Genomic DNA, 57,153 nt, shown 5'->3' with positions numbered 1-57,153 from the left:
CGCTTTTATAGTCAAAAGCTCCAAGTTTATCTCCTCTTTTTATAGCGCGTTCGCTTTTTAAAACTTCTAAATTTGCTTGAATGAAATATCTAAAAAATACATTTTTTTGTATATTTTGCGGAGTTTTAAATTCAGCCCTTAAAAAGCCTTGTGCTTGATTAAAACGTCCATTAGCGATTCTTAGAAATTCATATTGATCAAAATCTTTAGGCAGTGATGTTATTTTTAAATCAATTTGAGAAATTATAATTTTAGGGAAATTATTTCTAAATTCTTTAGCTAGTGCTGTTTTGATTTCTTCTAAACTAGCTGCTTGGATATAATTTATCACAATAAAAAAAGTTAAAAAAATAATTTTCATTTTTATCCTAAGAATTTATAATGCAATAAATAGTATTTTAGCTTTTATAAGTTTAACAAAGCCTTTAGAAGGCTTTGTATAGAGTTAAAAAGCAGGGATAACAGAGCCTTTGTATTTTTCTATGATAAAATTTTTAATTTTATCGCTTGTTAAAATTTCCTTGATAACAAGACTTTTTTGACTTGTTTCTTCGCCTCTTCTTGCAGCTAAAACAATAGCATATAAACTATCTTTATCTTCTATAAAAATACCATCTTTTAAAGGGTTTAAACCTGCTCCAAGAGCATAGTTTGTGGTAATAATAGCCAAATCAGTATCATTTAGGGCCCTTGGAAGTTGTGCGGCTTTAAGCTCTATAAATTTAAGATTTTTTGGATTTTTACTTATGTCAATAGGGGTTTTAAGGGTGTTTTGACTTTTAAACTCTATTAAATTTGCTTTAGCTAGCAAATCAAGAGCTCTGCTTTCATTAGTAGCATCATTAGGTATAGCGATTTTAGCACCATTAGGAATGTCTTTTATATCTTTTATGGAGTTAGAATATATAGCCATAGGAACTAAAACAATAGCACCTAAAGAACTTAAATTTGTTCCTTTATGGATATTAAAATCATCTAAAAAAGGTTTATGCTGATATAAATTTGCATCCAAATCTTTCTCATTTAAAGCGATATTAGGTATATTATAGTCATTAAATTCTTTAACTATTAACTTCCAACCTTTTTCTTGAAATAAGGGTTTGGAGAAATTTAAAATTTCGGCATAAGGTGTTGGTGTTGCACCTATGATTATGGTTTTATCTGCTCCAAAACTAAGACTAATTGTAAATAAAACACTTAAAAATATTTTTTTAATATTCATCTATACTCCTAAAAAGCCGGGATTAATATATCTTTATAATGTTCATTAATGATGGCTTTAAATTTATTGCTTCTTAAAATTTCATCAATTACTTTGGTTTTTTCGCTATTTTTATCTTCTGAGTGTACCACAACATAATTTACATAAGGGCTATTTTTATCTTCCCTAAAAATAGTATCTTTACTTGGATTTAGACCGGCTCCAAGTGCGAAATTAGAATTAATTATAGCAATATCAACATCATCTAAAGCCCTTGGAAGTTGTGCAGCTTTAAGTTCTATAAATTTAAGTTTTTTTGGATTTTTGTTTATGTCCAATGGAGTTTTTAGAGTATTTTTGTTAAGCTCTATTAATTTTGCTTTCTCTAAAAGCTCTAAAGCTCTGCTTTCATTGGTGGCATCATTAGGTATAGCAACTCTAGCACCTTCTTTAAGATTTTCTAAATTTTTGATTTTTTTACTATAAACTCCTACTGGAGCTATAAGTACAGGCGTTGTTGCAATTAAATTTGAACCTTTCTTTAGGTTGTATTCTTCTAAAAAAGGTTTGTGTTGATATAAATTTGCATCAAGTTCTTTTTCCTCTAGTGCACGATTGGGCAAAATATAGTCTGAAAATTCTACTATTTTAAGCTCATACCCTTTGTTTTTAAAATCATCTTTCATTAGTTCTAGTAAGCTACCAAAAGGATTTGGAGTGGCTCCTATAGTAATGTTTTGTGCAAATAGACTAGATAAATTTAGAATGCAAGCGAGTATAATAATTTTAAATAAATTCATAAAAACTCCTTTGTATTTAAGAAAAAAGTCCCTAGGTAAGGGACAAAATTAAAAAGCAGGTAAAACAGATCCGTTGTATTTTTCTATGATAAATTGTTTGATTTTATCACTTTGTAGAGCTTGGACTAAGGCTTTGATTTTTGGATCGTTTTCATGTCCCACTCTTACAACAAGAATGTTTGCATACGGGCTTTCTTTATCTTCGATAAATACGCTATCTTTTGCAGGATTTAGATTTGCAGAGAGAGCGTAGTTGGAATTAATTACAGCAAAATCAACATCATCTAAAGCTCTTGGAAGTTGTGCTGGCTTTAATTCTACAAATTTAATTTTTTTAGGATTATCTATAATATCAAGAGGTGTTTTTAAAGCCTTATCTTTAAATTTTACCAAACCTTTTTTTGCAATAATATCTAAAGCTCTACTTTCATTGGTTGGATCATTTGGAATGGCGATTTTAACCCCTTCTTTAATATCATCTAGACTTTTATATTTCTTGGAGTAAACAGCCATAGGTTCTATGTGTATGGCAGCTACTTTGATAAGTTTGGTGCCTTTGTTTTTATTAAATTCTTCTAAATAAGGAGTATGTTGGAAAAAATTTGCATCGGCTTCTCCGTTATCAACAGCTAGATTAGGCAAAACATAATCTGTAAATTCTTTAATTTCAAGCTTATAGCCTTGTTTTTCTAAATCAGGTTTTACTTGTTCTAGGATTTCAGCATGAGGGACGGGAGTTGCTGCAACTGTGATGGTTTCTAATGCATTTGCATTAAGACTTAATGTTAAAATACTTGCTATAAATAAAGATTTGATTTTCATTTTTTTCCTTTTTAGTCATTTTGTGCTTGCTTTAATCTTAATAAATTCACTCTGACTATCAGGAAGAAGCATATAAAACTTGTTGATAGTCAGATTAATGCATCTGATACATCATTTTAATTCCTTTAATTTTTTTTAAATTTTACTTAAAAAAACTTATATTTATCTTAAGAGGAGATATAATCTCCTTATTTTTTGAAACCTTTATAAAGCAAACTTCCTAAAAATAAGATAAAAACAATTACTTGCCAAAAGAAATTTTCATCATTTTTTATATTGATAACTATGCTAAATCCAAGTAAAATCAATAGAGTGGCGATGATATATGTAGTTTTACTATTTTTGGCCCAAGTATAAAATAAATTACCTAGAATTTGAACTAACTGAACTAATATAAGTAAAATAACTACAGTTTGAATCATAACTTCTTTGTTAAATCTTTCATAACCATAGCGAATAGCGACATCTCCCAAACCTCCACCACCGACAGTTCCAGCAAGAGCAGAAAAACCAATGGTAAAGATCAAAGTTAGAGTAATTCCGCTAATTATAGCAGGAAGGGCCTCACTAAAGATAACCTTGAAGATAATTTGAATATTGCTAGCACCATAACTTTTTGCTGCTTCTATGATTCCTTTGTCTATTTCTTTAAAAGCGCTTTCAAGCATCTTTGCCAAATAAGGAGCTATTCCGATAGCTAAAGGAACTATGGCAGCATTTGTACCTATGCTTGTGCCTACTATGATTTTAGAAAGTGGTAAAAGAACAACTATAAGAATTAAAAATGGAAAGGCACGCAGTATATTTGTAATAAAATCTAAAATGCTATAAGCGATTTTATTTTCTTTAATTCCGTTTTTATCCCAAATAGCAAGTAAAATTCCAGGAATGATAGCCAATAAAAATCCAAATAGTACAGCCATTAAACTCATATAAATTGTTTCATTAAGCGCAGGTTTTAAAATGTTTTCATAATTTTCACTGAAACTTGTAATAGAACTTAAACTCACTTCTTTAATATCCTGCCAAGAAAATTCATTAAAAAATTGAGAAATTCTACTAAAAAAAGCACTGATGATAGAGATGTTTTCTTCATTCATGATGCCACCTCCCATAATACTCCACTTTTTTCTATATAATTAAGAACCTTGTCTTTATCCTTTTCATTTATATTTATAACTAAATTTCCCAAGGCTTTTCCATTAAGTTTTTCTATTTTACCCCAAACTATGTTAAAGTCTATATTTAGAGTTCTTGCCATATGAGTGATGACACTATTTTGGGCAACTTCTTTTGGAAAGTAAAGTTTGATATTAAGTCCGTGCTCAGGCAAGAAGTCGCTTTCTCCTAAAAATTCTTTCATTTTGGCATTAGGCCTTAAAAAAAGCTCATCAATTGCTCCACTTCCTATGATTTGTCCATGTTCAAGTAATAAAGCTTTTTGAGCTATGTCTTTTACTACATCCATTTCGTGAGTTACTAAAACAACAGTAATCCCAAATTCAGCATTGATTTTAGATATAAGCTCTAAAATATTTTTTGTAGTGTTTGGATCAAGAGCCGAAGTAGCTTCATCACTAAGTAAAATTTTTGGGTTTAAAGCTAAGGCTCTAGCAATAGCAACGCGTTGTTTTTGCCCCCCGCTCAGTTCTCTTGGATAGGATTTATTTTTATGATCAAGCCCTACGATTTCAAGTAAGGAATTGACTTTTTGGGCAATTTCTTTTTCGCTCATGTATTCTTTATTAAAAAGCTTGGCATGAAATTTACACTGAGTATAGTGTGTTCTTAAAGGCATAGCAACATTTTCAAATACATTTTTGCGTTCCATTAGGGCAAAATTTTGAAAGATCATCCCTATATCTTTTCTAAGCACTCTTAGCTCTTTTGATTTTTTTTGACTTAAATCTTTAATTTCTTGATCAAAGACTTTTAAACTTCCTTCTTGATAATTCTCAAGTCCATTAATACATCTTAAAAGAGTGGATTTTCCAGCTCCACTATGACCTACTATGGCGTAAATTTCACCCTTTTTAATCTCCAAAGAAACATCGTTTATCACGAGTTCCTTGCCATAATATTTTTTTAAATTTTTTATTTTTATCAAATTTTTAACCTCTTAGATTTTGAAGTTCAACTGATATTTTTTCAAGTTGAATTTTTAAATTTTCTAGAGCTTCTTTATTTTGCTCAACCACCTCTTTAGGTGCGTTAGCGATGAATTTTTCATTTGAAAGCATGGAATTAAGCTTGAAACTTTCTTTTTCAAGCTTATTTTTTTGATTTTCAAGTCTTGTTAAAATACCACTTAAATCAACATTTTCAAGCGTAATAAAAATTTCTAAATTCTCGCTAACATCACATATTGCCTTTGGTAATTTTTCTTCACTAAATTCTATTTGCTCGCACTTTGCGAGCATCATGATAAAATTCATATAAGCTTTGATTTCATCTTTGATTTTTTTATCGTTAAATTTGATATAAGCTTTTTCTATTTTAGAATTTCCAAGATCGATTAAACTTTTAGCACGGCGGATACCAACTATGCTTTCTATGAGCAAAGAAAAGATTTTTTCTATATTTTTATCTTGTTCTTTAAATTTTGGATATTTGCTTATCATAATAGAAGGGCTTGTTTTAAGTTCTGTATCGCTTAGTTTGTGGTATAAATACTCGCTGATAAAAGGCATGAAAGGATTTAAAAGTTTTAAAGCTTCTTTGAAAATACTACCAAGTTCTTTAACGCTTGATTTTTCGGCTTTGCTAAGCTCTATACCCCAATCGCAAAAATCATCCCAAAAGAATTTATATAGAGTATTAGCTGCATCATTAAAGCGATAATTGTCTAAATTTTCTCTTACATCTTTAACACAAGTTTGAAATTTGGTATAGATATATTTTGCTAATTCTGAATGAAGTGTGATATTTTCCAAATCTTCAAATTTGCTTTCATTTAAAAGCAGATAATTTGTAGCATTATAAATTTTATTTGTAAAATTCCTAACTTGCAAAAGTTTATCATTGCTAAGTTTAATATCGCGTCCTTGTATAGCAAGAAGCGCTAAAGTAAAGCGTAAAATATCAGCACTATATTCTTTAATGCTTTCATTTGGGTCGATAACATTTCCAAGGCTTTTGCTCATTTTTCTACCTTGCTCATCTTTCACAAGAGCGTGTAAATAAATATCTTTAAAAGGAAGTTGATGTAAGGCATTAGTGCTTTGAAACATCATTCTAGCCACCCAGAAAAATAAAATATCAAAACCTGTAATGAGTAAAGAATTAGGGTAAAAATCTTTTAAATCATTTTCAGACCAAATTTTATCTTTGCCCCAATTTTCATTTCCCCAGCCTAGAGTACTCATAGCCCAAAGCCCCGAAGAAAACCAAGTATCAAGCACATCTTCATCTTGTTTGAAATTTTGACTTTGGCATTTTGGGCAAGTTTTAGGCGTATGTTGGCTTGCCCATTCATGAGAGCATTCACAATAATATACAGGAATTTGATGCCCCCACCAAAGTTGTCTTGAAATGCACCAATCTCTTAAATCTTTCATCCAAGCATTAAAGCTATTTATCCAGTGATTTGGATAAAATTTGCTTTCGCCAAGTGCAACTTTTTCTATACTTTCTTGAGCGATTTCTTTTTTTACAAACCATTGCTTGGAGATATAAGGTTCAACTACATTGTTACAACGATAACAATATCCTACCTGATTGTTATGTTCTTCTATTTTTTCTATAAAGCCAAGACTTTCAAGTTTGGCTACGATTTTTTCTCTTGCTTCTAAGCGTTCTAAACCTTGAAACTCTAAACAATGTTCGTTTAAAATTCCTTTTTCATCAAAAACACTTATAAATTCTAAATTATGTCTAAGTCCTACTTCATAGTCATTCATGTCATGAGCGGGAGTAACTTTTACAACCCCTGTTCCAAATTCTTTTTCTACATGTTCATCAGCTATGATTTTAATGGCTTTTTTACTTATAGGCAAAATCACTTCTTTGCCCACAAATTTAGTATAGCGTTCATCATCAGGATGCACCATAACTGCAGTATCGCCAAAAAAAGTTTCAGGACGCGTTGTGGCTACTACTAAAAATTCATCGCTATCTTTTAAAAAGTATTTAATATGATAGAGTTTTCCTTTGTTTTCTTTGTATTCAACTTCTATATCACTTAAAGCACCGTCGTGAGTACACCAATTTATCATGTAGTTTCCACGTACAATAAGTCTTTTATCGTAAAGTTCTACAAAGGCTTTTTTCACTGCATTGGCTAAACCTTCATCCATAGTAAAACGCAAACGACTCCATGCAGGAGTGATGCCTAGTGTTCTCATTTGGTCTAAAATTTTTCCACCGCTTTGCTCTTTCCACTCCCAGACTTTTTCTATAAATTTTTCTCTACCTAGTTCTTCTTTTTTAATGCCTTGAGCAAGGAGTTGTTTTTCTACAACATTTTGAGTGGCAATACCTGCGTGATCAAGCCCTGGTTGATAAAGTACCTTATAACCGTCCATTCTTTTGTAACGCGTCATAATGTCTTGTAGAGTAAAAGTTAAAGCATGTCCTATGTGTAAAACTCCGGTGACATTAGGAGGAGGCATCATAATGCAGAAATTTTTATCTTTTTCTTGTATGGTTTTATTGCCATCGATTTCAAAATATCCGCGTTCTTCGCAAATTTGATAATACTCTTTTTCTAAATTTTTATCATACATTATTTGCCTTTATTGTTTTAGCTTATTTAATAGAGCTAATTTCTATAATTTCACAAAACGGGAAGAAATATTGTGCTGTATTAAGTCCAGTTTTCAAACTTTTGATATGTTTAGAAAAATCACTTCCTTTGCCATCTTTTTTAATTTGAAGTTTAAGTCTTTCTAAAATTTCTTCACGTGCTACATGTTCATTTAATTCTTTTGGATTGTTTAAATATGGGCTTAATCTATCTAAACTAATATATTTATAAGCTTTTTTCATATCTGAAAAGATAATTTCTTTGTTATAGATAGTTAATTTCATTTCCCCTTTTGGTAGCATTTTAACAAAAACACTTAGATAGTAATCTTTTGCATTATCTTGTATAACGCTTAGCATATCTTTTAACAGATTGATCCTGTATTGGCTTAAAAATTTTCCATCTAAAATATAAACTTTCATATTTTCTGTGCTAAGCTCAGGTTCTAAACGACTGTTTTTTCCTATGTTTAGATACTCTCTAGCGGTATTTAGATATTTATTTTTGTTTGATTTGTTTGATTGAAGTTCTTTTTTTACAGCTCTTTCTCTTTCTAAGATCTTTTGTTGTTTACTGATTTCTTTTTTAAGAGCTTCTATTTTGGCTTGTTTATTTTCTTGTTTTAATTTTCCTTTATCCGTATCTAAAATTTGCTTATTTTCATTTGTATTAATATTATTGCTTGTATTGGTGTCATTATTTAAGCTTTGATTGTTTTCGCTTATTGATGTATTAAATGTATCGTTATTTAAGCTTTGATTTTCATCTAATAATGGGTTTGTTTCTTGCTTTTGGATGGTATTGTTATTAGTATTTACATTTGATGAACTATTGTTGGTTTGGATCGAGGGTGAATAGGGATTATCGTAGTTATTGGTATACGATTTTTGTTCGGTGTAAGTGTTGGTATTTAAGGTGTAATTCTTTGGTTTTGAATATTCAAAAAGATAATAATAGGTTCCACCTAATATTACAATAACAGCAATTAATATGCCAACAATAATAGAAAAAATTTTCAAATTCATTTGCTATCCCTTAAAAATAGAAAGTTAAATAATTTTAGCATTGTACTATAATCTAATATAAAGTAATTTTAAATTTTTATATTTTTAAGTAATTTTTTTTTATAATTTTAACTTTTATAAGGAAAATAATGCCACTTTCAAAATTAAATAATGAACAATATCTTGCCGCTACTGCTGATTTTGGACACAATCTTGTTATTGCAAGTGCAGGTACGGGAAAAACTTCTACTATTGTTGCAAGAATTTCTTATCTTTTAAGCAAGGGAGTGGCACCTCAAAAAATCATGCTTTTAACTTTCACAAACAAAGCTAGCAAAGAAATGATAGGGCGTTTAGGGAAATTTTTTGATAAAAATATTACCAGTAAAATACTTGCAGGAACTTTTCATAGTACGGCTTATACCTTACTTAGAAATGCGGATAAAAATATAGCCTTAAAGCAAGCAAGCGAGTTAAAAACTCTACTTAAAAGTGTCTATGAAAAAAGAACTTTTAGGCATTTAAGTGATATAAAACCTTATCAATCAAGTTATTTATATGATCTTTATTCTTTGTTTCAAAACAAAGCACACAATCAAGATTTTTATACTTGGTTTTGTCAAAACTATGAAGATCAAAGTATTTATGCTGAAATTTATGAAGATATTTTAAAAGAATATGATAATGAAAAAAAGCGTTTTAATTATGTGGATTTTAATGACTTACTTATCAATCTAAAAGAGCTTTTAAAAGAAGAAAAATATGAATTTGATGAAATTTTAGTAGATGAATATCAAGACACAAACACTTTGCAAAGCTCCTTAATAGAGGCTTTTCATAGTAAAAGTTTGTTTTGCGTGGGGGATTATGATCAAAGTATTTATGCTTTTAATGGAGCGGATATTAATATCATAGGTGGGTTTAAAGATCGTTTTAAAGATGCAAAAATTTTTTCTTTAAATAAAAATTATCGTTCATCAAGAAGTATTTTAGCTTTGGCTAATAAAGTAATTTTAAATAACGAAAGATTATATCCAAAAGAACTTATTGTTACAAGAAATGATGAGTTTAAAGCCCCATCTTTGCTTACTTTTGAAGAATTATTTGATCAGTATCAAAATATAGCCAAAATGATACTTACAAGCGGAGTAAGTTTGGAAGAAATTGCCGTGATTTTTCGCAACAACTCAAGTGCTGATGGGGTTGAAGTAGCTTTAAGGGAGCAGGGCATTGCAAGTGTGAGAAAAGGAAGTGGAAGTTTTTTTGAAAGTTTGGAAGTTAAAGCTTTTAGTGCTATGCTTGCACTTGTGGTAAACCCTAAAGATATTATGGCTTTTATTCATTTGGTTCAATATACCAAAGGTGTGGGTGGAGTTTTAGCAAAAGAAATTTTTGACGCACTTTTAAAATTAGGGCATGGAAATTTAATAAAAGGTTTTTTAGATCCTGATAAAAATGTAAATTTGCAAAATCATCAAAAAAGAAATTATCAACTTGGGCTTTTTGCGGATTTAGAAGAATTAGCCAGCGAAACTCGTTTTAAATTTGAGAGTGAATTTGATGCACATCCTATTTTAAAACTTTCAAAAATCAATGATTTATGTGCTAGAAATTTAGAAAAAATTTATATTTTTTTAAAAAAAGCTATGGAAATAAAACATTCTTTGACTTTGGTAAATTTAATTTGTGAAAATTCTTTTTATAGAGAAATTTGTGAAGAACTTGCAATCAAAAGAGCAACAAATAAAGCAGGACAGGTGGATTTATTAAGAAAGAGTGAAAATTTAGAAAAAATAGAAACAAAATTCAATGTCTTAAAAGAGCTTACAAAAAATTATAGCGATATTTATAAGTATTATAATTTTCTAACTTTAGGTGCAAGCGAAATGAGTAGTGGCAAAGGAGTTAATTTGCTTAGTGTGCATGCAAGTAAGGGCTTGGAATTTGATCTTGTTTTTGTGATTGATCTTGCACAAGGTCGCTTTCCTAATCAAAAGCTTATGGGAATGGGTGGAAGCTTAGAAGAAGAAAGAAGACTTTTTTATGTTGCAGTAACTAGGGCAAAAAATATACTTTATTTAAGCTATGCTAAATATGATAAAAACAAAAAAACTTCTTTTGCTCCTTCTCGTTTTCTTATAGAAGCAGGGCTTTGCAAGGGAGAGTTAACTATAAATTGATAAAATTTCCTTTCAAGTAATTTATACTGTAAAGAAAGGTTTATTTTATGAAAAAAATATTAATTTTAAGTTTAGCAGCAGCAAGTTTTTTAAATGCTGAAATTTTAGTTTATGGTCCAGGTGGTCCTGCTCCTGTACTAAAAGAGCTTGCTTTAAAATTTGAAGAAAAAACAAAAGAAAAGGTGATTATAACCGCAGGTCCAACTCCAGCTTGGATAGATAAAGCAAAAGAAAATGCGGATTTGATTTTTTCAGGCAATACTTCAATGATGGATGATTTTGCTAAAAAAATTCCAAGTTTAAGTTTGGAAAATTTAAGCGTTTTAAATATGCGTCCATCAGGTATTATCGTGCGTCCAAATAATCCCAAAAATATTAAAAATTTTGAAGACATTTTAAAAGATGGTGTAAATGTTATGGTAGTTGATGGTGCAGGACAAGTTGGGCTTTATGAAGATATGGCTTTAAAAAGTGCAAAAAGAGAAAATTTGGTAAAATTACGTAAAAATATAAAAATTTATGCTAAAAATTCTAAAGCTGCCGTAGATGAGTGGAATAATAATCCAAATATTGATGCTTTAATCATTTGGTCTCATTGGGCAAAGGCTTTAGGCGATGATAAAGCTTTATTTATCAAAGATAAAAAAGCAGTGATTTATCGTGCAGCTGAAATAGCTCCTACAAAAAAAGGTTTAGAAAACAAAAAAGCTTTAGAATTTGTAGATTTTATTAAGAGCAAGGAAGCTCAAAAAGTATGGAAAAAATATACTTGGAAAGAAGTAAAATAATTTTGAGTGAAATTAAAAATAATTAATATTTATAGGATATAATTACTCCTAAAACATTAATTGCAATAATGTTTAAAATATCAAAAAAAGGAAATTAAATGAGTACAGTAAATTTTAAAGGAAATCCTGTAAAACTTAAAGGAAATTCAGTAGAAGTTGGAGCAGATGCTCCTAAGGTAAATCTTAAAGCTAAAGATTTAAGCGCGATTGAAATCGGTGCAGTAGGCAAAACTCAAATCATTTTAAGTGTTCCAAGCTTAGATACACCAGTTTGTGCTACAGAGGCTAGAGAATTTAATAAAAAAGTAGCCAGTTACAATGGTGCTGAAGTAATTATAGTAAGTATGGACTTGCCTTTTGCTATGGGAAGATTTTGCAGTACAGAAGGTATTGAAAATTTAAGTGTTGCAAGTGATTTTGTGGCAAAAGAATTTGGTGAAAAATATGGTGTTTTGATAAATGAAGGTGCTTTAGAGGGGCTTTTAGCTCGTGCCGTATTTGTGATTAAAGAGGGTAAAGTGGCATATAAAGAACTTGTAAATGAAATCACAGAAATGCCAGATATTGCAAAACTTGATGCATTTTTTGGTGGTTCTAGCTGCTGCGGTGGTTGTGGTTGCCATTAATTTTGATTAAGCCCATTCTTAGGGCTTAATTTTTACATCTTCATTTTTTTATTATTTTAAGTTGATTATATTTTAATTGTTAAGTTGATTATTTTTAATATTTATTTTGTGTAAGAATAATATAAAAAGGACAATAAAACTCCTATAAAATAGAGCTTTAAAATTATTATTTTTATTAAAATTTCAAGAGATTTTTATACTCCATTTTTTATAATAAGATGATTTTTTTATTTTGGAGGAATAAGGATGAATAGAAGGGATTTTATTAAAAATACCGCTATTGCAAGTGCTGCTAGTGTTGCAGGACTTAGTGTTCCAAGCTCTATGCTTGGTGCGCAAGAAGAAGAGTGGAAATGGGATAAAGCTGTTTGTAGATTTTGTGGAACTGGCTGTGGGATTATGATAGCTAGAAAAGATGGCAAAATCGTAGCAACAAAAGGTGATCCTGCAGCACCCGTAAATCGCGGACTTAATTGTATCAAAGGTTATTTTAATGCTAAGATCATGTATGGTGAAGATCGCCTTGTTATGCCCTTGCTTCGTATGAATGAAAAAGGCGAATTTGACAAAAAAGGCAAATTTCAACAAGTTTCTTGGCAAAGAGCCTTTGACGAAATGGAAAAACAATTTAAAAAAGCCTACAATGAACTCGGCGTTACAGGTATAGGGATTTTTGGTAGCGGGCAATACACTATCCAAGAAGGTTATGCTGCTTTAAAGCTTGCAAAAGCGGGCTTTAGAACAAATAATATCGATCCAAATGCAAGACATTGTATGGCCTCTGCAGTGGTTGGTTTTATGCAAACTTTTGGTGTAGATGAGCCATCAGGCTGTTATGATGATATAGAGCTTACAGATACTATTATCACTTGGGGAGCTAATATGGCTGAAATGCACCCAATCCTTTGGTCAAGAGTAAGTGATAGAAAACTAAGTAATCTTGATAAGGTTAAAGTTGTTAATCTAAGCACTTTTTCTAACCGTACTTCAAATATTGCTGATATTGAAATTATTTTTAAACCAAATACAGATTTGGCTATTTGGAACTACATAGCAAGAGAGATTGTTTATAATCATCCAGAGGCTATGGATATGAAATTTATCAAAGATCACTGCGTATTTGCAACTGGTTATGCTGATATTGGTTATGGTATGAGAAATAATCCAAATCATCCAAAATTTAAAGAAAGTGAAAAAGATACGGTTGAAAAAGAAAATGTAATCACTTTAGACGATGAAGAGGCTACTTCTTTATCTTATCTTGGCGTTAAAGCGGGTGATAAATTTGAAATGAAACATCAAGGTGTGGCTGATAAAAACTGGGAAATTTCTTTTGACGAATTTAAAAAAGGTTTAGCCCCTTATACTTTAGAATACACTGCAAAAGTAGCCAAAGGTGATGATAATGAGTCTTTGGAAGATTTTAAGAAAAAACTTCAAGAATTAGCTAATCTTTACATAGAGAAAAATCGCAAAGTCGTAAGTTTTTGGACTATGGGCTTTAATCAACACACAAGAGGTTCTTGGGTAAATGAACAAGCTTATATGGTACATTTTTTGCTAGGAAAGCAAGCTAAACCAGGTAGTGGAGCCTTTTCTTTAACAGGACAGCCAAGTGCCTGTGGAACAGCTAGGGAAGTAGGAACTTTCTCACATCGTTTGCCTGCAGATATGGTTGTAGCCAATCCAAAACACAGAGAAATTTCTGAAAAAATTTGGAAAGTTCCTGCAAAGACTATCAACCCAAAACCAGGCTCTCCTTATCTTAATATCATGAGAGATTTAGAAGATGGAAAAATTAAATTTGCATGGGTGCAAGTGAATAATCCATGGCAAAACACTGCAAATGCAAATCACTGGATTGCAGCAGCAAGAGAAATGGATAATTTTATTGTTGTAAGCGATTGTTATCCTGGAATTTCAGCAAAAGTAGCTGATCTTATTTTACCAAGCGCTATGATTTATGAAAAATGGGGTGCTTATGGTAATGCTGAAAGAAGAACTCAACATTGGAAACAACAAGTCTTACCTGTAGGTGCTGCCATGAGTGATACTTGGCAAATTTTAGAATTTGCAAAACGCTTTAAGCTTAAAGAAGTTTGGAAAGAGCAAAAAGTGGATAATAAGCTTACCTTGCCAAGCGTTTTAGAAGAGGCAAAAGCTATGGGGTATAGCGAAGATGATACACTTTTTGATGTGCTATTTGCCAATAAAGAAGCAAAAAGCTTTAATCCAAACGATGCCATCGCAAAAGGCTTTGATAATACCGATGTTAAAGGTGATGAGAGAAAAATTCAAGGCAGTGATGGAAAAGAATTTACAGGCTATGGCTTTTTCGTTCAAAAATATCTTTGGGAAGAATATCGTAAATTTGGCTTAGGACACGGACATGATTTAGCGGATTTTGATACCTATCATAAAGTAAGAGGTTTAAGATGGCCTGTGGTTAATGGCAAGGAAACACAGTGGAGATTTAATACTAAATTTGATTATTATGCTAAAAAAGCGGCTCCAAATTCAGATTTTGCTTTTTATGGTGATTTTAACAAAATGCTTACAAATGGGGATTTAATAGCTCCTAAAGATGAAAAAGAGCACAGTATTAAAAATAAGGCTAAAATTTTCTTTAGGCCATTTATGAAAGCACCTGAAAGACCAAGTAAAGAGTATCCATTCTGGCTTGCAACAGGAAGGGTTTTAGAGCATTGGCATAGTGGAACTATGACTATGCGTGTGCCTGAGCTTTATCGCGCTGTGCCTGAAGCACTTTGCTATATGAGTGAGAAAGATGGAGAGAAATTAGGCTTAAATCAAGGTGATTTGGTTTGGGTGGAATCTCGTCGCGGTAAAGTAAAAGCAAGAGTAGATATGCGCGGAAGAAACAAACCGCCTGTAGGACTTGTGTATGTGCCGTGGTTTGATGAGAATGTATATATCAATAAAGTTACTTTGGATGCGACTTGTCCACTTTCAAAACAAACTGACTTTAAAAAATGCGCTGTAAAAATTTATAAGGCTTAATTTAGGATTTTGATTAAATGAAAGGTAGAAGAGAATTTTTTGTTAGTGCTTTTAAGGCTGCATGTTTATGTACAGGAGGTGGATTTTTGGCTAATTTGGCTTTAAAAGCCGATGATAATTATGCCTTGCGTCCTCCTGGGGCTGAAGATGAAGCTAGATTTTTAAGCAAATGTATTCGTTGTGGGCTTTGTGTAAAAGCCTGTCCTTATGATACTTTAAAGCTTGCTAGCTTGTTAGATAGTCCAAAAAATGGCACGCCTTTTTTTAAGGCAAGAGAAATTCCTTGCTATCTTTGTAAGGATATTCCTTGCATTAGAGAATGTCCAACTGATGCTTTAGATAAAAAGCATTTAGAGCAGGGTATAGAATCTTTGAAAATGGGTATTGCTATTGTTGATAGTGCTTCTTGTGTGGCACACTGGGGAATTCAATGCGATGCTTGTTATAGAGCTTGTCCTTTGATAGATAGGGCTTTAAAACTTGAGCTTAAACGCAATGAACGCACCGCCAAGCACGCTTTTTTACTACCTAGTGTGGATCATGAAGTGTGTGTAGGTTGCGGGCTTTGTGAACTTGCTTGTATTACTGAAAAACCGGCCATTCGTGTTTTGCCAAGGGAGTATGTATTGGGAAAAGCAGGATCTCATTATGTAAAAGGCTGGGATGAAAAAGATGAAGGTCGTATAAAAAATGCAGATACTTCAAAACATTTTGATGCTAAAAAAGCAACCAATTATTTAAATGATGGAGAACTGTGATGAAGTATTTAATTGCTAGACGCATCGTTCAGCTTGGAATTTTAGCGCTTTTTAGTTTTAAAGCTACAGATTTTATCTTGCAGGGAAATTTAAGTTCTTCTAGACTTTTTAATACCATACCTTTAAGCGATCCTTTTGCGGTTTTGCAAATCATTCTAGCAAGCTGGAGTATAGATTTAGTGGCTTTAATAGGAGCTTTGATTATATTTTTTATCTATGGTTTGTTTTTAGGAAGGGTTTTTTGCTCTTGGGTTTGTCCTGTTAATTTAATCACAGATTTTGCTGCTTTTGTGCGAAATAAATTAACCCTTAGTAATAAATTTTTAATTTTGCCTAAAAATTTACGCTATTTTGTATTGGTCTTGGTTTTAGTCCTTTCTTTTGTATTTTCATTGCCTGTGTTTGAAAGTTTTTCTTATATAGGAATGATACATAGAGGGATTATTTTTGCTACAAGTTCTTGGATTTTTGTAGCCTTTATACTTTTTTGCATCGATACTTTTTTAAGCCCTAGGGCAATTTGTTCACATTTTTGTCCACTGGGAGCTTTTTATGCTTTTATTTCTCGTTTTGCTTTGCTTAAAATAAAGCATGATAGTGATAAATGCACTAAATGTTATGAATGTATCCGTATTTGTCCTGAAAAACAGGTTTTGTGGATGGTTGGAAAAGAAAGTACTAGCGTGAAATCAGGAGAGTGTATAAGGTGTGCAAGATGTATAGAAGTTTGTAACGATGATGCTTTGAATTTTAATATTTTTGATTTAAGGAATAAATAATGAAGAAGAAATTGGTTTTATTAGGAAGTGCTGCAGTGGTATTTTTTGCCGCTTGTGCAATGAATAGTGGGGTAAGTTCGGAACAAATTGGACTTAGAAAAGCAAGTTTAGAAAATGAAAATAAAGTAAATTTAGTGGAAGCAAATTTCACAACTTTACAACCTGGGGAATCTACTCGTTTTGAGCGTTCTTATGAAAATGCACCACCATTAATTCCGCATGCTATTGAAGATTTGTTACCTATAACTAAAGATAACAATATGTGCTTAAGCTGCCATGATAAGGCTATAGCAGCAGATGCTGGTGCAACTCCACTTCCTGCTAGTCATTATTATGATTTTAGACACAATAAAACCACAGGAGATGTGATTAGCGATAGTCGTTTTAATTGCACTCAGTGTCATGTTCCACAAAGTGATGCAAAACCTTTAGTGGGAAATAGCTTTAAACCTGAATTTAAAAATGAACAATTAAAAAGTCGTTCAAATTTAATTGATGTGATTAATGAGGGTGTAAAGTAAATAAATGAAAAAATTTCTTTTTATTTTGAGTCTTTTTTGTGTTTTGTCTTATGCTTATGAGCTGAAATTAAATGCCAATATAACAGCTTTAAAGCTTGATAAGCAAAACTTATATATAGGCACTGATAAAGGTGAAATTTTGCAATATAGCATTAAAGATAAAAGTTTAAAAGAACTTTTATCTTTGCCAAAGATTAAAAATTATTATGGTGATGATTTTGCTAAAATTTACAACATTGATATTTTTAAACATACACTTTTAATACTTAGCGAGGGTGATTTTGGTGCTAAAAATTTAAGTTTTTATAAGGAAAATTTACAAATCAAAAAGCTCGAAGAAAATAGCATAATAAAAGCATTTTTTATCAATGAAAGTACTTATCTTTTGATTTCTATCGGTTCTGAAATAGAATTGATTGATAAAAGCTTAAAGAATATAAAAAAATTTAATTTTTCCCATTCTAGTCTTAATGATGCAGCTTTAAACGAAGATAAGAGTAGACTAGTTGCAGGTTTTGAGAGTGGCGAAGTAGAACTTTTTGATTTGAAAAATTGGAAGATGTTGAAAAACTATGATAAAATGCATAAAGATAATATCTATCAAGTAGATTTTAAAAATAATGTTATTTTAAGTTGTGGAACGGATAGGCGTATAGGAGTTGTAAAAAATGAAGAACAAAATTTTTTACAAAAAGATTTTTTGATATATACTTGTGCTTTAAGTCCTAATGGAGAATTGGCTGTTTATAGCGATAATGAAGCTGGAGTTAGTGAAGTTTTTAGCACAAGTGATTTTAAGCCTGTTAAAACTTTTAATAATGAAAATTTGATGAGTGAGTTTATTATTTTTTTAAACAATAAAGATTTTATCGTTTCAGGCTTTGGTGATAGTATAATGTTTAGGAGTATTGATGAATAATCTTTCCAGTGTTTTGATTTTAGCAAAAGAAGAATATATAAATGATTTAAAAAAGGCTATATCTGAAATTCCTTTTTGTTCTGTAGAACTTTGTGAAAATGAAAAGATTATAGTTGTGATTGAAAGTGAAAATTTAGAAGATGAATTAAACTCTTATAAAATGCTTGAGAAATTGCCAAATATTATCAGTATTAATATGGTTTTTTCTTATCAAGATTTAAATGATGATATCCAAAAAGCAATCAATAGTGGTGCAATAGAAACGATAGAAAAAAATGAAAATGCTGAGAATATTCGCTACTATGGTAGTGTATTTAATCAATTTTCTTAAAGTGTAAAGTATATGGTATTTTTAATCCCATTGCTTATTATAATTGGTGTTATTTTTGGAATTGATTATGTGTATTTTAAAAATCAAGATTTAAAAGTGCAAGTTAAAAAAGAACAAAAAGAATTAAATTCTAGCTTAGAGAAAGAAAAAAAAGAATATATAGAAAAATTGTTTAAAACAAAATAGACATTAAAAATCATCTTATTTTCTTAAAGATAAATTAAAAAGCTTTTTGCTAGAATTAAAGAAAAATTTTAGGAAACAGTGATGAAAAATACAGTCACTGAAGCTTCTATCTATGAGGCTCAAGGGTTAAAAGACGAAGCTTTAGAAATTTATAAAAATATCTTAAAAGAAGATCCAGATAACCAAAACGCTATCGATGCGGTTCGTCGTCTTAGTGGTTTTAGATCCAAGCATAAAGATTTAAACACTCAAATGTTGGATTTTTTTATTAATATGAAAAGCGATGAAGAAATTAATGAATTTAAAAGGTGGTTGATAAAAATATGAATTTGGAAGATTTAGCTAAAAAAACCATTAGCGAAGTTAGCTCTATCATGGAAGAGCAAAGAAGACAAAATGAAATTTTAAAAGAACAAGAATTAAATAGAAAAACTGAAATAAAAGATGAATTACCGCCTATGGAGTTTGTATGCGAAGAGCTTGATACTCCGCAAGACTTAGAAGATAAAATTTCTATGGCAAAATTTGAAGAAGAGCAAAAAATACAAAATAATATTGAAATTTCTACTCAGGAAAATGAAGAGTTTAAAAAAGGAGAGCCTTTTTTACAAAGTGAAATTTTAAATCCTAGTGTTATGACAGAGGTTCAAACGCTTAATGAGGATATTTTTTTAAAACATCTTAGAGAGAGAATTTTAGTTCTTTTTGAAGGTTTAAATAGTATAAAAAAAGATGATCTTGAAAATAGGTTAAACTTGACCATAAATTTTTTAGAGTTTTTGCTTGCAAATATCGAAGATAAGCTTAAAAAATAATCCTGATTTACAGTTTATTGCTGAGTTTTTAAAGCCTTATACCAAACGAGCGTATTTGGTTGGAGGCAGCGTTAGGGATTTGTTTTTAGGTTTAAAAATTTGCGACTATGATATAGAGCTTTATGATATAAAACCTAAAGATTTTGAAAAGATTATGCAAAAATTAGGTGCACAAGGCTTTGGAAGAAGTTTTTTTGTGTATAAGTTTAAAAATTATGATTTAGCTCTTGCTAGAACCGAAAACAAAATAAGCCATGGACATAAAGGTTTTGAAGTTCAAATTTGCAATGATGAAAAACTTGGCGCCAAAAGACGCGATTTTACCATAAATTCTATGATGATTAATCTTTTTAACGATGAGTTTTTAGATTTTTATGGAGGATTAAAAGATCTAGGAGTAGGCTTTTTAAGGCATATTGATAAACAAAGCTTTCAAGAGGATAGTTTAAGAGTGTTAAGAGCAGTAGTATTTGCTTCAAGGTTTAACTTTAAGATAGCTAGCGAAAGCTTGAAATTGATGCAAAGTATGGATATAACTGATCTTAGCAAAGATAGGATCAATGCGGAGCTTTATAAATTCTTTAAAAGCCCTAGACTTGATATTGGCTATAGATATTTGCAAGAACTTGACTTAGAAAAACAGATTTTCGGCTTTGAGAGTATTTTTAAGAGTTTGGAATTTCAAAATTTGCTCAGACAAAGTAGAGAATTTGTAAAAAGCGATGCTTTATTCTTGTATTTGTATTTGAATTTTTTTAATTTAGAAAAAGATATATTTTTTAAAAGAACTAAACTTAAAAAAGAATACCTAAAATACGCAAATCAAGCTTTTTATCTTGATGATATAAGTGATTTTGAGCTAGCAAAAATTGCTTTTGAAATGCCTTTGAAGGAATGGCTTGGGCTTTGGAGTAAAAAGCGTATTGAGCAAGCTAAAAGATTAGGGCTTTATGAGAATAAGTTTGAAAGTAAAATTTTAGCAAAAGATTTCATAAATGCTGGATTTTGTGGTAAAATTCTTGGCCTAAAGCTTCAAGAAGCAAGAGAGAATGAATTAAAAGAATATATAAAAGGTTTAGCTAAATGATTTCTGTATTAAAAATTTGCACCAAAGATCAAAAAGGTTTAATCTATAGAATTTCTGATGTTATTTTTAAATATCATATCAATATAGTGAAAAACGATGAATTTGTAGGCGAAGGAATGTTTTTTTTTCGTGCTCTTTTAGAAGGTGAGTTTGATAAAGCAGCTTTTATAGGAACGCTTGAGGCTATGCTTGGACAAGAAGCCTTGATAGAGCTTTGCGAGAAGAGAAAAAAAGATATTGTTGTTTTTGCTACTAAAGAAAGTCATTGTTTGGGAGATTTGCTAATAAAGCATTATAGTAACGAACTTGAAGCAAATATCAAAGCTGTGATTTCAAATCACAACTCTTTAAAGGATTTAGTTGAGAAATTTGAAATTCCTTATCATTTTATCAGCGCTGAAAATTTAGATCGTAAAGAGCAAGAAAATCAGATTTTAAAATGTCTTAAACAATATAAATTTGATTATTTGGTTTTAGCAAAATATATGCGAATTTTATCTCCTGATTTTGTTAGGCATTTTGAAGGCAAGATTATAAATATTCACCATTCTTTTTTACCTGCATTTATAGGAGCAAATCCTTATAAACAAGCCTTTGAAAGAGGGGTTAAAATAATTGGAGCTACGGCACATTTTGTAAATAATAATCTTGATGAAGGTCCTATTATCACTCAAGCTGTTTCGCCTGTAAACCATGAATTTACTTGGCAAGATATGCAGCAAGCAGGTAGAAATATAGAAAAAGATGTTCTTTCAAAAGCACTTGATTTGGCTTTTGAAGATAGAATTTTTATATATAATAATAAAACTATAATATTTTAATGCGATAATTTTATTATAGTTTTATTTAAAGCATTAAAAAAATAATCAATATCCTCTTTTTCATGCGTATAATGCAAGCTTATTCTTAACCAGCCTGGTTTTGTTTTAAGTTTTTGATTGTCTTTTAAGCCTAGTAAATCATGACCATAAGGCCCAGCACAAGCACATCCAGCGCGTGTTTCTATGTGGTATTTTTTACTAAGTTCATAAGCGATATCAAAAGGAGAAATTCCTTTGATATTGAAAGCAAAAATAGGCAATCGGGTTTTTAAATTCTTTGCGTATAAAATTAAATTAGGTATAGTTTTTAGTTTTTTAAAAAAATAATCTTTTAGAATTTCTTCTTTTTTTTCTATATTTTTAATCCCTATAGAATCTTTGATTTTAAAAGCTAAGCTAGCACGAATGAGTTGTAAAATTCCAGGTGTTCCTCCTTCTTCTAAAGCTTCTTCATTGCAAAGGTAGCATTGTGAAGTGCGAGAAACATAGCCCACAGTTCCACCTGCTGCAAAGCTAGGCTTGTTTCCACAAAGATCTTTTTTGATGGCTAAAAGTCCAGAACCGCCAATGCCACCGATTAATTTATGAGAACTTATAAACAACGCATCATAGTATTGACAAGATATGTTTTTATAAGGAATGAAACTAGATGCATCAAAAGCAACTATCCCTTTAAATTTACGAACCATTTCAGAAATGCGTTTGTAATCACTTAATATCCCAGTAACATTTGAAGCCAAAGAAAAGCTAGCGATTATTTTTCTTTTTTTATTTTTTTGTAAAGTTTTTTCTAGAAAATCAAAATCAATTTCTCCATTTTTATCTAAGGGAATTCTAATACATTCGCACAAGCCTTCTCGAAATGAAAGTTCATTAGAATGATGCTCATAAGGCCCTACAATAACTAAAGGTAAAGTATTTTTATCAATTTGCGTAAAATATCTTTCTTTTACAAGAGGAGGAATGTAAATGCCGATCAATTCTTGAAATTTTTTAATAGCACTGCTTGATCCTGTTCCGCAAGCTATAAGGGCAAAATTTTCATCCAATGATAAACTTTTTTTTATATCTTTTCTTGCTTGTTCGTAAATTTGTTGAGTTTTAAAAGAATTTAAAGAGCTATCAGAATGTGTATTTGCATAGGTTGGGAGAATTTTTGAAATTTCTTTTTCTACACATTTTAGAGCTAAAGCACTTGCTGTGAAGTCAAAATGCAAAATACCTTTTTTTAAGATCAATTCTTTTTTTAAATCTGAAATTTGCAAATACAATCCTTATAAAAATTTGCTAAAATTATACTATAAAAATGCTTTATAAAAGGAAAAATATAAAATTTAAGAACTTTGTAGATTTGCATAAGAATTTGTCTTTAAGTAAGCTTTTTGATTTTTATAGTGTGTTTGAAGGTTTTGAAAAATTAAACATTTTAAATTTTGAAGACGATGTATTTACAAATATAGAGCGAATGTTGCTTGATGATTATCTAAAAATTAAAAGTTATTTCGCCTTGGATGAAACAAGTTCTTATGCTCTTACTTTGCTAGCTAAAAACAATCGTAAGCGTTTTTCTATCAATAGAAAAATTCAGCATTTTAAAGCTTTATCTACACTTAAATATCTTTTAGAAACAGGTATAATAAAACTTGAGTATAGTAAGGAAGCTAAAAAAATAAAAGATAAAAGACAAAAAATCAAAAAAGAACTAAGATCTTATGTTGTCCAAGATAAGATTATATTTAGCAACCATTTTACTCGTTTCTTTTTTTATTTTTTAAAGCCCAATGAAAAGCTTATTTTGCAAAATCGTTATAAAGAAGTTTTAGAATGCATTAAAGAAAAATTTGAACTTTATCAAAGTTTTTGTTTTGAACAACTTTCTAGAGAATTGCTTGAGAAAAAATTCAATATCAATGGAGTGCAAAGTTACTGGGATAAGAATTTAGAACTTGATCTTTATTATCAAGATGAAAATTTGTGTTTTGTCGGAGAAGTTAAATTTAAAAATAAAAAAATTTGTAAAAATATTTTAAATCTTTTAAAATCAAAAGCAAAGTCTTTAAATTTGGCTCCAAATTATTACATTATAATCTCAAAAAATGGTTTTAGCAAGGAATTTGATAAAATATGCGAACAGAATTTGCTTTTACTTGATTTGAATGATTTTAAGATTTTATTAGAGGAATGATAAATGAATGAAAGTATTTTAAAAAGTTTAGACTCAAATGAAAAAGAAACCCTACAAAAAGGCTTAGAAAGTCTTATAGAACAAACTTATGTAATAGAAAATGAATACAAAACTTTAAATGAAAACTATAACTCCTTACGTGCAATGGTTGATGAGATTATAGAGGTGTTGCCTAGTGCGCTTTGGATTTTAGATAAAGAAAAAAATATTATTTTACAAAATCAAGAAGCCTTGAAAAATCCAAAATTACTTAGTATCATTAGTCTTGATAAAATTCGTGATGAGCTTGAATTTGAAGGTAGGTTTTATGCGGTAAAAATCATAGCGCATAATGAAAAAACTATAGTTTCAGCTACAGATATTAGCGATGAAAAACGCAATGAAAGGCTTGCAAGCATGGGTAGTGTAGCGGCTCATTTGGCACATGAGATAAGAAATCCTATTGGATCTATATCTTTACTTGCTTCAACCCTTTTTGCTCGTAGTGAGCTTAAAAATAAGCATATAGTTCTTGAGATCCAAAAGGCTATTGCTAGAGTGGAGCGTATCGTAAATTCAACTTTACTTTTTACTAAGGGTGTACACATCAATGCTTTAAATTTTAATCTTTTAGAGTTAAAAGAAGAGTGTGAAAGTGCCATTAACTCTTATAATTTCACTTCTCAAATAGACTTTGAAATATCTTTTTTGGATAAGCAGATTTGTGCTGATAAAGCTCTTCTTGGTTTGGTTTTGCAAAATTTGATTTATAATGCTATTGATGCGATAGAAGAAAGCGAATGTGAAAAGCCTATGATTAAAATTTTAGCAAGTTATGATAATGAAAAAATATGCATCAGAGTGTATGATAATGGTTGTGAAATAAAAGATGAGAAATTGGTTTTTGAAGCTTTTAAAACAACAAAACTTAAAGGCAATGGACTTGGCTTGTCTCTTTCTAAAGAAATCATAAACGCTCATAAGGGAGAGTTAAGTTTTCAAAGTGATCCTAAGAATTTTTATTTTACCTTACCTTTGGCGTGATAAATATTTTCTTTTCACCCCAAAACGGAACAGATCTTGCTTATATTATTTTAATATATTTAGATTGAAGGCAGAAAAATCTAAATTAAGGAATTAATATGAGTATCTTTAGTATCAATGATAACTCAAACTATGGTTCTATACTTTCACAAGCAAAAGCTAATAAAGAAAGTAAAGAAAATTCCAAAATAAGTTTTGCTAATGCTTTTTTAAAACAAAATGCTAGTAAATTAAATGAAATTCAAAATGCAAATTCACAAACTCTAGCAAGAAGTGAAGTATTAAATTCTACTAATACAACAAATACTAGCAATAATACTAATTTTAGTATAGGTAGTAAGACAAGTTCTCCTAATTATGATATATCAAGTGAATTTAAAAACTCTATTTATACTCTAAAATATAAACAAGTAGATTTAAGCACTGATACAGCCTATGGTTATAGTGTAGATAAAGATGGTTATATGGGAAGTGATTTTAATAAAGCTGCGGGACTTCCTGAAGATTTTAAGATACATAAATCTACTTTGGATGAGATAGAGAGATTTAATCAACATGGTATGGCTGATGAAACTAGTGGTAATTATTATAATAGTTTTGATATGGCTTCTATTGTTAAATCCTATTATAATAGTTTTAATCAAGTAATAAGTGCATTTCCAAATGATAAAACAAGTTTTAGCGAAGCTGATTTAGAGCAATTACCAAAAGGACTAAATTATGGTCGTAATGAAAACAAAGAAAAAATTGTAAAAAATATATTTAATGCGGAACAATTTCACGAAGCACAAGCGATTAAGTATTCTACTATGAATTTGGGTATGAACCTTATGAAACTTGACTTTTCTCCACAAAGTATGGAGCAAGATTCTTCAATTGAAGGTGAATTTAATCCTGATATGTCAGTTTATCCACAAAATGAAGATGGAAGTTATTCTAAAGAAGCTTTGTTTATGAGTTTTTTAAAATCCTATCCGCCTTTTCCATCTCCAAATCAAGTTGTTTTTAGTCCTGAAGCAAAAGTTCGTGAAGCAAAACTTGAGCTAGAAATGAAAGCAAATCCCTCTTTTGATATTTCCTTAGACGACATTATGACAGGCAAAGTAGATTTTGCAAGTTTGTTAAAAGGCTATGCACAAGATGGTTGGCTTGATGCAGATATATATGCAATGGAAAAAGGAGTTGCTTGGCAAAATACAAGCATAGGTTATGGTGGAGCTTGGTTTGATAATCAGTTTAATCAAGCAAAAGCTAATGGTTGGAAAGCAAGCAGTGAAAGTATAAATTCTTTTGCTGATTCTATAGCGGATAGACTCAATAGTCTTTTAGAACAGACTAGGGTTTAGGAAGTATTTGCACGAAGTCAAATTAAAAATGATGACATTTGCAAATACTTATGCAAATCACATAAAGCTAGGCGCATCGTTTGAAAAGAGTATCAAATCTCCGTGTTTTGTTTCTTTAGCTAGAGTTTGAACTAGCTGACTCTTTTCTTCAAGTATAATGGTTTTTATTTTTAACTCTTTTTTGAAAATTTCAGCATTGATTTGTGCACTAATGATAGCAAGATCAAAACACTCATTGATGATTTTAGCAAGTTTTATATTTTCTTCTTCGCTTACTTCTACTATACCAGGACTTACTAAAACTTTGCGTCCTTTATAGCTTTTACAAAGTTTATAGCTTGTGCTCATACCTTTAAAATTTCCATTAAAACCATCATCTATGATAAATTTAGGCTCTCTTGAAAGCACTTGCAAGCGATGTTCTACGGAATTTATATTTAAAACTTGCTTTTGAATTTTTTCTAGTTTTATGCCAAGATAATGAGCACAAAGTATACAAACACAAAGATTTTGCGCATTAAAATCCCCTAAAATTTGACTTTTAAAATCATAGGATTTATTTTCTATATCGACTTTAAATTCTAAACCTTCAAGACTTGAATGAATAAGACTTAATTTATCATCATAAAGGCTGATGAGTTTATCTTCTTCTTTTTGGGTGCTAGAGTGTAAAAAAGCCTTTTCTAGTCTTTTGGAATTTAAGGCTTCAAGTTTGGTTGAGCGGATATTTTCAACACTTTTAAAATACTCTAAATGTGCATTGCCTATCTCTCCTACTATGCTGATTTGAGGTTGTAAAAAACGAGTGATTTCATCGATATCGCCTTTAAGTCTAGCGCCTGCTTCAGCTATGTAAATTTGAGTATCTTGACTTAAATTAGCATTGATATCAGCAACTATACCTAGCAAGGTATTGACAGAGCGTGGTGTTTTGTAGCTTTTAAAGTCATCTTTTAAAAGTTCGTATAAAAAATTTTTAATACTTGTTTTTCCAAAACTTGCGGTAATGAGTATGATTTTTAAATTTTCATTGGCTCTTAGTTTGGCTTTGGCTTGTTTTTTATAATATAAATTTGTAAAAAACTCATAAATTTTAAGACTCAATAAAGTAAAAGGAAGACTAAAAAGATTAAAAAGAAAAGAAAAACGCAAAGCAAGGATGGTAAAAATAGCATTATAAACAAAAACAAAAACAAAAAACCATTTAACCTTACTTGTAAAAACAAGCTTTTTATCTATGCCTTTATTCCAAAAATACAAAATCGGAGTATGGATCAATGCAAAATATGCCAAAGAGTATAAAGGAAAAGCTAAGAATAAAAAATAAGGGATAAATAAAAAATACAAATGCCATAAAGGTTTATGATAGTGAAAAAACACGCGTTTAAATTTATAAGAATACCATTGTAAAGCACTCATAAGATAAAAAGCTATACAAAAATTAAAAAATAAAGAATTGATAAAATAAAGAGTATTGACAAGCATTTAAATTTCCTTAATTTTTTGAGCTATGAAAGCAGAATGTTTTAAAAAGAAAAAATGATCCCCCTCTAAAGGATAAAAAGTGCTATTTTTTAAAAGTTGATGCATTTTTTCACCACAATACAAAGGCGTGGCTTCATCGCTTTTTCCCCAAAAAACCAAGCTTTTAGCCTTTTGCTTGGTAAAAATTTCACCAAAATCCTCATCAACAACATTTTTAAAGGTTTCATACATCATAGGGCTAAGATTTGCTCCATCTTTACTAGCAAAATAGCGATAAAATTTTCCCAAACCAAAGAGTTTTAAAATTTTAAAAATACGGATTTTAAAACGCACTTTTAGGGATTTTTTAGCTAAAATTCCTGCGCTTGAAAGTAAGATTAGGGTGTCTTTTTCTTTTGCGAGTAGGGTGCTTACTTTTCCACCAAAAGAATGCCCCATGAAAAAACAGACATTGAGTTTTTTTTGTTTTAAAAAAAGTTCTGTGATATTGGCATAATCTTGAGTGTTTAAAATTTCTTCCACACTTGAATTTCCAAAACCCGCCAAATCCATATAAATTTGACAAAAGTCTTTCAAAAAAGGATAAAAACTTTGCTTCATAAGTTCTTTATCAGCTCCCCAGCCGTGTAAGATAAGTATTTGCGGTAAGGTAAGATCACCTAAAATTTCATAAGAAATTTGATAAGTTTTGTTTTTATAAGAAAGTTGTGTTTGAGCCATTTTAAGCCTTTTGATTTTTGTAGATATTTTCTAAAAGTTGCATGGCGTTTTGCAAGCGTTCAAATTCCTTCATACTAAGCATTACAGCTTCAAATTTGTTATTTTTTAAAATAACTATTTTTCCACTTTCGCTTTTTTTGAGTTTTTCCATAATGGGGCTAAAATTTCTTACCATCTCGGTGGCAGTGTAAATTTCATCTTGTTTAAAAGAGAGCATTTTTCTTCCTAAAATACGCTAAATTTTATGTATAATTTAGCGTATTTTGACTTAAAAGCTTATAATTTTCCTTTTTGTCCGTTGATAGAGTGAAGGAAGTTGTAGCTGATTTTTATCATTTTTTCAAGTGAAATTTGATCAGCTAAAGCGTTTAAAGTGGTACTAAAATCTTTAAAAAGATAATTAGCCAAAGAACCAGGGTTTGGGTTGATTTCATTTAAATATACTTCATTATCCAGTATAAAAAAATCGCAGCGTATTAAAGCACCTTTAAACAAAGGATTGTAGATCTTTTTAAAACTGTCTTTGAGTTTTTCTTTCAATTCTTCGCTTAAATTTGCTTCTATAAGCTCATTGTGTCCTGAAAAACTAAGATATTTTTGTTCAAAGTCTAAAAATTCTTTTTTCTTTGGCTCTTCTATGATGGAAAAAACAAACTCATCATTGATCATACATCCTGCAAGATTGTATTCTTTGATATTGTTTTTAAATTCTTCCACTACAAGATCATTATCAAATTCAAAACCTACATCTTTAGCATATTCTAAATCTTTTTCATCTTTTACTATGCTAATGCCGATACTACTTCCAAGTCTTGCAGGTTTGATAATGCAAGGAAAATTAAGCTTTTCTTTAGAGTTTTGCCCTTTTCTTACCATGGTATAATCAAGAGTTTTTACTCCAACGCTTTTGGCATAAAGTTTGGTAAGTTCTTTGTTAAAAGATAATACACTAGCTTCAAGTCTAGGTCCTATAAATTTAATAGAATAAAACTCAAATAAAGCCGCAATTTTTCCATCTTCTCCATCTCTACCATGGATAAGATTGATCACGTATTCGCACTCTAGTTTATTTTCTTTTAAAAAACCTTTGCTAAAAAAACCTCCTTGTTTAATGAAGAGTTCTTTTTCTTTTTTATAAGCTTTGGTGCTAAAAGTTTTAGAATTCATTTTTTCACTTGGGATATGATAAAATCTTCTTTCTTCATCGCAAAAAATAAATTCTAAATTTTGATTGATAACTTTTTTAAGTACCACAGCACTTACTATACTGATCTCGTGTTCATAAGAATTTCCGCCAAAAAGTATTGCAAATTTCATTTTATTCCTTTATCCTAGTTTTTTAAGAGCTTCTTTGATGAGTTCGCTTGTGCTTGTTGCTTGAGCGCTTGCTAAAACACTTATGATTTTTTCTTGTTTAAAGCCTAGAGTAAGAAGTGCGGCTAAGGCTTCGCTTTTATCATCACTCACATTTTCAAGTTTGGTTTTTGTATCTGAAAGTTCTACTATAATGCGTTTTGCACTTTTTGGACCTATACCAGGTACTTTTTTAAGCGCACTTTCATCGCTTAAACTTAACGCTTTGTAAAAAGAATTTACATCAAGACTAGAGCATACCGCCATAGCAGTATTTGCACCCACTCCATTGACTTTTAAAAGCATTTCAAACATTTTTTGTTCATCTTTATCCAAAAAGCCATAAAATTTATTAGAATCTTCTTTGATGATTTGAGTGATAAAAAACTCATGCTTTTCTTGAGTTTGAATTTTAGCAGAACAAAAAAGCGAAATAAATATCCCATAGCTTAAACCACTAGTGCATTTAACAATGATAAAAGTAGGTTCTTTTTTTGTGATTATTCCTTCGATGCCGACAACCATGCTATATCCTTTTCTTCATAATCTAATTTTTTATGTATTTCTATACTTTCTTGGTTGTTTTGTATGACTTTTTTAATGCCTATAAATTTAGCACTTTCATTAACAAATGAAGAGTAAAAAATATCTTCTTTGGGCTCTAGAAGTGAAAATTTGATCTCATTCATATCAGTCCATTTGCCACTTTTATTTATAAAAGTTGCTTCAAAAAGCATTTTTTGCAAATTGATTAATTCTAATTGTAAAGATTTTTTGCGTTCAAGAAGTTCTTTTTCTTCATTTTGTAGTTTATTTAATTCAAGATTTTGTAAAGAGAAATCTTTTAGGGCTTTTTCGTATTGTATAGGAACATTTTGACCTTGATTTTTAAGTTCTGTTATCTTTTTTTCAACGCTTAAAATTCCATTTTTACTTGATAAAATGTATTGTCTTATTTTATTCATTTTATGATTTAACTTAGAAATTTGCTCTCCTAAAATCGCAAATTCTTCATCATAATTTTTATCAAGAGTTTTAATTTTAGCATGAAATTTATTGTTATCCCCGTTAATGCGTTCTATTGTGGTGTTTTCAAAAAACACACAAGAATTATTACTTTCTAAATTTTCTATATAAATTTTATCAGCTTGTATATTTCCACCTAGGCTTTGTTTAATTCTTACTTCTTTAGCTTTGACTGTTCCACCTTCGAGCAAATCTATATTTAAAATTTCGGCTTCTGCAAATCCTCTATGAGTTTTTATATAGGCTTGTTTGGCTTGAATTTTGGCTTTAGAGTGTGTAGTGCCTTCAATTTTCATTTTAGCGGCATTAAGTTGAGTGTTGCTTCCTACGCTTCCGACTACATTTAATTCTTCACATTCTATCCCAACGCCAGAATTTACAGCATCTTTTACTTCTGAAAGAAATTTTATATTGATTTTGACATTTTTGTCTAGTCCAGCTCTTATAATCCCTATATTTTTAAAATCTACCCCATTAAAATCTAGTTCATTGGCGATATCAAATTTTTCACCATCTTGTACTACATAACCTTTTTTTAAAGCTATATATTCTGTGTATCCATCTTGCTCTACTTGTTTAAAAGCCGAAGAACAAGAAAATTTAACTTTATTTTCATTTGCGGCTAAAACTTTTAAGGTGTGTAAATTTAAGTCTTTTCCTTCTTTACCTTGTTTAAATTTGACGTGTTTTAAAACAACTTCATTTTCATCAACAACAATAATACCTGAGCGTTTTTCATCGATAGTGTAGTTTTTGGTTTTTTCTTTATAAGTCAAGATCAGGGATTCATCTTGACTTTCTATAGGATCAATACCTTGTGCAACGGTGATTTGTATAGTTTTATTTAAAGGGGTGTTTTTATGTTGGTTGCAAAAAGACACTAAATTTTTCTTAAAATCAAAAATGCGGATACCTATTAAAAATTTAAGTTTCAACATCTTTTTATAAATATTTTGCAAAAGTTCTAGTGCTAGTTTTTCATGAAAGTCTAAATTTGCAAAATCAATTTGAGCAATTATTTTGGTTAAATTTTTATTCGCAACTAGTTTGACTGCTTGAGATGCTTTGCTTTGGTTTATACCGTGGAAAATTTCTATTTTGTATTCTTGCTTGATTTGAAGATCATTTTTTAAAAAAATTTCATCTTTATCAAAAAGAGTTAATTCTTTTTCAGAGATTTTTTCCCATTCTAAATCTCCAAAACGATATTGTGTAGAAAATGCCAATAAACTAAAATCAAGCTCATTTAAGCTAAGGTTTGTTTGTGAAGCTACGCTTAAAAGCTCTCGAGCTGGATTTTCTGTATAGGCAATAATTTTTTCATCCAAAGTCAAAACTTTCCCCTTGTAAAAAATTAAGAATGTAATTATAGTCAATTTTTAATCAATTTTAGTTAAAATAGTTCTCTTTATATTTTGAAATTTATGAAAAAATTTAATGAAGAGTTTAGTATTTAAAAATTTTATTGTCAATGCTTTAGGAATTTTATTTTCAAGAATTTTAGGGCTTGCTAGAGATGTTTTAATAGCGCTTTTTTTAGGAGCAGGGCTTTATAGTGATATTTTTTTTGTGGCTTTAAAAATGCCTGCTTTTTTTAGAAGAATTTTTGCAGAAGGGGCTTTTGGACAAAGTTTTTTGCCTAATTTTGTAAAAGCGAAAAAAAAAGGAGCTTTTTGCGTTAGTGTAATGATGCAATTTAGCCTTATAGTTTTTTTATTTTGTCTTTTGGTAAGTTTTTTCTCCTCTTTTTTTACCAAGCTTTTTGCTTTTGGGTTTAACGCAGATACTATAGCTTTAGCGGCTCCTTTGGTGGCGATTAATTTTTGGTATTTGTTTTTTATTTTTTTAGTTACTTTTTTAGGGGCTATTTTAAATTATAGACAAAAATTTTTCATTACCTCTTTTTCTGCAGCATTATTTAACTTAAGTATTGTTATAGCTGCTTTTTTTGCGGATAAAAATGCACCGCAAAATACACTTTATTATTTTTCTTATGCAACGGTTTTAAGTGGGGTGGCACAGCTTATTTTACATTTGCTTGTTTTAAAAAACAATCCTGTAATTCGTGCTATGACTTTAAGTATAAAATTTAAAAAAGCCAAGGCGAAATTACAAGGTTTTTATGGCAATTTTTTTCATGGAGTTTTAGGTTCTTCTGCGACTCAATTTAGCTCATTGCTTGATACAACTATAGCTAGTTTTTTAATGAGCGGGAGTATTTCTTATCTTTATTATGCAAATCGTGTCTTCCAACTCCCCCTGGCACTTTTTGCTATTGCTTTAACTCAAGTTTCTTTTCCAAAAATTTTAAAACATTTAAAAAGTGATCAAGAAAATTTAGCCTTAAAATTTATGCAAAGAGCATTAGCGCTTTTAAGCATTTTGCTTATTGCTTCTAGTATTGTAGGTTCTGTGTTTGCTTTGGAAATTTCAAAGCTTTTATTTGAAAGAGGAAATTTCACTCACGAAGATAGTGTGATTACGGCTTATGTTTTGATTGCTTATCTTATAGGGCTTTTACCTTTTGGTTTGCAAAAGCTTTTTTCTTTGTGGCTTTATGCAAAATTTAAACAAAAAACAGCAGCTTGGATCGCGGTAAAATCTTTAATTATCAGTGCTTTATGTTCTATGGCTTTTATATTTTTGATTAAAGATGAAAGTTTAAAGGTTATTGCAGTAGCACTTTCAAGCTCTATTAGTGCTTTTTATTTGCTTGGAGCTAATATCAAAGAATTTGGTTTTAAGAAATTTTTTGCTTTAATATCTATTAAAATTTGCTTATTGGTTATAGTTGCTTTGATTGTTTTTACGATCTTACTTATTTTGATTAAACCTTATATTTTAAGTTTTTTTATAGGAATTTTTACAAGTTTTAAAGGAGTTTTTTAATGAGATTATTAGATAGTGTAACAAAAGAGAAAATAAAACTTGATAAAAAAGATATTAGTATTTATTTATGCGGGCCTACGGTTTATGATGATGCACATTTAGGACATGCAAGAAGTAGTGTTTGTTTTGATCTTTTGCGTAGGGTTTTACTTGCTCAAGGCAATAGGGTAAAATTTGCTAGAAATTATACAGATATTGATGATAAGATTTTGAAAAAAATGGCTCAAAGTGGTCAAACTTTAGAGGAAATTACGGAATTTTATATCAAAAGTTATGAAGAGGATATGAGGGTTTTAAATGTATTAGATCCTGATTTTAAACCTCGTGCAACGCATTATATAACAGCTATGCTTGATTTGATTAAAAAGCTTGCTAAGGATGGGTTTGTTTATACTCTAGAAGATGGAATTTATTTTGATACAAGTAAAGATGAAAAATATTTAAGCCTATCAAATCGCAATTTAGAAGAAAATATTTCTCGTCTAAGTAATGAAGTGCAAAAAAGAAATGAAAGCGATTTTGTGCTTTGGAAATTTGATGAAAATTTTTACGAAAGTGAATTTGGCAAAGGGCGTCCAGGTTGGCATACTGAATGTGTTGCTATGATTGATTCTATTTTTGAAAATACTCTTGATATACATGCTGGAGGGATAGATTTGCTTTTTCCTCATCATGAAAATGAAGCTGCGCAATGTCGTTGTGGATGTAAGAGAAAATTAGCAAATATTTGGCTTCACAATGGTTTTGTAAAAATCGATGGCGAAAAAATGAGTAAAAGTTTAAATAATAGTTTTTTTATAAAAGATGCTTTAAAAGAATTTATGGGCGAGGCTCTAAGATTTTATCTTTTGAGTTCTCATTATAGATCTCATTTTAATTATTCTTTATCGGATTTAGAAAATGCTAAAAAACGTTTAGATAAATTTTATCGCCTTAAAAAAAGATTGGATTTAGGTGAAATTTCTGATTTTGATGTTTTAAATGATATTGAAATAAAAAGCGAAATTGCTAAGCAAATTTTAGAGATTTTAAATGATGATTTAAACGTTTCTAAAACCTTAGCTCTTTTGGATGATTTTATCAGTAGTGCAAATTTAGAGTTGGATAAAGAAAGCAAAAATAAAATTTTAAAACAAAATATCAAAGAAGCTTTAAGCGAGCTAGCTAAAATTTTTGGCTTTGGTTTTATGGATACAACTTTATATTTTCAATGGGGTGTAAGCAAAGAAGAACGAGAAGAAATTGAAAAGTTAATTTTAGAAAGAACTGAGGCTAAGAAAAACAAAGATTTTAACACAGCTGATGCAATAAGAGAGCGATTAAGTAGTAAAAAAATCACTCTTTTAGATACTCCAAATGGAACAATTTGGGAGAAAATAAATGCATAATGAGATGAATTTAAAAGAGGTTTTAATACGCTTTAAGCCCTTTTATAAAAGATATTGGAAACAATTTGCTATAGCTATTTTCGGTATGATTTTAGCAAGCGGAGGAACTGCTGGAAGTTTTTATGCTTTAGAGCCTATTTTAAATTATATTTTCGTTGAAAAAAATGAAGCTTTACTTTATACAGTGCCTTTTTTGCTAGTATTGATGTATTTTTTTAAAAATCTTGGAACTTATTTACAAAGTTTTTATGTTTCCTTTATAGGAACAGATATGTTAAGAGTATTGCGTGCTAGGGTTTTGAAAAATGTTTTACGCTTGGATATGGATTTTTTTAAACGCTATAGAAGCGGAGAGCTTGTAAGTCGTTGTACTAATGATATTAATGCACTTCAAAGCATAGTATCAAACATTATTCCTGATTTTTTTAGAGAGCTTTTAACTGCTATAGGACTGCTTGCGGTAGTCTTGTATCAAAGTCCTACTTTGGCTTTTTTTGCTTTAGTGATTTTGCCTTTAGCTATTTTTCCTTTGGTATGGTTTGCTAAAAAACTTAAAAAATATGCAAGAAATATACAAGAAACAAATTCGGATTTACTTTCTTATTTGGGTGAAATTTTTTCAAATATTGAATTGATCAAAGCTAATGATAATGAAAAAAAAGAAAGTGATAAATTTGCTAAGCATAATGATACTTTATGTAAATTAAACCTAAAATCCGCACGTATTGATGCACTTACAAGTCCTTTAATGGATATGATGGGTTCTGTTGGGGTTGCTGTGGTGATTATTGTAGGGGGTAGAGAGGTTATCAATGGTTCTATGAGTGTGGGAAGTTTTATCAGTTTTGTTTCGGCACTTTTTGCGATATATACTCCTTTAAAGCGTCTTTCGTCTTTATATGGAAAACTTCAAGGTGCTGTTGCGGCAAGTGAAAGAACTTTTTATTTATTGGATTTAGAACCTCAAATTAAAGGTGGAAGCAAAGAATTAAAAAACATTGAAAAAATTAGCTTTGAAAATGTTGAATTTGCTTATGAAAACCCGCATAAAAATGTTTTAAAAGGCGTAAATTTTGATTTTGTTAAAGGGCAAATGCTTGCTCTTGTAGGGACAAGTGGGGGTGGTAAATCTTCTATTATTAATCTTTTGATGTATTTTTATGAAAAACAAAAAGGTAAAATTTTACTCAATCAAGAAGATATTAGCACTTTTACCATAGAAAGCTTACATGCTAAAATAGGACTTGTAACGCAAAATATTTATCTTTTTAATGATAGTTTTGCTGCAAATATTGCCTATAGTGAAGAGTTAGAAGAAGAAAAAGTCGTTCAAGCTTTAAAATTGGCCAATGCTTGTGAATTTGTTAAGGAAATGGGCGGGATTTGGGCTGAAGTGAAAGAACATGGTAAAAACTTAAGTGGAGGACAAAAACAAAGAATAGCAATCGCTAGAGCTTTATATAAAAATCCTGATGTGCTTATTTTTGATGAAGCAACTTCAGCTTTGGATAATGAAAGTGAAAAAGCAATAGTTAAAACTATAGAAAATTTAAAACAAGACAGATTGATTTTAGTGGTTGCACATCGTTTAAGCACTATAGAAAATGCAGATAAAATAGTAGTATTGGATAAGGGTAAGGTATTGGCAATAGGTAAAGATGAAGAGCTTTTGCAAACTTGTTCTTTGTATCAAAAATTTAAAAGCAAAGAAAAAACAAAGCCTAGCTTTAGTTAATTTTAGTTAGAATTTCAAAAAGGATTAAAAAATGGCTTATGAAATGATAAAACCTTTACTTTTTAAGTTAAACCCTGAGCATGCACATGCTTTGGTTGAATGTAGCTTAAGGGCTTTAAGTGCTAGTTTTCCAGGAGCTTTAAGTTTTTTAGCACACAAATATATAGTTGATGATGAGAGTTTAAGGCAAAAATTACTTGGACTTGATTTTAATAATCCTGTAGGTTTAGCAGGAGGCTTTGATAAAAATGCTACTATGATAAGACCTTTGAGTGCTTTAGGATTTGGCTTTTTGGAAGTGGGAACTTTTACTCCAAAACCTCAAGAAGGCAATGAAAAGCCACGCCTATTTAGACTTGTAAAACAAGAAAGTATACAAAATGCTATGGGTTTTAACAACGAAGGTGCCGAAAAGATTGCTTTAAGACTTGCAAAAACCCATCCTTTTGTTTTGCCTTTAGGGGTAAATATAGGGAAAAATAAAATCACTCCAAATGATAAAGCCTTGGAGGATTATTTTACTTTGTTTAGAGATTTTAAGGATTTATGTGATTATTTTATCGTTAATATCTCATCTCCTAATACTAAAAATTTAAGAGAGTTGCAAAATGATGATTTTTTAAATACCTTGCTTGAAGAAGCCAAAAAAATTACTTCTAAGCCTATTTTGATAAAAATTGCTCCTGATATGAAAATAGATGATGCTTTAAATTTATGTGAAAATGCTATTAAAAAAGGTGCAGATGGGTTTATATTAGCCAATACTAGTGTTGATTATAGCTTACTAGATAATAATCGTACTTTTGGTGGTATTAGTGGAAGGTTGATTACAGAAAAAAGTGGTATTTTTTTCAAAGAAGTAGCTAAAATTCTTTTTGGCAAAACTTTGCTTATTGCAAGTGGAGGGATTGATAGTGCTGATATTGCTTATGAGCGTATTAAAAATGGGGCTAATTTGGTGCAAGTTTATACAGCTTTGATTTTTAAAGGTCCTTCTTTGGTAAAAAATATCAATCAAAATCTTATAGAGCTTTTAAGAAAAGATGGTTTTTTACACATTAGCGAAGCTGTTGGGGTAAATTTAAAATGATTGCTTATGAAAAAATTCAATTAAAAAACAAGCTTGAAGTTTATGCTTTGCCTGTAAATAAAAATAGCGATGTGATTAGCGTTGATATTTTTTATAAAGTGGGTTCAAGAAATGAGATCATGGGAAAAAGCGGCATAGCTCATATGCTAGAACATTTAAATTTTAAAAGTACTAAAAATTTAAAAGCTGGCGAATTTGATGAGATTGTTAAGGGTTTTGGTGGCGTGGATAATGCAAGCACAGGTTTTGACTATACTCATTATTATATTAAATGTGCGAAGAAAAATTTAGATAAAGCTTTGGAACTTTTTGCAGAACTTATGGAGAATTTAAATTTAAAAGATGAAGAATTTCAGCCTGAAAGAGCAGTGGTTTTAGAAGAGCGTAGATGGAGAACAGATAATAATCCTTTGGGATATCTTTATTTTAGGCTTTTTAATCATGCATTTATGTATCATCCTTATCATTGGACTCCTATAGGTTTTTTTAAAGATATAGAAAATTGGAGCATTGAGGATATTAAAGAATTTCATAGTATTTATTATCAACCTAAAAATGCGATTTTACTTGTAAGTGGCGATATAGAAAGTAAAGAAGTTTTTGAGCTTTCAAAAAAACATTTTGAAAAGATTAAAAATACTAAGACTATACCTAAAATTTACACAAAAGAGCCTAAGCAAGATGGAGCAAAAAGAATATATTTGCATAAAAACTCAGATACTGAATTATTAGCCCTTGCTTATAAAATTCCAAATTTCAAGCACAAAGATATACCTGCTTTAAATGCTTTATCCGAGCTTTTAGGAAGTGGGAAAAGTTCTTTAATGAGTGAAATTTTGATTGATAAATTAAATTTAATCAATGATTATTATGCTTATGTTAATGATTGTATAGATGAAAATTTATTTATTTTTATTTGTAATTGTAATCCCAATGTTAATGCAGAAAAAGTAGAAAAAGAACTTTTAAAAATCATTTATAAACTTAAAATGGGTAAAATTTCTCAAAAAGATTTGCAAAGAGTGAAAAATAATGTCAAAAGTGATTTTATTTTCTCACTTAACAATGCTAGTGCAGTGGCAAATATTTATGGTTCATATCTAGCAAGAGGGGATATCGATCCTTTGTTAAATTATGAGAAAGATATACAAAATTTGGAATTAAAAGATTTGATTTCTTGTGCTAAAAAATATTTTATTCAAGAAAATTCAACTACGGTAATTCTAAGAAAGGATTCAAATGGATAAAAATATTATCATTGGGGCGATGACTGCTCTTATTACACCGTTTAAAAATGGAAAAGTTGATGAGCAAAGTTATGCAAGATTGATTAAAAGACAAATAGAAAATGGCATTGATGCAGTAGTTCCAGTAGGAACAACAGGAGAGAGTGCAACTTTAACCCATGAAGAACATAGAACTTGCATAGAAATAGCCGTTGAGACTTGCAAAGGAACTAAAGTTAAGGTTTTAGCGGGTGCTGGAAGTAATGCAACTCATGAGGCAGTGGGTTTGGCTAAATTTGCTAAAGAACATGGTGCTGATGGGATTTTAAGTGTGGCACCGTATTATAATAAACCTACGCAACAAGGACTTTACGAGCATTATAAGGCTATTGCGCAAAGTGTAGATATTCCTGTGCTTTTATATAATGTTCCAGGAAGAACAGGTTGTGAAATTTCAACGGATACTATTATCAAGCTTTTTAGAGATTGTGAAAATATTTATGGAGTAAAAGAAGCGAGTGGAAATATCGATAAGTGTGTGGATTTACTTGCACACGAACCTAGAATGATGCTTATTTCAGGGGAAGATGCGATCAATTATCCTATACTTTCAAATGGTGGAAAGGGAGTGATTTCAGTAACTTCAAATTTATTACCCGATATGATTAGCGCTTTAACTCATTTTGCTTTAGATGAAAATTATAAAGAAGCTAAAAAAATCAATGATGAGCTTTATAATATCAATAAAATTTTATTTTGCGAAAGTAATCCTATTCCTATTAAAACGGCTATGTATATAGCTGGATTGATAGAAAGTTTGGAATTTAGACTTCCTCTTTGTTCTCCAAGTAAGGAAAATTTTGCTAAAATTGAAGAAGTGATGAAAAAATATAAGATCAAAGGATTTTAATGAATACAGAATTTCAAGGAAAAACTTTAGTGATTAGCGGTGGAACTCGCGGGATAGGCAAAGCTATAGTTTATGAATTTGCTAAAGTGGGTGCAAATATAGCGTTTACTTATAATTCCAATGCACAAATTGCTGATGAAATGGTTCAAGATTTGGAGAAAAATTATAAAATCAAAGCTAGAGCTTATGAGTTTAATATTTTAGAACCTGAAACTTATAAAGAACTTTTTGAAAAAATTGATGTGGATTTTGATAGGGTGGATTATTTTATCTCAAATGCTATCATTTCAGGACGTGCGGTTGTAGGCGGCTATACTAAATTTATGAAGTTAAAACCAAAGGGAATTAATAACATTTTTACAGCCACAGTAAATGCTTTTGTTGTGGGCGCACAAGAAGCAGCTAAAAGGATGGAAAAAGTAGGGGGTGGAAGCATTATTTCTATCTCATCTACAGGAAATTTAGTGTATATAGAAAATTATTCAGGTCATGGCACAGCAAAAGCTGCCGTAGAAGCTATGGCAAGATATGCGGCTACTGAACTTGGAGAAAAAAATATCCGTGTAAATGTCGTAAGTGGTGGGCCTATTGAAACTGATGCTTTAAGAGCTTTTACAAATTATGAAGAAGTAAAACAGGCTACTATAAATTTAAGCCCTTTAAATCGTATGGGGCAGTCTGAAGATTTGGCTGGAGCATGTCTTTTTCTTTGTTCAAGTAAGGCAAGTTGGGTGACAGGACATACTTTCATCGTTGATGGTGGTACAACTTTTAAATAAAAATTAAGAAAAATCAATGGATTTTTCTTAAAAATATTTTTCAATCAAGTTTTAATTTCCACCCTAAAAAAACGCTTAATAATGCAAGTAAAAAAATAAAATTTAAAGTCCAATTACCAAAACCTACAAAACCTATAGATAATACGCTGTAAAAAAATCCCCCCACAGCTGAATAAATACAAATCGTACTTAAAGATCCATTTTCTGCCATTTTTTTACATGGGCAGATTTTGTAAAATTTTTTATCGTTAAATTGATTTTTCTTTTTATTTCCCAAAAATAAACCAAAAAAGGCAAAAAGATTTAAAAAAATAAAAGCATATAATAAAATTTGATCTAATTCCATTTTAAATATACCTTAAAAGTATCTAAGCCAAGAGGGTAGATGGACTTGCTCTTCTTTTAAAGTAGTCTCTTGTCCATGTCCTGGTAAAAGTTTAAAATCTTCTTTGTAAGTCATAACTTTTTCTAAGCTTTGTTTCATTAAATTTGCATCTGAATAAGGAAAATCCCATCTTCCTATGCTTCTATAAAATAAAAAATCTCCACTAAACATGATATTTTTACCTACAATTTCTATCATAGTGCAACCTGGTGTGTGTCCTGGTAAAAAGTGAAATTTAAAGTCAAGTCCGCCTATAGAAATGATATTTTCATCATCAATCAAATAATCCGCTTTGCTAGGCATAAAACCTTGATTAAAAGGATCTTCAAGCATAAAAGCATCATTTTTATGAATATAAATGGGGATTTGATAGGCTTGTTTTACTTTTTCATTATCCCAAACATGATCGTAATGTCCGTGAGTGTTTAAAATCGCTAAAGGATTTTTTACATGTTTTTTGATGAAATTTAGTGCATCAAAACCAGGATCAATGATAATTTCTCCATGCTCACTAAATAAAATATAACAATTTGTCTCATAAGCTCCACAAGCTTGTTTGATAATTTGCATTTTTTACCTCTTTAATAAAAAATTTGCCTTAAATAAATATAATTATACATTAAATTTTTAAAAGGCAAGCTTTATGGATTGGCAAAAGATTACGGAAAAAATGTGTGATTTTATACAAGAAAAAGTGAAAAATTCTCAAAGTCAAGGTGTTGTTTTGGGGCTTAGTGGCGGGATTGATTCTGCTTTAGTAGCAACGCTTTGCAAAAGAGCTTTAAAAGAGAATGTTTTTGCTCTTTTAATGCCAACTCAAATTTCAAATAAAGCCAATCTTGAAGACGCTTTAAGGCTTTGTGCGGATTTAAATCTTGAATATAAAATCATAGAAATTCAAAGCATTTTGGATGCTTTTATAAAGCAAAGTGAAAATACCACTCTAGTATCTTTGGGAAATTTTGCAGCGCGTATTAGAATGAGTTTGCTTTATGATTATTCTGCTTTGAAAAATTCTTTAGTCATAGGCACTTCTAATAAAAGCGAATTACTTTTGGGTTATGGTACGATTTATGGAGATTTAGCTTGTGCTTTTAATCCTATAGGATCGCTTTATAAAAGTGAAATTTATACCTTAGCAAAATACCTTAACTTGCATGAAAATTTTATCAAAAAAGCTCCAAGTGCGGATCTTTGGGAAAATCAAAGCGATGAGGCGGATTTGGGTTTTTCTTATGCAAAAATCGATGAAGGTTTAAAAGCCTTAGAAACTAATGATGAAAAACTTTTAAGAACGCTTGATCCTTCTTTGATTGCCATGCTAAAAAATCGCATGCAAAAAAATACTTTTAAGGGAAAAATGCCTGAAATTTTGGAAATTTAAACAATGAGTGAAGAAAAAAATTATGAACTTTGGCTTGATAATTATTTTTTTAAGCCTAATTTTTGGCAAAAATGCCTTGCTTTTATACTTTTACCTTTAAGTGTGTTTTATGCTTTTTTTGCGATTTTAAATACTTTTTTTCGTAAAAAAATAGTTTTTAAAAAGCCTGTTATTAGCGTTGGTAATTTAAGTTTTGGAGGTAATGGAAAAACCCCGCTTTGTAAAGCTATAGCAAGGGAATTTGATGGCGTTTTTATAGTGCTTAGGGGCTATAAAAGAAAGTCTAAAGGTTTGTTTGTTGTTAAAAATCAAAATGAAATTTTATGCACCTTAACGCAAAGTGGCGATGAAGCTATGGAGTATGCTTTTGAAGAAAATATCAAAGGTGTGATTGTGAGCGAAGATAGAGTAAAAGGTATTGAAAAAGCTTTTGAGTTGGGAGCTAAAATCGTTGTACTTGATGATGCTTTTTCTAAATTTCATATTAAAAAATTTGATATTTTACTTGAAAGCAAAATCAAACCTTATTTTAATTTTACCTTGCCAAGTGGAGCTTATCGTTTGCCGAAATTTTATGAAAAAAGGGCTGATTTTATTGCATTAGAAGGCAGGGATTTTGTGCGTTATTCTTTTGTAAAAGAAAATCCAAAGGCTGTTTTGGTAACTGCTATTGCTAAACCTTTTAGATTGTATGAGCATTTTATCAAAGCAAGGGCTTGTTATTTTTTTAAAGATCATTATGAGTTTAAAAAAGAAGAATTAGAAAATTTGCTAAAAAAACATAATTGCGATACACTAATGCTTACTTTTAAGGATTTTGTTAAAGTTAAAGATTTTGGTTTTAAATGTCAAATTATAGAATTAAATATAGAATTAAAAGATTCATTAAGAGAAAAAATAAAAACTTATATCAAGGAGTTTGAACAGTGAAATTGGTCGAGAGTAGAAATGTAAACAATGTATCAAGTTTTAAGGAAGCTTTGATTAACCCAAACGCCCCAGAAGGAGGGCTTTACTCACCTTTAAATTTACCTATTTTTGAAGGAGAAAAATATGCCAATTTGTCTTATAAAGATTTTGCTTTAAAGCTTATAGAAAGTTTTGGTTTTGGCGAAGAAGAGCTTTTTAAAAAGGCTTTGAAAAGTTACGAAAGCTTTGATGATAAAAATACACCTATTTCTTTGCAAAAAATCTCTGAAAAAACCTATATTAACGAGCTTTGGCATGGACCTACAAGAGCTTTTAAAGATATGGCTTTACAGCCTTTTGGCGTGCTTTTAAGTGAATTTTCAAAGGATAAAAATATTTTAATTATTTGTGCTACAAGCGGCGATACAGGACCTGCAACCCTAAAAAGCTTTGAAAATGCAAAAAATGTTAAAGTAGCTTGTATGTATCCAAAAGGTGGCACAAGTGGAGTTCAAGAGTTGCAAATGCGAGCTTTAGATAAGGATAATTTGAAAGTTTTTGCTATAGATGAGGATTTTGACGCAGCGCAACGCACTTTAAAAGAATTGCTTTTTTCAAAAGATTTTCAAAACGAAATTAAAGCTTTAAATTATGAGCTTTGCGCAGCGAATTCTGTAAATTTTGGGCGTATTTTATTTCAGATTATTTATCATTATTATGCGAGTTTAAAACTTTTTAATGAGTTTTTAGAAGAAGTACAAATCATTGTTCCAAGTGGAAATTTTGGCAATGCTTTAGGGGCTTTTTATGCTAAAAAAATGGGAGCTAAAATTTCAAAAATCAAAATCGCTTCAAATGTGAATAATATTTTGAGTGAATTTTTTAATCATGGCGTTTATGATTTGCGTGAAAAAAGTCTTAAGAAGACTATTTCTCCAGCTATGGATATACTTATTTCATCTAATATCGAAAGACTTTTGTTTGCGAAATTTAAAGATAAAAGAACCAAAGAACTGATGAATTTGTTGAAAAATGAGAGATATTTTAAACTTGAAAAAGAAGAATTGCAAAGTTTGCAAGAAGATTTTGAGGCGGATTTTTGCACCGATGAAGAATGTATGCAATTTATCAAACAAAGCAAGATTTTAATCGATCCGCACACCGCAACTTGTTTTAAAATGCTTGATCCTTTAAAACCTAGCATTATTACCTCTACAGCAGAATGGACAAAATTTACTCCAAGTATGATAAAAGCTTTATACGATAGGGATTCTAAGAATGAAAAAGAAGATTTAAAATTTATAGCTAAAGAGTTTAATGTCCAAGTTAAAGATGAAATTTTGGCTTTATTTGACTTGAAAAATAGCGATGAAAAGGTATTTGAAGCCAAAAATATAAAAAAAGAAATTTTAGATTGGATGCAAAAATGATTATTATTCCTGCAAGATTAAAATCAAGTCGTTTTCATGAGAAAATTTTATGTGATGTAGGTGGAGTGCCTATGTTTGTGGCTACTGCAAGAAGGGTAAGTAGTGTGGATGAAGTTTGTATAGCTTTAGATGATGAAAAGGTTTTAAGTATCGCTAAAGAATATGGTTTAAATGCAGTTTTAACAAGCAAAGATCATGAAAGCGGTACGGATAGGATTAATGAAGCTTGTAAGAAACTATCTTTAAAAGATGATGAGATTATTATCAATGTCCAAGCTGATGAGCCTTTTATAGAATGTGAAAATTTATTAAAATTTAAAGAATTTGCAAGTTCTTGCTTGGATAAAAAAGCTTTTATGGCGAGTTGTTATAAAAAAATCACTCAAGAAGAAGCTATGGATCCTAATTTGGTTAAAGTGCTTTGCGATAAAGAAGGATATGCTTTGTATTTTTCAAGAGCTAAAATCCCTTATGAAAGAGAAAATTACGAGGAAAGTTTTAAAGGGCATTTAGGCATTTATGCTTATAGTGTAAAAGCTTTAAGAGAGTTTTGTTCTTTATTAAGTTCTGCACTTGAAAGAGCGGAAAAATTAGAGCAATTAAGAGCTATAGAAAATGGTAAAAAAATCAAAATGCTTGAAATTTCAACAGCAAGCATGGGGATTGATACCAAAGAAGACTATGAAAAGGCTTTAAAAATTTATTTAGAAAAATAACTCCACCCCAAAACGGAACAGATCTTGCTTATATTATTTTAATATATTTAGGTTGAAGGCAGAAAAATCTAAATTAAGGAATTAATATGAGTATCTTTAGCATCAATGATAACTCAAACTATACTTCTATACTTTCACAAGCAAAAGCTAATAAAGAAAGTAAAGAAAATTCTAAAATAAGTTTTGCTAATTCTTTTTTAAAACAAAATGCTAGTAAATTAAATGAAATTCAAAATGCAAATTCACAAACTTTAGCAAGAAGCGAAGTATTAAATTCTACTAATACAACAAATACTAGCAATAATACTAATTTTAGTATAAGTAGTAAAACAAATTCTCCTAATTATGATATATCAAGTGAATTTAAAAACTCTATTTATACTCTAAAATATAAACAAGTAGATTTAAGCACTGATACAGCCTATGGTTATAGTGTAGATAAAGATGGTTATATGGGAAGTGATTTTAACAAAGCCGCAGGATTGCCAAATGATTTTAAGATACATAAATCTACTTTGGATGAGATTAAAAAAGCTGCCGAAAATGATCCTGTTGTTTCAAGTACAAAAGAATACTTAGGCGTAAGCGAGTATTATACTAATATAGATATGGCTGAAACCATAAAACAATATTATAATCTTTTTTCTAATGCTTTAGGTCAAAGTTTTCCAAATGATAAAACAAGTTTTAGTGAAGCAGATATAAATTCTATGCCTAGTGGTTATGGTGTAAGTGGAACGCAATGGATGGACTTTAATGATCCAAGCAATAGAATGAATATTACAGGTTTAAAAGATTTTTCAAATTCTTTAATTTCAAATATTTATAAAACCCCTGAACAAGCAAAAGAAGCTAATGATCTTTGGGCTGATTCTGGATATATGATTGATGGATTATTGCCTAAAACTTTAGGTTTATCCTTAGAAGAAATCAAAAATGTTTCTAAAGGTGAAGATTGGCAATTTAATCCTGATATGTCAGTTTATCCACAAAATGAAGATGGAAGCTATTCTAAAGAAACTTTGTTTATGAGTTTTTTAAAATCTCAAGGTGGACAACCTGTTGAGAGTCTAAAAACCACACTTAATCCAAAAGCAGAAGCTTACAATACAGCTATGGCTAAAGAGAGTTTTTCAACTACTAGTGTAGATATAGGTGATATTATGACAGGCAAAGTAGATTTTGCAAGTCTATTTAAATATCTAGCTAGTAAAAATGGAAAATTAGAAGGGCAACTTTATATGTATGAAAATAACATTCCTAAAGAATCTGCTATAGGTAATTGGGCTTTAGATGCTGAGATTAAACAAGCTCTTGCTAATGGCTGGAAAGCAAAACCTAGCACCATTAATTCCTACGCTGATTCTATAATGGATAGATTAAATAATCTTATAGGACAAACTAGGGTTTAGAAGTTTTAATTTTTTAAGTTTGAAACAAATTGCTAATAACAAAATAAGATAAAATTAGTATAATTTTTTTACAAAAAATTTTGAAAGGAAATTATGAAAAAAATTATTTTGATTTTTATCTCTTTTTTTGCTTTAAATTTGAGTGCAAAAGATTTGGTTGTAGGAATGGAGCTTGGATATCCGCCTTTTGAAATGAGCGATAAAACAGGCAAAGCAAGTGGAATTAGTGTGGATTTTTTAGAAGCTTTTGCAAAGAAAAACGGCTATAAACTTGTAGTAAAAAATATCGCTTGGGATGGTTTGATACCTGCTTTAAAAACAGCCAAGATAGATCTTATCATGTCTTCTATGACAATTACCGATGAGAGAAAGAAAGTGGTGGATTTTAGCATTCCTTATGCTAAGGCAAATTTGGCTATTTTAACTCCTTTGAACTCTGATATTACAAATATCAAAGATTTAGATAAAAAGGGCAAAGTTTTGGCTTTAAAGCGTGGTTCTACAGGGCATTTATATGCGGTTAAAAATTTAAAAAATGCAACTATTAATTTATTTGATAAAGAAAATGCTGCTATTTTGGAAGTGATTCAAGGTAAGGCTGATGGATTTTTTTATGATCAACTTACGATTTATCGCACTTGGCAAAAACATCAAGATACAACTAGAGCCATTTTGGCACCTTTTCAAGAAAATCCTGAGTTTTGGGGTATAGCAGTGCAAAAAGGCAATGCAGAACTTAAAAAAGAGCTTGATGAATTTATTGCAGAAAGCAAAAAAGATGGGCTTTTTGATTCTTTAGGAGAAAAATATCTTAAAGATGTTAAAGATACTTTTAAAAAGAATAATTTAGAATTCTTTTTCTAAGAAGGATTTTCCTTCTTAGGTTACAAAGCTTTCCACAAGCCTTTGCACTAGCAAATTCCATCCATCCACTAATACAAAAATTAAGAGTTTAAAAGGTAAAGAGATCATAGTAGGAGGTAGCATCATCATACCCATAGCCATTAAAACTGAGCTTACAACCATATCTATGACTAAAAAGGGCAGGTAGATTAAAAACCCTATTTCAAAAGCGGTTTTAAGCTCTGAAATCATAAAAGCAGGAACTAAAACCGTAAGGGGAACATCATCTATGGTTTTGGGATTGGGTAGATTGCGTATGCGATAAAAAAGGGCTAAATCTTTTTCGCGAGTATTTTTAAGCATAAAATCTTTAAAAGGCTTTGCTCCTTTTATAAAAGCCTCTTCATAGCCTATTTTTTCTGCTAAATAAGGTTTTATACCTTCATTATAGGATTTTGTAGCTACAGGTTCCATGATAAAAAAAGTTAAAATTAAAGCCAAGGTTACTAAAATAGTGTTAGGTGGCATACTTTGCGTCCCCATAGCTTGTCGCAAAAATGAAAATACCACAATAAGACGCAAGAAAGAAGTCATAACAAAAACTATACTTGGAGCGAGCGCGAGTATGGTTAAAACAATCACTATATTTAAAGTAGTAACAAGCTGATTAGGTGTATTGGGTGCACTTAAGCTTAAATTTACTGTAGGGATAGTTGCTTCAGCAAATAAGCTCATGCTTAAAAGTAAAAATAATAATATTTTTTTCAAAATTTAAAAACCTTTTTTTGTTTTTTACTAAAGAAATTTAAATTTTATCTTTTGATGACTAAAAACTAGTTTAAGGGTATTAGGATTTTAACTTTAAACTGCTAAAATAGTCTTTTAGACTTCTTAATAACAAAGGTAAAAAATGAAAACTTCTATTTTGATTTTAGCGGCAGGATTAGGCACTAGAATGAAATCACAAAAGCCAAAGGTTTTGCAAGAGCTTTGTCAAAAAAGTATGATTTTACACATTTTAAAAAAGGCTTTTGCTTTAAGTGATGATGTAAGTGTAGTTTTATCGCATCAAAAAGAACGCGTTGAAAAAGAAATTTTAGAACACTTTCCAAAAACACAAATTTTAGAGCAAGACTTGCAAAATTATCCAGGAACTGCGGGAGCTTTAAGGGGGTTTGAGCCTAAAAATGAAAGAGTGTTGATTCTTTGTGGCGATATGCCTTTGGTTGAGCAAACAAGTTTGGAAGCTTTGTTGAGTAATAATGCAAAATTAAATCTAGCAGTTTTTAAAGCAAGAGATCCTAAAAGTTATGGCAGAGTGGTGATAAAAAACGATAGCGTTGAAAAAATTGTTGAATTTAAAGATGCAAATACACAAGAAAAAGAGATAAATACTTGCAATGCTGGGGTTTATGTGATTGACTCGAGGCTTTTAAAAGAGCTTTTACCTTTGATTGATAACAATAATGCGGCAAAAGAGTATTATTTAACCGACATTGTAAAACTAGCAAAAGAAAAAGATGTGATGATTAAAGCGGTTTTTGTAGATGAAGATGAATTTATGGGGATTAATGATAAATTTGAACTCAGTATAGCTGAAAATTTCATGCAAGAAAAAATTAAAAAATACTGGATGCAACAGGGTGTGATTTTTCATTTACCGCAAAGCACTTTTATAGGTGCAGATGTTGAATTTGTAGGTGAATGTGAAGTATATGAAAATGTAAGGATAGAGGGCAAAAGTAAGATTATAAACTCTATCATTAAAAGTTCAAGCGTGATAGAAAATTCCATCGTAGAAAATAGCGATGTAGGGCCTTTGGCACATTTGCGTCCAAATTGTGAGTTAAAAAACACTCATATAGGAAATTTTGTAGAATGCAAAAATGCAAAGTTAAATACCGTAAAAGCAGGGCATTTGAGCTATTTGGGAGATTGTGAGATAGATAGTGGAACCAATATAGGCTGTGGGACTATTACATGTAATTATGATGGGGTAAAAAAGCATAAAACCATCATAGGAAAAAATGTTTTTGTAGGTTCGGATACGCAATTTATCGCACCTGTAAAAATCGAAGATGAAGTGATCATAGCAGCAGGAAGCACAGTAAGTGTCAATGTAGAAAAAGGTGCTTTATTTATCAATAGAACAGGGCATAAGATAGTAAAAGATTATTATTATAAGAAATTTCAAAAATGAAAACCATACTTTTAGCCATTAGCGGCAGTATAGCTTTTTATAAATCTTATGAGCTTATTTCTTTGTTTAAAAAAGAAGGCTTTAGGGTGAAAGTTTTGCTTTCTAATGGTTTGTTAAAATTTGCTAGCAAAATGAGTTTTGAAGCCTTAACTGATGAGATTTTATGCGAGGAAAATGAAAGTTGGCAAAATTCAAACAATCACATAGCTTTTAGCAAGGATGTAGATCTTGTTTTATTTGCCCCTGCAAGTGTTAATTCTATCAATAAACTTGCTTTTGGTATAGCGGATAATCTTTTTATCCAAACCTTAATCGCAGCAAATAAACCTCTTATCATAGCTCCTGCGGCAAATACAAATATGTTTCATCATTTTAGCACGCAAAATTCTTTAAAGATACTTAAAGAAAATAAAGCTTTGATTATAGAGCCTATTTGTAAAGTTTTAGCTTGTAAAGATGAAGGCGTAGGAGCCTTAGCTGAAGTTAAGGATATTTTTAATATCACCAAAAGAGAACTTTTAAAAGAAAAGTTTTGGTGTGATAGAAGTGTAGTTATCACAGGTGGTGGCACAAGGGAAAGAATCGATGATGTGCGTTGTGTGAGTAATTTTTCAAGTGGAAAAATGGCAAAAGCCATAGCCGATGCTTTTTATTTTTTAGGAGCTAGAGTAAAACTTTTAAGCTCTGTGGAATTTGATACGCCTTATGAGCTTTGCAAATTTGAAAGTTCTAAGGATTTAAAGGAGCTTTTGGATAAAAATTTAAGCCATGACTTTTTGATTATGACAGCTGCAGTGAGTGATTTTATCCCTCAAGGTATAAAAGGGAAAATTAAAAAAAATGAGCATTTACAGGGTTTAAATTTATATTTATCTTTAAACGAAGATTTGCTTAAAACTTGCAAATTTCAAGGCAAAAAGATAGGTTTTAAGATGGAATTTGATTCTCAAAATGCCTTAGAAAATGCGAAAAAATCTTTAAAAGATAAGCAACTTGATATGGTTTGTCTTAATATCATTGATCAAAAAAATTATTTTGGAAGTGATCAAAATGAGCTTTATTTTATCACTTTAAACAATGAAAATAAAAGCACTTTGCAAAGCAAAGAAAAATTGGCATTTGAATTAGTAAAATGGTGTGAAAAATTATGAGTATGATTAATTCTACCTTGCCCATACAAATGAAAGTTTTGGCTAAATCAGGCTATGGGCATTATACGCTTTTGTTAAATCACAAAAAGATTCAAACCAAAAGCATGATAGAGCTTGAAATTGGTGCTGAATATTTAGCTGAACTTTATATGCAAAATGGTGGAGTTATACAATTTAAACATCTTTCAAAGCGTCCTAATTTTAAACCTTTTGAAGAGGGATTGGCTTTGATAATCGCTATTTTAGAGGATAAAATTTCTTATAAAAAATTCATTATACAAAATCTTTTAGATTGTAAAGATATAGAGCGTTATCAGATATTAAAAGAAATGCTTTTTGCAAGTTTTGAAAATATTTATCATATTCCTTTTAGCTTTGAAAATAAATCTTGCTTGTTTCAAATGCGTAAAAGAGCAAAATATTTAGAAATTTACTTATATTTTAGTGTTTTTGGAGCTTTAAAAATTTTAATAGACTCGCAAGGCATTAGTGTTTTTACACCTTTTGCCAAGGTGCAAAAATTTTTAAACGAACATTTAGATTTTAATGTATTGCAAGAAAACAAGATTGAACCTTTGTTTGTTTTCAAAAGGCTTTTTGATTTTAAAGGATGAAAAATGAATGAATTAAAACACCTTGCTGTTGTTATGGATGGCAATAGGCGCTGGGCTAGGGCTAAGGGTTTTTTGGCAAAACTTGGATATTCCCAAGGAGTCAAAACTATGCAAAAATTGATGGAAGTTTGCATAGAAGAAAATATTTCAAATTTAAGCCTTTTTGCTTTTAGTACGGAAAATTGGAAGCGTCCTAAAGATGAAATTGATTTTATTTTTGAACTTTTAGATCGTTGTTTAGATGAAGCTTTAGAAAAATTTGAAAAAAATAATGTGCGTTTAAGAGCTATAGGTGATTTATCGCGTTTGGAAGATAAAGTAAGAGAAAAAATTACCTTAGTTGAAGAAAAAACAAAGCATTGTGACGCACTTTGTGTTAATTTGGCTATAAGTTATGGTGCAAGAGATGAGATTATAAGAGCTGCTAAGCGTGTGATTGAAAAAAAACTTGAGCTAAATGAAGAAAATTTAACGCAAAATTTAGATTTACCTTTAGATGTGGATTTGATGCTTCGCGTTGGAAACGCTAAAAGACTTTCAAATTTCTTACTTTGGCAGTGTTCATATGCTGAAATTTATTTTAGTGAAACTTTATTTCCATCTCTTACCAAGAGAGAATTTAAAAGGATTATTAAAGAATTTAGAAATAGAGAAAGAACTTTTGGAAAATGATATTTTTCATAATAATTCTAGGGGCTTGTTTGGGTTCTTTTTGCACAAGTTTGGCAAGTAGGATAATTGAAAAAAAGCCCCTTTTTATCTCGCGCTCTTTTTGTTTTTCTTGTGATACAAAATTAAAATACTATGAACTTATTCCTATTTTTTCTTATATTTTTTTAAAGGCAAAATGTCAAACTTGTAAATGTCATTTGCCTATTTCTTTGTTAATCAATGAAATTTTAGGCGCAATTTTGCTTATTTTGGTTTATTCTTTAAGTCAAAATTTTTATGATTTTTTATTTTTATCTCTATTTTTATTTAATCTTTTCTTGCTTTCTTTAATTGATATTAAACTCAAAGCCGTACCACAAATTTTACTTTGGAGTGCTTTTTTATTTGCTTTTTTTTACGCCTTTAGGGAAAGTGAAATTTTACATTTTTTGATTTTTAAAGAGTTTAGTGGAGGTTTTTTACTAAATGCTTTTAGTTTTGGAGGATTTGTTTTTTTATTAAAAAGTTTGGTTTTTTTTCTAATGAATTTCCAAAAAAAAGATGAAATTTTAGAAAATTTGGGTGATGCTGATATTATTATTATGTCTTGTATAGGTGGAATTTTAGGTTTTGAGTATGGATTTTTAGTATTATTTATAGCTTCTATTTTGACTTTGCCTTTTTTTATTTTTTTTAGAATTAAAGCAATAAAAGAGCAAGAACTTGCTATGATACCCTTTTTAAATATCGCTTTTGTGGCAGTTTTATTTTATAAAAACTTAGGATTATTCTAATGAAGCTTAGTTTAAGATATGTTTTAAATCAATTTTTAAGTACCAATTTGTCTATATTTTTCGTACTTTTTGCTATTGTATCTATGGTGTTTTTTATTCAACTTGCAAAACTTACTTCAAGTATAGAGATTAGTTTTTTGGATCTTTTAAAGCTTTATGGGTTTATGTTGCCTAGAATTTTAATTTTTACCTTGCCTATATCTTTTTTTATTTCTTTAACTTTGGCTTTGTTTAGGCTTTCTAAGGAAAATGAAAGCATAGTGCTTTTTACTTTGGGATTTTCACCAATGATTTTGGCAAAATTTTTCCTTAAAATTGCAAGCTTGATTAGTGCTTTTATGCTTGTTGTGGCTTTGGTAATGATACCTATAGTATTTGAACTTCAGGATAACTTTGTAAACTATAAAAGCACTCAAGTGAAATTTAACTATAAAACAGGAGAATTTGGACAAAAATTTTTAGACTGGATGATTTTTATAGAAAAACAAGATAGTGATAAGTATGAAAACATAATTATGTATCGCCCTAAACATAAAGCAGATGATAAAGAACAACTTATCATAGCCAAAGAAGCGCATGTGCAAAGAAAAGATGATAGCTTTGCTTTTAGCTTAAATCAAGGCAAAATGTATAATTTTGAGCAAGGTCAAAGTATTTTTAGTGGAGAATTTGACACTTTAGTAGTAAATACTCAGTTTAATACAGACAATCTTCAAACAAAGAAATTTTATGAATACTGGAATGATTTAAACGAAAATCCACAAAGAGCAAGAGAATTTGTGATTTATACAACTATAGCCTTGTTTCCACTTGCTAGTACGCTTTTTGCACTTTGTTTTGGTTTGGTTACTTATCGTTATGAAAAAGGCTATGTGTATTTAGGTATGTTTGGAGTGATTGCTATATATTTTGGACTTTTAAGTTCTTTTTCTCAACCTCCAATTTTGGCTTGTCTTGGAATTTTTTCTTTAAGTTTATTTGTTTCGGCTTATTGTTTTAAGAAAATGATTTTGAGTCGATATTGATGAAAATAAAAATTATATTTTCTTATGATGGCTCTGCTTTTTTAGGTTCTGCTACTCAGCCTCATAAAAAAGGTGTTCAAGATGCTTTAAGTGGGGCCTTATCGCATTTGGGTATTTTTTCACCTCTTTTGATGGCTTCTCGTACAGATAAAGGAGTGCATGCAAGCTATGCTGTAGCTAGTGTAGAATGTGGAGATCATTTTATAAATTTAGAATATCTTCAAAAACAACTTAATAAATTTTCCCATCCTTTTATCCATATCAAAAAAATTGAAAAAGTAAAAGATGATTTTGAGGTAAGATTTGATGTAAAAAGTAGAGAATACCGCTATATATTTTCTCACTCTTCTTATAGTCCTTTTATGGCTTCTTATGTACATTTTTATCCTAAATTTGACCTAGGTAAAGCTAATGAGCTTTTGGGTTTTTTTGTAGGAAAAAAGGATTTAAAGTTTTTTTGCAAAAGTGGAGGGGATAATAAAACGACTTTAAGAGAAATTTTTATTGCTAGAGCTTATGCTTATAAAGATTTTAGCATTTTTCATTTTAAAGCCAATGGTTTTTTAAGAGGGCAAATTAGATTAAGTGTAGCAAGTGTTTTAAAGGTTTTAGAAGGAAAAATGAGTGAAAAAGAACTCAAAGAACAGATTGAGGCTAAAAAGCAATACAATCACTTTTTAGCACCGCCAAATGGGCTTTATTTAAGCCGTATATGTTATTAAAAACTTTCATAGAAATTAAAAGCCTTTTGGGTTAAAATTTTTCTTATTTCTTCTTGATGTTCTTTACCTTTGGTTTCTAGGGTAATTGAAATCATCGCATCACCATAATCAAGCTTGGTAGAAAATCTATCATAGTCGATTTTTACTATATTTGCATTGGCTATTTTTAAGCTGTCTGTAAGGTGTAATAATGCCCCAGGTTTATCTACTAAAGTAACATGAATTTGCATTTTTCTGTAAGATTTAAATAAACCTTTTTCTATGATGATATTTAGCATTTGTGCATCGATATTACCTCCGCTTAAAACTACGCCAATTTTTCTATGATTTTGTGTATTTATTTTTTGATGAAGCAGAGCAGCTACACTTGCAGCTCCTGCACCTTCAACTATGATCTTATGTTTTTCGAGTAAAAACAATACCGCATTAGCTATTTCTTCATCATCAACTTGGATAAAATCATCTACACATTCTAAAATAATGTTAAAATTAATAGGATTTGCATCGCGCACAGCAATACCATCGGCTATAGTGCGTACGCTTTTTGCATTTTTGATTTTTTTAGCATGAAAACTTTCATACATTGCAGGAGCTCCTTTGGCTCCAACTCCGATGATTTTAATGTTTGGATTGATTTGTTTAGCTGTACTTGCGATACCGCTTATAAGTCCTCCGCCTCCAACAGGTGCGATAATCATATCAAGATCGCTTATTTCATCAAGCATTTCAAGCATTAAAGTTCCTTGTCCTGCCATTACAAATTCATCTTCAAAAGGATGGATAAAGCTAAGATTATTTTCTTTAGCATAAGAGGTTGCAAAAGCATAGGCTTCATCAAAGTTATCCCCTTTGAGTATCACCTCTGCTCCTAAGGCTTTTGTAGCAGAAACTTTTAAGAGTGGAGTGGATTCTGGCATTACGATAACTGCTTTAATGCCAAATTTTTTTGCACTAATGGCCACGCCTTGAGCATGGTTTCCCGCACTTGCGGCAATGACTCCATGTTGTTTTTGTTCAACACTAAGATTGGCTATTTTATTATAAGCTCCACGAATTTTATAAGCACCTGTAATTTGTAAATTTTCATTTTTAAGATAAATTTCACTTTGACAAATATCACTTAAAAAAGAAGAGTATATGAAAGGAGTTTTGTTTACAAACCCTGAAATTTGTTGTTTTGCTTTGTAAATTTTATTAAGTTCTAACACTATTTTTCCCTTGTTTTAAAATGCGGATATTCTAGCATAATGCAACGATTTTGTATAAAATTTATATCTAATTTTTTACATTCTTCTTTGGCTGTTTCATTACTAATACCAAGTTGAAGCCATAGGTTTTTAATATTTTTTTCAACAAGCTTAGGAAGAATTTCTAGCGCCACTTCACCTTTTCTAAAAAGTATAAGTGTATCGATTTTTTCTTCTATTTGATCTAAATTTCTATAAACTTTTTCATTTAAAATAAACTCTTCTTTAGGATAAATAGGAAAAATTTTATAATTTTTTCTTTGTAAAAATTCTGCTACCCTATAAGAAGCTTTTGTCTTATCTGGACTTAAAGCAAATATGACAATATTTTTACTTGTATTTATAATATAAGAGATAGTTTCTTTTTCGTTCATTGTTAACCTTTGTTTTGGTATTTTATCTTAAATGATTAAAAAATTAACTAAAGTGAATTCAAAAAATGAAAAAAGTGTTATAATATAGCAAATTCCGAAGTTTAATAAGGAGGGAAAAATGGAAGAATTTTATCCATATACTTTAACAATCCATCTTCTTTGTGCTATTTTGTTTATAGGTTATTTGTTTGTTGATGTATTTGTTTTGGGTGTAGTTAAAAAGAAAAATCCTAATTTTGACAAAAGTCTTTTTAGTGCTACTGGAGTTAAAATAATGCCTTTTGTTGTTCTTTTGCTTTTTTTAAGTGGAGGTGCTTTGGCAGGTTTTCATTTTAAACCTTTAAATTTACTTTTTGCTGTAAAAATTATTTTGGCTTTTGGAATTTTATTTTTAGTTGTTTTTTCTTTATTTTGTCATTTTATATTAAAGAAGAAAAACCCACTTGGTGCTTTTATCCACCCTTTTGTATTTGTGCTTTGTATTGCAATAGTAATACTGGCTAAATTAATGAATTATTTTTTTATACCTTGCTAAGAAATACTCCACATTCAAGATGTGGAGTATTGACAAATTGATCAAAAAGAGCAAACTCTTCCGCTTTATGTGTTCGGCTTAATTCTTTTAAATTTTCTTTTAAAGTGATAGGATTGCAAGAAATATAAATAATATTTTCATATTTTTTTATTAAGTCGATTACGCTTTTATCAAGTCCTGCACGGGGTGGATCAACTAAAACA

General features: G+C 30.1%; 59 protein-coding genes (2 of these 59 running past the window's edge). 38 read left to right on the top strand and 21 right to left on the bottom strand.

Features of this window, described 5'->3' with window-relative positions; all coding sequences use genetic code 11:
- The 8 genes from flgA to ELQ06_RS06030 all read right to left on the bottom strand — a co-directional run.
- Positions 1–361, bottom strand: partial view of a flagellar basal body P-ring formation chaperone FlgA gene (gene flgA, locus ELQ06_RS06065; RefSeq protein ID WP_052793904.1) — the 5' portion only. It extends 302 nt beyond the left edge of the window; 361 of the gene's 663 nt are visible here — the first part of the coding sequence; it begins with the start codon at positions 359–361; the stop codon falls past the left edge of the window.
- 84 nt (positions 362–445) lie between these two features.
- Entirely contained in the window at positions 446–1,222 is a 777-nt protein-coding gene (locus ELQ06_RS06060) for a MetQ/NlpA family ABC transporter substrate-binding protein (RefSeq protein WP_052793903.1), read from the bottom strand.
- 8 nt (positions 1,223–1,230) lie between these two features.
- On the bottom strand, positions 1,231–2,001 hold the full coding sequence (locus ELQ06_RS06055) for a MetQ/NlpA family ABC transporter substrate-binding protein (protein WP_134237485.1): 771 nt from the start codon (positions 1,999–2,001) through the stop codon (positions 1,231–1,233).
- A gap of 48 nt (positions 2,002–2,049) precedes the next feature.
- Positions 2,050–2,823 (bottom strand): MetQ/NlpA family ABC transporter substrate-binding protein, encoded by a 774-nt coding sequence (locus ELQ06_RS06050; RefSeq protein WP_052793902.1) that lies wholly within the window; start codon positions 2,821–2,823, stop codon positions 2,050–2,052.
- 188 nt (positions 2,824–3,011) lie between these two features.
- Complete coding sequence (locus ELQ06_RS06045; protein ID WP_052793901.1) at positions 3,012–3,923, bottom strand: methionine ABC transporter permease; 912 nt, start codon at positions 3,921–3,923, stop codon at positions 3,012–3,014.
- Positions 3,920–4,930, bottom strand: a complete 1,011-nt coding sequence (locus ELQ06_RS06040; protein ID WP_052793900.1) for a methionine ABC transporter ATP-binding protein — start codon at positions 4,928–4,930, stop codon at positions 3,920–3,922. Before ELQ06_RS06040 ends, ELQ06_RS06045 begins: the two co-directional genes overlap by 4 nt.
- A gap of 4 nt (positions 4,931–4,934) precedes the next feature.
- Positions 4,935–7,547, bottom strand: a complete 2,613-nt coding sequence (locus ELQ06_RS06035) for a valine--tRNA ligase (RefSeq protein ID WP_052797741.1) — start codon at positions 7,545–7,547, stop codon at positions 4,935–4,937.
- A gap of 22 nt (positions 7,548–7,569) precedes the next feature.
- On the bottom strand, positions 7,570–8,592 hold the full coding sequence (locus ELQ06_RS06030) for a hypothetical protein (RefSeq protein WP_002918812.1): 1,023 nt from the start codon (positions 8,590–8,592) through the stop codon (positions 7,570–7,572).
- Between the two features lie 128 nt (positions 8,593–8,720).
- Here ELQ06_RS06030 and ELQ06_RS06025 point away from each other — a divergent pair, with 128 nt between their 5' ends.
- From ELQ06_RS06025 to purU, 14 genes are all read left to right on the top strand, one after another.
- Entirely contained in the window at positions 8,721–10,751 is a 2,031-nt protein-coding gene (locus tag ELQ06_RS06025; protein ID WP_052797740.1) for an ATP-dependent helicase, read from the top strand.
- Between the two features lie 47 nt (positions 10,752–10,798).
- Positions 10,799–11,539, top strand: coding sequence for an AcfC family adhesin PEB2 (gene peb2, locus ELQ06_RS06020; RefSeq protein ID WP_052781884.1), 741 nt, complete (start codon positions 10,799–10,801; stop codon positions 11,537–11,539).
- 98 nt (positions 11,540–11,637) lie between these two features.
- Positions 11,638–12,165, top strand: a complete 528-nt coding sequence (gene tpx, locus ELQ06_RS06015) for a thiol peroxidase (protein ID WP_052793897.1) — start codon at positions 11,638–11,640, stop codon at positions 12,163–12,165.
- 246 nt (positions 12,166–12,411) lie between these two features.
- Positions 12,412–15,186, top strand: a complete 2,775-nt coding sequence (gene napA, locus ELQ06_RS06010) for a periplasmic nitrate reductase subunit alpha (protein ID WP_052781882.1) — start codon at positions 12,412–12,414, stop codon at positions 15,184–15,186.
- Between the two features lie 17 nt (positions 15,187–15,203).
- Complete coding sequence (napG, locus tag ELQ06_RS06005; RefSeq protein WP_002866909.1) at positions 15,204–15,944, top strand: ferredoxin-type protein NapG; 741 nt, start codon at positions 15,204–15,206, stop codon at positions 15,942–15,944.
- Positions 15,941–16,723 (top strand): quinol dehydrogenase ferredoxin subunit NapH, encoded by a 783-nt coding sequence (gene napH, locus ELQ06_RS06000; RefSeq protein WP_079460075.1) that lies wholly within the window; start codon positions 15,941–15,943, stop codon positions 16,721–16,723. Before napG ends, napH begins: the two co-directional genes overlap by 4 nt.
- A complete protein-coding gene (locus tag ELQ06_RS05995; RefSeq protein ID WP_072227270.1) occupies positions 16,720–17,244 on the top strand; it encodes a nitrate reductase cytochrome c-type subunit in 525 nt (174 codons plus the stop codon). The genes napH and ELQ06_RS05995 overlap by 4 nt, the downstream gene beginning before the upstream one ends.
- 4 nt (positions 17,245–17,248) lie before the next feature.
- Positions 17,249–18,163, top strand: coding sequence for a WD40 repeat domain-containing protein (locus tag ELQ06_RS05990; protein ID WP_052793896.1), 915 nt, complete (start codon positions 17,249–17,251; stop codon positions 18,161–18,163).
- Positions 18,156–18,494, top strand: coding sequence for a chaperone NapD (locus tag ELQ06_RS05985; protein WP_002867967.1), 339 nt, complete (start codon positions 18,156–18,158; stop codon positions 18,492–18,494). The genes ELQ06_RS05990 and ELQ06_RS05985 overlap by 8 nt, the downstream gene beginning before the upstream one ends.
- 12 nt (positions 18,495–18,506) lie before the next feature.
- Positions 18,507–18,680, top strand: a complete 174-nt coding sequence (gene tatA2 / locus ELQ06_RS05980; protein ID WP_002852615.1) for a Sec-independent protein translocase subunit TatA2 — start codon at positions 18,507–18,509, stop codon at positions 18,678–18,680.
- Between the two features lie 78 nt (positions 18,681–18,758).
- On the top strand, positions 18,759–19,007 hold the full coding sequence (locus tag ELQ06_RS05975; protein ID WP_002859818.1) for a tetratricopeptide repeat protein: 249 nt from the start codon (positions 18,759–18,761) through the stop codon (positions 19,005–19,007).
- Positions 19,004–19,495, top strand: a complete 492-nt coding sequence (locus tag ELQ06_RS05970) for a hypothetical protein (RefSeq protein ID WP_052793895.1) — start codon at positions 19,004–19,006, stop codon at positions 19,493–19,495. Before ELQ06_RS05975 ends, ELQ06_RS05970 begins: the two co-directional genes overlap by 4 nt.
- A complete protein-coding gene (locus ELQ06_RS05965; RefSeq protein ID WP_052793894.1) occupies positions 19,464–20,582 on the top strand; it encodes a CCA tRNA nucleotidyltransferase in 1,119 nt (372 codons plus the stop codon). The genes ELQ06_RS05970 and ELQ06_RS05965 overlap by 32 nt, the downstream gene beginning before the upstream one ends.
- A complete protein-coding gene (gene purU / locus ELQ06_RS05960; RefSeq protein ID WP_052797739.1) occupies positions 20,579–21,403 on the top strand; it encodes a formyltetrahydrofolate deformylase in 825 nt (274 codons plus the stop codon). Before ELQ06_RS05965 ends, purU begins: the two co-directional genes overlap by 4 nt.
- Here purU and ELQ06_RS05955 read toward each other — a convergent pair.
- On the bottom strand, positions 21,400–22,674 hold the full coding sequence (locus tag ELQ06_RS05955) for an aminotransferase class V-fold PLP-dependent enzyme (RefSeq protein ID WP_079263773.1): 1,275 nt from the start codon (positions 22,672–22,674) through the stop codon (positions 21,400–21,402). The two genes, purU and ELQ06_RS05955, sit on opposite strands and share 4 nt — an antisense overlap.
- A gap of 35 nt (positions 22,675–22,709) precedes the next feature.
- Here ELQ06_RS05955 and ELQ06_RS05950 point away from each other — a divergent pair, with 35 nt between their 5' ends.
- The 3 genes from ELQ06_RS05950 (at position 22,710) to ELQ06_RS05940 (ending at position 25,957) form a co-directional block, all read left to right on the top strand.
- Positions 22,710–23,588, top strand: coding sequence for a DUF234 domain-containing protein (locus ELQ06_RS05950; RefSeq protein WP_079460076.1), 879 nt, complete (start codon positions 22,710–22,712; stop codon positions 23,586–23,588).
- A gap of 3 nt (positions 23,589–23,591) precedes the next feature.
- Entirely contained in the window at positions 23,592–24,611 is a 1,020-nt protein-coding gene (flgS, locus tag ELQ06_RS05945; protein WP_002889760.1) for a fla regulon two-component system sensor histidine kinase FlgS, read from the top strand.
- Between the two features lie 98 nt (positions 24,612–24,709).
- Positions 24,710–25,957 carry a hypothetical protein gene (locus ELQ06_RS05940; protein ID WP_134237484.1) on the top strand — a complete coding sequence of 416 codons (1,248 nt, stop codon included), beginning with the start codon at positions 24,710–24,712 and terminating at the stop codon, positions 25,955–25,957.
- Between the two features lie 57 nt (positions 25,958–26,014).
- On the opposite strand, the gene murF is transcribed toward ELQ06_RS05940, so the two are convergent.
- Genes murF through ELQ06_RS05910 form a run of 6 tightly spaced genes read right to left on the bottom strand, consistent with a single transcriptional unit; the run spans position 26,015 to position 31,875 of the window.
- A complete protein-coding gene (gene murF, locus ELQ06_RS05935) occupies positions 26,015–27,442 on the bottom strand; it encodes a UDP-N-acetylmuramoyl-tripeptide--D-alanyl-D-alanine ligase (RefSeq protein ID WP_052793890.1) in 1,428 nt (475 codons plus the stop codon).
- Complete coding sequence (locus tag ELQ06_RS05930; protein WP_052793889.1) at positions 27,443–28,162, bottom strand: alpha/beta hydrolase; 720 nt, start codon at positions 28,160–28,162, stop codon at positions 27,443–27,445.
- 1 nt (position 28,163) lies between these two features.
- Positions 28,164–28,379 (bottom strand): type II toxin-antitoxin system Phd/YefM family antitoxin, encoded by a 216-nt coding sequence (locus ELQ06_RS05925; protein WP_052793888.1) that lies wholly within the window; start codon positions 28,377–28,379, stop codon positions 28,164–28,166.
- A 59-nt stretch (positions 28,380–28,438) separates the two neighbouring features.
- Positions 28,439–29,479 carry a D-alanine--D-alanine ligase gene (locus ELQ06_RS05920; RefSeq protein ID WP_052793887.1) on the bottom strand — a complete coding sequence of 347 codons (1,041 nt, stop codon included), beginning with the start codon at positions 29,477–29,479 and terminating at the stop codon, positions 28,439–28,441.
- A gap of 9 nt (positions 29,480–29,488) precedes the next feature.
- Positions 29,489–30,040, bottom strand: coding sequence for a Holliday junction branch migration protein RuvA (gene ruvA, locus ELQ06_RS05915; protein ID WP_052793886.1), 552 nt, complete (start codon positions 30,038–30,040; stop codon positions 29,489–29,491).
- On the bottom strand, positions 30,016–31,875 hold the full coding sequence (locus ELQ06_RS05910; RefSeq protein WP_052793885.1) for a flagellar assembly protein A: 1,860 nt from the start codon (positions 31,873–31,875) through the stop codon (positions 30,016–30,018). The genes ruvA and ELQ06_RS05910 overlap by 25 nt, the downstream gene beginning before the upstream one ends.
- 103 nt (positions 31,876–31,978) lie before the next feature.
- On the opposite strand from ELQ06_RS05910, the gene murJ reads away from it, so the two are divergent.
- The 7 genes from murJ to ELQ06_RS05875 are packed head-to-tail and all read left to right on the top strand — an operon-like array spanning position 31,979 to position 40,558.
- Positions 31,979–33,430 carry a murein biosynthesis integral membrane protein MurJ gene (murJ, locus tag ELQ06_RS05905; RefSeq protein ID WP_052793884.1) on the top strand — a complete coding sequence of 484 codons (1,452 nt, stop codon included), beginning with the start codon at positions 31,979–31,981 and terminating at the stop codon, positions 33,428–33,430.
- Positions 33,430–34,818: a cysteine--tRNA ligase gene (gene cysS, locus ELQ06_RS05900; protein ID WP_052793883.1), complete on the top strand. Its 1,389-nt coding sequence runs from the start codon at positions 33,430–33,432 to the stop codon at positions 34,816–34,818. The genes murJ and cysS overlap by 1 nt, the downstream gene beginning before the upstream one ends.
- Positions 34,811–36,553 carry an ABC transporter ATP-binding protein gene (locus ELQ06_RS05895; protein WP_052793882.1) on the top strand — a complete coding sequence of 581 codons (1,743 nt, stop codon included), beginning with the start codon at positions 34,811–34,813 and terminating at the stop codon, positions 36,551–36,553. The genes cysS and ELQ06_RS05895 overlap by 8 nt, the downstream gene beginning before the upstream one ends.
- 31 nt (positions 36,554–36,584) lie before the next feature.
- Positions 36,585–37,643, top strand: coding sequence for a quinone-dependent dihydroorotate dehydrogenase (locus ELQ06_RS05890; protein ID WP_052786696.1), 1,059 nt, complete (start codon positions 36,585–36,587; stop codon positions 37,641–37,643).
- Complete coding sequence (locus ELQ06_RS05885) at positions 37,640–38,890, top strand: pitrilysin family protein (protein WP_052797736.1); 1,251 nt, start codon at positions 37,640–37,642, stop codon at positions 38,888–38,890. The genes ELQ06_RS05890 and ELQ06_RS05885 overlap by 4 nt, the downstream gene beginning before the upstream one ends.
- Positions 38,883–39,779: a 4-hydroxy-tetrahydrodipicolinate synthase gene (gene dapA, locus ELQ06_RS05880; RefSeq protein WP_002893331.1), complete on the top strand. Its 897-nt coding sequence runs from the start codon at positions 38,883–38,885 to the stop codon at positions 39,777–39,779. Before ELQ06_RS05885 ends, dapA begins: the two co-directional genes overlap by 8 nt.
- Complete coding sequence (locus tag ELQ06_RS05875; protein WP_052793880.1) at positions 39,779–40,558, top strand: enoyl-ACP reductase; 780 nt, start codon at positions 39,779–39,781, stop codon at positions 40,556–40,558. The genes dapA and ELQ06_RS05875 overlap by 1 nt, the downstream gene beginning before the upstream one ends.
- A gap of 40 nt (positions 40,559–40,598) precedes the next feature.
- On the opposite strand, the gene ELQ06_RS05870 is transcribed toward ELQ06_RS05875, so the two are convergent.
- Complete coding sequence (locus tag ELQ06_RS05870; RefSeq protein WP_002865992.1) at positions 40,599–40,904, bottom strand: hypothetical protein; 306 nt, start codon at positions 40,902–40,904, stop codon at positions 40,599–40,601.
- Between the two features lie 12 nt (positions 40,905–40,916).
- Positions 40,917–41,513: an MBL fold metallo-hydrolase gene (locus tag ELQ06_RS05865; protein ID WP_002865991.1), complete on the bottom strand. Its 597-nt coding sequence runs from the start codon at positions 41,511–41,513 to the stop codon at positions 40,917–40,919.
- A 73-nt stretch (positions 41,514–41,586) separates the two neighbouring features.
- Between ELQ06_RS05865 and ELQ06_RS05860 the strand changes: the two genes are divergently transcribed.
- From ELQ06_RS05860 to ELQ06_RS05835, 6 genes are all read left to right on the top strand, one after another.
- On the top strand, positions 41,587–42,327 hold the full coding sequence (locus ELQ06_RS05860) for an NAD+ synthase (protein WP_002865990.1): 741 nt from the start codon (positions 41,587–41,589) through the stop codon (positions 42,325–42,327).
- Positions 42,328–42,330: 3 nt separating this feature from the next.
- Entirely contained in the window at positions 42,331–43,257 is a 927-nt protein-coding gene (locus ELQ06_RS05855; RefSeq protein ID WP_002865989.1) for a tetraacyldisaccharide 4'-kinase, read from the top strand.
- Complete coding sequence (thrC, locus tag ELQ06_RS05850) at positions 43,254–44,666, top strand: threonine synthase (protein WP_052797735.1); 1,413 nt, start codon at positions 43,254–43,256, stop codon at positions 44,664–44,666. The genes ELQ06_RS05855 and thrC overlap by 4 nt, the downstream gene beginning before the upstream one ends.
- On the top strand, positions 44,663–45,382 hold the full coding sequence (kdsB, locus tag ELQ06_RS05845; protein WP_052781901.1) for a 3-deoxy-manno-octulosonate cytidylyltransferase: 720 nt from the start codon (positions 44,663–44,665) through the stop codon (positions 45,380–45,382). The genes thrC and kdsB overlap by 4 nt, the downstream gene beginning before the upstream one ends.
- A gap of 86 nt (positions 45,383–45,468) precedes the next feature.
- On the top strand, positions 45,469–46,794 hold the full coding sequence (locus ELQ06_RS05840) for a hypothetical protein (protein ID WP_052820988.1): 1,326 nt from the start codon (positions 45,469–45,471) through the stop codon (positions 46,792–46,794).
- Between the two features lie 93 nt (positions 46,795–46,887).
- Entirely contained in the window at positions 46,888–47,658 is a 771-nt protein-coding gene (locus ELQ06_RS05835) for a transporter substrate-binding domain-containing protein (protein WP_002859503.1), read from the top strand.
- 15 nt (positions 47,659–47,673) lie between these two features.
- Here the strand turns inward: ELQ06_RS05835 and fliP are convergent, their stop codons facing one another.
- The gene (fliP, locus tag ELQ06_RS05830) at positions 47,674–48,405 is read right to left on the bottom strand and encodes a flagellar type III secretion system pore protein FliP (RefSeq protein ID WP_052797733.1); all 732 of its coding nucleotides are present in this window, start codon (positions 48,403–48,405) and stop codon (positions 47,674–47,676) included.
- Between the two features lie 142 nt (positions 48,406–48,547).
- Here fliP and glmU point away from each other — a divergent pair, with 142 nt between their 5' ends.
- The 7 genes from glmU to truA are packed head-to-tail and all read left to right on the top strand — an operon-like array spanning position 48,548 to position 54,794.
- Entirely contained in the window at positions 48,548–49,837 is a 1,290-nt protein-coding gene (glmU, locus tag ELQ06_RS05825) for a bifunctional UDP-N-acetylglucosamine diphosphorylase/glucosamine-1-phosphate N-acetyltransferase GlmU (protein WP_052797732.1), read from the top strand.
- Entirely contained in the window at positions 49,834–50,988 is a 1,155-nt protein-coding gene (gene coaBC, locus ELQ06_RS05820; RefSeq protein ID WP_052797731.1) for a bifunctional phosphopantothenoylcysteine decarboxylase/phosphopantothenate--cysteine ligase CoaBC, read from the top strand. The genes glmU and coaBC overlap by 4 nt, the downstream gene beginning before the upstream one ends.
- A complete protein-coding gene (locus ELQ06_RS05815) occupies positions 50,985–51,602 on the top strand; it encodes a hypothetical protein (protein WP_052793873.1) in 618 nt (205 codons plus the stop codon). The genes coaBC and ELQ06_RS05815 overlap by 4 nt, the downstream gene beginning before the upstream one ends.
- A gap of 3 nt (positions 51,603–51,605) precedes the next feature.
- Positions 51,606–52,274: a polyprenyl diphosphate synthase gene (uppS, locus tag ELQ06_RS05810; protein WP_052781861.1), complete on the top strand. Its 669-nt coding sequence runs from the start codon at positions 51,606–51,608 to the stop codon at positions 52,272–52,274.
- Positions 52,271–53,047 (top strand): A24 family peptidase, encoded by a 777-nt coding sequence (locus ELQ06_RS05805; protein ID WP_052793872.1) that lies wholly within the window; start codon positions 52,271–52,273, stop codon positions 53,045–53,047. Before uppS ends, ELQ06_RS05805 begins: the two co-directional genes overlap by 4 nt.
- The gene (locus ELQ06_RS05800; protein ID WP_002856798.1) at positions 53,047–54,072 is read left to right on the top strand and encodes an LptF/LptG family permease; all 1,026 of its coding nucleotides are present in this window, start codon (positions 53,047–53,049) and stop codon (positions 54,070–54,072) included. Before ELQ06_RS05805 ends, ELQ06_RS05800 begins: the two co-directional genes overlap by 1 nt.
- The gene (gene truA, locus ELQ06_RS05795; RefSeq protein ID WP_079460077.1) at positions 54,069–54,794 is read left to right on the top strand and encodes a tRNA pseudouridine(38-40) synthase TruA; all 726 of its coding nucleotides are present in this window, start codon (positions 54,069–54,071) and stop codon (positions 54,792–54,794) included. The genes ELQ06_RS05800 and truA overlap by 4 nt, the downstream gene beginning before the upstream one ends.
- Here the strand turns inward: truA and ilvA are convergent.
- A complete protein-coding gene (ilvA, locus tag ELQ06_RS05790) occupies positions 54,791–56,002 on the bottom strand; it encodes a threonine ammonia-lyase (RefSeq protein ID WP_052781859.1) in 1,212 nt (403 codons plus the stop codon). The genes truA and ilvA overlap by 4 nt on opposite strands.
- A complete protein-coding gene (locus tag ELQ06_RS05785) occupies positions 56,002–56,415 on the bottom strand; it encodes a CoA-binding protein (protein WP_052797730.1) in 414 nt (137 codons plus the stop codon). The genes ilvA and ELQ06_RS05785 overlap by 1 nt, the downstream gene beginning before the upstream one ends.
- Before the next feature lie 118 nt (positions 56,416–56,533).
- Here ELQ06_RS05785 and ELQ06_RS05780 point away from each other — a divergent pair, with 118 nt between their 5' ends.
- Positions 56,534–56,950: a hypothetical protein gene (locus ELQ06_RS05780; RefSeq protein ID WP_052781857.1), complete on the top strand. Its 417-nt coding sequence runs from the start codon at positions 56,534–56,536 to the stop codon at positions 56,948–56,950.
- On the opposite strand, the gene trmA is transcribed toward ELQ06_RS05780, so the two are convergent.
- Positions 56,937–57,153, bottom strand: partial view of a tRNA (uridine(54)-C5)-methyltransferase TrmA gene (trmA, locus tag ELQ06_RS05775; protein ID WP_052797729.1) — the 3' end only. The gene runs 857 nt beyond the window's last position; only the last 217 of its 1,074 coding nucleotides appear in the window; its start codon lies off the right edge, out of view; it ends in the stop codon at positions 56,937–56,939. The genes ELQ06_RS05780 and trmA overlap by 14 nt on opposite strands.

The organism is Campylobacter sp. CH246, from assembly GCF_004378835.1.
Classification (GTDB): Bacteria; Campylobacterota; Campylobacteria; order Campylobacterales; family Campylobacteraceae; genus Campylobacter_D; species Campylobacter_D jejuni.
Note: the sequence above shows the minus strand (reverse complement) of the source record. Positions and strands in the feature narration are given on the sequence as shown.

What these genes read in the sequence shown, in the direction of transcription:
- cysS (WP_052793883.1), top strand. Translation starts at nt 33,430, where the DNA reads ATGAGATTATTAGATAGTGTAACAAAAGAGAAAATAAAACTTGATAAA.
- ELQ06_RS05780 (WP_052781857.1), top strand. Translation starts at nt 56,534, where the DNA reads ATGGAAGAATTTTATCCATATACTTTAACAATCCATCTTCTTTGTGCT.
- coaBC (WP_052797731.1), top strand. Translation starts at nt 49,834, where the DNA reads ATGAAAACCATACTTTTAGCCATTAGCGGCAGTATAGCTTTTTATAAA.
- ELQ06_RS05895 (WP_052793882.1), top strand. Translation starts at nt 34,811, where the DNA reads ATGCATAATGAGATGAATTTAAAAGAGGTTTTAATACGCTTTAAGCCC.
- glmU (WP_052797732.1), top strand. Translation starts at nt 48,548, where the DNA reads ATGAAAACTTCTATTTTGATTTTAGCGGCAGGATTAGGCACTAGAATG.
- ELQ06_RS06060 (WP_052793903.1), bottom strand. Translation starts at nt 1,222, where the DNA reads ATGAATATTAAAAAAATATTTTTAAGTGTTTTATTTACAATTAGTCTT.
- ELQ06_RS05990 (WP_052793896.1), top strand. Translation starts at nt 17,249, where the DNA reads ATGAAAAAATTTCTTTTTATTTTGAGTCTTTTTTGTGTTTTGTCTTAT.
- ELQ06_RS05855 (WP_002865989.1), top strand. Translation starts at nt 42,331, where the DNA reads ATGAGTGAAGAAAAAAATTATGAACTTTGGCTTGATAATTATTTTTTT.
- napA (WP_052781882.1), top strand. Translation starts at nt 12,412, where the DNA reads ATGAATAGAAGGGATTTTATTAAAAATACCGCTATTGCAAGTGCTGCT.
- purU (WP_052797739.1), top strand. Translation starts at nt 20,579, where the DNA reads ATGATTTCTGTATTAAAAATTTGCACCAAAGATCAAAAAGGTTTAATC.
- ELQ06_RS05865 (WP_002865991.1), bottom strand. Translation starts at nt 41,513, where the DNA reads ATGCAAATTATCAAACAAGCTTGTGGAGCTTATGAGACAAATTGTTAT.
- ELQ06_RS06030 (WP_002918812.1), bottom strand. Translation starts at nt 8,592, where the DNA reads ATGAATTTGAAAATTTTTTCTATTATTGTTGGCATATTAATTGCTGTT.
- ELQ06_RS05835 (WP_002859503.1), top strand. Translation starts at nt 46,888, where the DNA reads ATGAAAAAAATTATTTTGATTTTTATCTCTTTTTTTGCTTTAAATTTG.
- ELQ06_RS05985 (WP_002867967.1), top strand. Translation starts at nt 18,156, where the DNA reads ATGAATAATCTTTCCAGTGTTTTGATTTTAGCAAAAGAAGAATATATA.
- ELQ06_RS05970 (WP_052793895.1), top strand. Translation starts at nt 19,004, where the DNA reads ATGAATTTGGAAGATTTAGCTAAAAAAACCATTAGCGAAGTTAGCTCT.
- ELQ06_RS06045 (WP_052793901.1), bottom strand. Translation starts at nt 3,923, where the DNA reads ATGAATGAAGAAAACATCTCTATCATCAGTGCTTTTTTTAGTAGAATT.
- ELQ06_RS05840 (WP_052820988.1), top strand. Translation starts at nt 45,469, where the DNA reads ATGAGTATCTTTAGCATCAATGATAACTCAAACTATACTTCTATACTT.
- ELQ06_RS06035 (WP_052797741.1), bottom strand. Translation starts at nt 7,547, where the DNA reads ATGTATGATAAAAATTTAGAAAAAGAGTATTATCAAATTTGCGAAGAA.
- ELQ06_RS06055 (WP_134237485.1), bottom strand. Translation starts at nt 2,001, where the DNA reads ATGAATTTATTTAAAATTATTATACTCGCTTGCATTCTAAATTTATCT.
- ELQ06_RS05920 (WP_052793887.1), bottom strand. Translation starts at nt 29,479, where the DNA reads ATGAAATTTGCAATACTTTTTGGCGGAAATTCTTATGAACACGAGATC.
- ELQ06_RS05815 (WP_052793873.1), top strand. Translation starts at nt 50,985, where the DNA reads ATGAGTATGATTAATTCTACCTTGCCCATACAAATGAAAGTTTTGGCT.
- ELQ06_RS05885 (WP_052797736.1), top strand. Translation starts at nt 37,640, where the DNA reads ATGATTGCTTATGAAAAAATTCAATTAAAAAACAAGCTTGAAGTTTAT.
- ELQ06_RS05925 (WP_052793888.1), bottom strand. Translation starts at nt 28,379, where the DNA reads ATGCTCTCTTTTAAACAAGATGAAATTTACACTGCCACCGAGATGGTA.
- dapA (WP_002893331.1), top strand. Translation starts at nt 38,883, where the DNA reads ATGGATAAAAATATTATCATTGGGGCGATGACTGCTCTTATTACACCG.
- ELQ06_RS05805 (WP_052793872.1), top strand. Translation starts at nt 52,271, where the DNA reads ATGATATTTTTCATAATAATTCTAGGGGCTTGTTTGGGTTCTTTTTGC.
- tpx (WP_052793897.1), top strand. Translation starts at nt 11,638, where the DNA reads ATGAGTACAGTAAATTTTAAAGGAAATCCTGTAAAACTTAAAGGAAAT.
- ELQ06_RS05950 (WP_079460076.1), top strand. Translation starts at nt 22,710, where the DNA reads ATGCTTTATAAAAGGAAAAATATAAAATTTAAGAACTTTGTAGATTTG.
- ELQ06_RS05875 (WP_052793880.1), top strand. Translation starts at nt 39,779, where the DNA reads ATGAATACAGAATTTCAAGGAAAAACTTTAGTGATTAGCGGTGGAACT.
- flgS (WP_002889760.1), top strand. Translation starts at nt 23,592, where the DNA reads ATGAATGAAAGTATTTTAAAAAGTTTAGACTCAAATGAAAAAGAAACC.
- napG (WP_002866909.1), top strand. Translation starts at nt 15,204, where the DNA reads ATGAAAGGTAGAAGAGAATTTTTTGTTAGTGCTTTTAAGGCTGCATGT.
- tatA2 (WP_002852615.1), top strand. Translation starts at nt 18,507, where the DNA reads ATGGTATTTTTAATCCCATTGCTTATTATAATTGGTGTTATTTTTGGA.
- ELQ06_RS05930 (WP_052793889.1), bottom strand. Translation starts at nt 28,162, where the DNA reads ATGGCTCAAACACAACTTTCTTATAAAAACAAAACTTATCAAATTTCT.
- ELQ06_RS06050 (WP_052793902.1), bottom strand. Translation starts at nt 2,823, where the DNA reads ATGAAAATCAAATCTTTATTTATAGCAAGTATTTTAACATTAAGTCTT.
- ruvA (WP_052793886.1), bottom strand. Translation starts at nt 30,040, where the DNA reads ATGGTTGTCGGCATCGAAGGAATAATCACAAAAAAAGAACCTACTTTT.
- ELQ06_RS05890 (WP_052786696.1), top strand. Translation starts at nt 36,585, where the DNA reads ATGGCTTATGAAATGATAAAACCTTTACTTTTTAAGTTAAACCCTGAG.
- ELQ06_RS05785 (WP_052797730.1), bottom strand. Translation starts at nt 56,415, where the DNA reads ATGAACGAAAAAGAAACTATCTCTTATATTATAAATACAAGTAAAAAT.
- murF (WP_052793890.1), bottom strand. Translation starts at nt 27,442, where the DNA reads ATGCTTGTCAATACTCTTTATTTTATCAATTCTTTATTTTTTAATTTT.
- ELQ06_RS05800 (WP_002856798.1), top strand. Translation starts at nt 53,047, where the DNA reads ATGAAGCTTAGTTTAAGATATGTTTTAAATCAATTTTTAAGTACCAAT.
- ELQ06_RS05870 (WP_002865992.1), bottom strand. Translation starts at nt 40,904, where the DNA reads ATGGAATTAGATCAAATTTTATTATATGCTTTTATTTTTTTAAATCTT.
- murJ (WP_052793884.1), top strand. Translation starts at nt 31,979, where the DNA reads ATGAAGAGTTTAGTATTTAAAAATTTTATTGTCAATGCTTTAGGAATT.
- uppS (WP_052781861.1), top strand. Translation starts at nt 51,606, where the DNA reads ATGAATGAATTAAAACACCTTGCTGTTGTTATGGATGGCAATAGGCGC.
- peb2 (WP_052781884.1), top strand. Translation starts at nt 10,799, where the DNA reads ATGAAAAAAATATTAATTTTAAGTTTAGCAGCAGCAAGTTTTTTAAAT.
- ELQ06_RS05860 (WP_002865990.1), top strand. Translation starts at nt 41,587, where the DNA reads ATGGATTGGCAAAAGATTACGGAAAAAATGTGTGATTTTATACAAGAA.
- ELQ06_RS05940 (WP_134237484.1), top strand. Translation starts at nt 24,710, where the DNA reads ATGAGTATCTTTAGTATCAATGATAACTCAAACTATGGTTCTATACTT.
- kdsB (WP_052781901.1), top strand. Translation starts at nt 44,663, where the DNA reads ATGATTATTATTCCTGCAAGATTAAAATCAAGTCGTTTTCATGAGAAA.
- ELQ06_RS06025 (WP_052797740.1), top strand. Translation starts at nt 8,721, where the DNA reads ATGCCACTTTCAAAATTAAATAATGAACAATATCTTGCCGCTACTGCT.